General features: G+C 63.2%; 55 protein-coding genes, 2 tRNA genes and 2 pseudogenes. 21 read left to right on the forward strand and 38 right to left on the reverse strand.

Annotation, left to right across the window (positions count from 1 at the left end; all coding sequences use genetic code 11):
• Positions 1 to 156, reverse strand: a pseudogene (locus IQ25_RS15155) (IS110 family transposase); the annotation flags it as partial.
• A 153-nt stretch (positions 157 to 309) separates the two neighbouring features.
• Between IQ25_RS15155 and IQ25_RS15160 the strand changes: the two are divergent.
• Positions 310 to 672: pseudogene (locus tag IQ25_RS15160) on the forward strand (integrase core domain-containing protein); the annotation flags it as partial.
• A gap of 261 nt (positions 673 to 933) precedes the next feature.
• Here the strand turns inward: IQ25_RS15160 and IQ25_RS15165 are convergent.
• From IQ25_RS15165 to IQ25_RS15195, 7 genes are all read right to left on the reverse strand, one after another.
• Positions 934 to 1009, reverse strand: a tRNA-Lys gene (locus IQ25_RS15165).
• 46 nt (positions 1010 to 1055) lie between these two features.
• Positions 1056 to 1131 (reverse strand) — tRNA-Lys (locus IQ25_RS15170).
• A 78-nt stretch (positions 1132 to 1209) separates the two neighbouring features.
• Complete coding sequence (gene rodA / locus IQ25_RS15175) at positions 1210 to 2325, reverse strand: rod shape-determining protein RodA (protein WP_144907125.1); 1116 nt, start codon at positions 2323 to 2325, stop codon at positions 1210 to 1212.
• Positions 2325 to 4442, reverse strand: a complete 2118-nt coding sequence (mrdA, locus tag IQ25_RS15180; protein ID WP_144907126.1) for a penicillin-binding protein 2 — start codon at positions 4440 to 4442, stop codon at positions 2325 to 2327. The genes rodA and mrdA overlap by 1 nt, the downstream gene beginning before the upstream one ends.
• 2 nt (positions 4443 to 4444) lie before the next feature.
• A complete protein-coding gene (locus IQ25_RS15185) occupies positions 4445 to 4999 on the reverse strand; it encodes a rod shape-determining protein MreD (protein ID WP_144907127.1) in 555 nt (184 codons plus the stop codon).
• Positions 4996 to 5901 (reverse strand): rod shape-determining protein MreC, encoded by a 906-nt coding sequence (gene mreC / locus IQ25_RS15190; RefSeq protein ID WP_144907128.1) that lies wholly within the window; start codon positions 5899 to 5901, stop codon positions 4996 to 4998. Before mreC ends, IQ25_RS15185 begins: the two co-directional genes overlap by 4 nt.
• A gap of 63 nt (positions 5902 to 5964) precedes the next feature.
• Positions 5965 to 7011, reverse strand: coding sequence for a rod shape-determining protein (locus IQ25_RS15195; RefSeq protein WP_144907129.1), 1047 nt, complete (start codon positions 7009 to 7011; stop codon positions 5965 to 5967).
• Positions 7012 to 7199: 188 nt separating this feature from the next.
• Between IQ25_RS15195 and mutL the strand changes: the two genes are divergently transcribed.
• Both mutL and IQ25_RS15205 read left to right on the forward strand, forming a co-directional pair.
• Complete coding sequence (gene mutL, locus IQ25_RS15200) at positions 7200 to 8996, forward strand: DNA mismatch repair endonuclease MutL (RefSeq protein WP_144907130.1); 1797 nt, start codon at positions 7200 to 7202, stop codon at positions 8994 to 8996.
• Positions 8996 to 9496, forward strand: coding sequence for a hypothetical protein (locus tag IQ25_RS15205; protein ID WP_144907131.1), 501 nt, complete (start codon positions 8996 to 8998; stop codon positions 9494 to 9496). Before mutL ends, IQ25_RS15205 begins: the two co-directional genes overlap by 1 nt.
• Positions 9497 to 9500: 4 nt before the next feature.
• On the opposite strand, the gene IQ25_RS15210 is transcribed toward IQ25_RS15205, so the two are convergent.
• The 3 genes from IQ25_RS15210 to IQ25_RS15220 form a co-directional block, all read right to left on the reverse strand.
• A complete protein-coding gene (locus IQ25_RS15210; RefSeq protein WP_144907265.1) occupies positions 9501 to 9953 on the reverse strand; it encodes a MaoC family dehydratase in 453 nt (150 codons plus the stop codon).
• 43 nt (positions 9954 to 9996) lie between these two features.
• Positions 9997 to 10800, reverse strand: coding sequence for a DUF1206 domain-containing protein (locus IQ25_RS15215; protein WP_144907132.1), 804 nt, complete (start codon positions 10798 to 10800; stop codon positions 9997 to 9999).
• A gap of 67 nt (positions 10801 to 10867) precedes the next feature.
• A complete protein-coding gene (locus IQ25_RS15220; protein WP_144907133.1) occupies positions 10868 to 11629 on the reverse strand; it encodes a MauE/DoxX family redox-associated membrane protein in 762 nt (253 codons plus the stop codon).
• Between the two features lie 44 nt (positions 11630 to 11673).
• On the opposite strand from IQ25_RS15220, the gene IQ25_RS15225 reads away from it, so the two are divergent.
• Positions 11674 to 12069: a MerR family transcriptional regulator gene (locus IQ25_RS15225; RefSeq protein WP_144907134.1), complete on the forward strand. Its 396-nt coding sequence runs from the start codon at positions 11674 to 11676 to the stop codon at positions 12067 to 12069.
• 110 nt (positions 12070 to 12179) lie between these two features.
• Positions 12180 to 13097 carry a DUF2167 domain-containing protein gene (locus IQ25_RS15230; RefSeq protein ID WP_158637761.1) on the forward strand — a complete coding sequence of 306 codons (918 nt, stop codon included), beginning with the start codon at positions 12180 to 12182 and terminating at the stop codon, positions 13095 to 13097.
• Positions 13098 to 13168: 71 nt separating this feature from the next.
• Here IQ25_RS15230 and ychF read toward each other — a convergent pair whose 3' ends face one another.
• Positions 13169 to 14269 (reverse strand): redox-regulated ATPase YchF, encoded by a 1101-nt coding sequence (gene ychF / locus IQ25_RS15235; RefSeq protein ID WP_144907136.1) that lies wholly within the window; start codon positions 14267 to 14269, stop codon positions 13169 to 13171.
• A gap of 113 nt (positions 14270 to 14382) precedes the next feature.
• On the opposite strand from ychF, the gene IQ25_RS15240 reads away from it, so the two are divergent.
• Positions 14383 to 15888, forward strand: coding sequence for a tetratricopeptide repeat protein (locus IQ25_RS15240; protein ID WP_144907137.1), 1506 nt, complete (start codon positions 14383 to 14385; stop codon positions 15886 to 15888).
• Positions 15889 to 15948: 60 nt separating this feature from the next.
• On the opposite strand, the gene IQ25_RS15245 is transcribed toward IQ25_RS15240, so the two are convergent.
• On the reverse strand, positions 15949 to 16665 hold the full coding sequence (locus IQ25_RS15245; RefSeq protein WP_144907138.1) for a cistern family PEP-CTERM protein: 717 nt from the start codon (positions 16663 to 16665) through the stop codon (positions 15949 to 15951).
• A 185-nt stretch (positions 16666 to 16850) separates the two neighbouring features.
• Between IQ25_RS15245 and IQ25_RS15250 the strand changes: the two genes are divergently transcribed.
• Positions 16851 to 18365 carry a tetratricopeptide repeat protein gene (locus IQ25_RS15250; RefSeq protein WP_144907139.1) on the forward strand — a complete coding sequence of 505 codons (1515 nt, stop codon included), beginning with the start codon at positions 16851 to 16853 and terminating at the stop codon, positions 18363 to 18365.
• A 30-nt stretch (positions 18366 to 18395) separates the two neighbouring features.
• Here the strand turns inward: IQ25_RS15250 and IQ25_RS15255 are convergent, their stop codons facing one another.
• The 7 genes from IQ25_RS15255 to IQ25_RS15285 form a co-directional block, all read right to left on the reverse strand.
• The gene (locus IQ25_RS15255) at positions 18396 to 18770 is read right to left on the reverse strand and encodes a PEP-CTERM sorting domain-containing protein (protein WP_144907140.1); all 375 of its coding nucleotides are present in this window, start codon (positions 18768 to 18770) and stop codon (positions 18396 to 18398) included.
• Positions 18771 to 18924: 154 nt separating this feature from the next.
• Complete coding sequence (gene pth, locus IQ25_RS15260; protein WP_144907141.1) at positions 18925 to 19494, reverse strand: aminoacyl-tRNA hydrolase; 570 nt, start codon at positions 19492 to 19494, stop codon at positions 18925 to 18927.
• A gap of 268 nt (positions 19495 to 19762) precedes the next feature.
• Positions 19763 to 20368: a 50S ribosomal protein L25/general stress protein Ctc gene (locus IQ25_RS15265; protein WP_144907142.1), complete on the reverse strand. Its 606-nt coding sequence runs from the start codon at positions 20366 to 20368 to the stop codon at positions 19763 to 19765.
• A 123-nt stretch (positions 20369 to 20491) separates the two neighbouring features.
• Complete coding sequence (locus tag IQ25_RS15270) at positions 20492 to 21409, reverse strand: TraB/GumN family protein (protein ID WP_144907143.1); 918 nt, start codon at positions 21407 to 21409, stop codon at positions 20492 to 20494.
• Positions 21406 to 22323, reverse strand: a complete 918-nt coding sequence (locus tag IQ25_RS15275; protein ID WP_144907144.1) for a TraB/GumN family protein — start codon at positions 22321 to 22323, stop codon at positions 21406 to 21408. The genes IQ25_RS15270 and IQ25_RS15275 overlap by 4 nt, the downstream gene beginning before the upstream one ends.
• A 59-nt stretch (positions 22324 to 22382) precedes the next feature.
• A complete protein-coding gene (locus tag IQ25_RS15280; RefSeq protein ID WP_144907145.1) occupies positions 22383 to 23048 on the reverse strand; it encodes a hypothetical protein in 666 nt (221 codons plus the stop codon).
• A complete protein-coding gene (locus tag IQ25_RS15285) occupies positions 23026 to 23229 on the reverse strand; it encodes a helix-turn-helix transcriptional regulator (RefSeq protein ID WP_039331181.1) in 204 nt (67 codons plus the stop codon). The genes IQ25_RS15280 and IQ25_RS15285 overlap by 23 nt, the downstream gene beginning before the upstream one ends.
• 141 nt (positions 23230 to 23370) lie before the next feature.
• On the opposite strand from IQ25_RS15285, the gene IQ25_RS15290 reads away from it, so the two are divergent.
• The 3 genes from IQ25_RS15290 (at position 23371) to ppdK (ending at position 29083) form a co-directional block, all read left to right on the forward strand.
• Entirely contained in the window at positions 23371 to 24276 is a 906-nt protein-coding gene (locus IQ25_RS15290; protein WP_144907146.1) for a glycine--tRNA ligase subunit alpha, read from the forward strand.
• Positions 24273 to 26354 (forward strand): glycine--tRNA ligase subunit beta, encoded by a 2082-nt coding sequence (gene glyS, locus IQ25_RS15295; protein WP_144907147.1) that lies wholly within the window; start codon positions 24273 to 24275, stop codon positions 26352 to 26354. The genes IQ25_RS15290 and glyS overlap by 4 nt, the downstream gene beginning before the upstream one ends.
• A gap of 65 nt (positions 26355 to 26419) precedes the next feature.
• Complete coding sequence (gene ppdK / locus IQ25_RS15300) at positions 26420 to 29083, forward strand: pyruvate, phosphate dikinase (RefSeq protein WP_144907148.1); 2664 nt, start codon at positions 26420 to 26422, stop codon at positions 29081 to 29083.
• Positions 29084 to 29140: 57 nt separating this feature from the next.
• On the opposite strand, the gene IQ25_RS15305 is transcribed toward ppdK, so the two are convergent.
• Positions 29141 to 29929 carry a class I SAM-dependent methyltransferase gene (locus tag IQ25_RS15305; protein WP_144907149.1) on the reverse strand — a complete coding sequence of 263 codons (789 nt, stop codon included), beginning with the start codon at positions 29927 to 29929 and terminating at the stop codon, positions 29141 to 29143.
• Between the two features lie 62 nt (positions 29930 to 29991).
• On the opposite strand from IQ25_RS15305, the gene IQ25_RS15310 reads away from it, so the two are divergent.
• The 4 genes from IQ25_RS15310 to IQ25_RS15325 all read left to right on the forward strand — a co-directional run bounded on the left by IQ25_RS15310 (position 29992) and on the right by IQ25_RS15325 (position 33885).
• Positions 29992 to 30762, forward strand: coding sequence for a ComF family protein (locus IQ25_RS15310; RefSeq protein ID WP_144907150.1), 771 nt, complete (start codon positions 29992 to 29994; stop codon positions 30760 to 30762).
• 407 nt (positions 30763 to 31169) lie between these two features.
• Positions 31170 to 31553 carry a phosphoribosyl-AMP cyclohydrolase gene (gene hisI, locus IQ25_RS15315; protein WP_407070602.1) on the forward strand — a complete coding sequence of 128 codons (384 nt, stop codon included), beginning with the start codon at positions 31170 to 31172 and terminating at the stop codon, positions 31551 to 31553.
• A gap of 31 nt (positions 31554 to 31584) precedes the next feature.
• Entirely contained in the window at positions 31585 to 32052 is a 468-nt protein-coding gene (locus IQ25_RS15320) for a MerR family transcriptional regulator (protein ID WP_144907152.1), read from the forward strand.
• 30 nt (positions 32053 to 32082) lie between these two features.
• Complete coding sequence (locus tag IQ25_RS15325; RefSeq protein WP_144907153.1) at positions 32083 to 33885, forward strand: acyl-CoA dehydrogenase C-terminal domain-containing protein; 1803 nt, start codon at positions 32083 to 32085, stop codon at positions 33883 to 33885.
• 4 nt (positions 33886 to 33889) lie between these two features.
• Here the strand turns inward: IQ25_RS15325 and IQ25_RS15330 are convergent, their stop codons facing one another.
• The 7 genes from IQ25_RS15330 to IQ25_RS15360 form a co-directional block, all read right to left on the reverse strand.
• Positions 33890 to 34156: a hypothetical protein gene (locus IQ25_RS15330; RefSeq protein ID WP_144907154.1), complete on the reverse strand. Its 267-nt coding sequence runs from the start codon at positions 34154 to 34156 to the stop codon at positions 33890 to 33892.
• Positions 34157 to 34164: 8 nt separating this feature from the next.
• A complete protein-coding gene (locus IQ25_RS15335; RefSeq protein WP_144907155.1) occupies positions 34165 to 34872 on the reverse strand; it encodes a dienelactone hydrolase family protein in 708 nt (235 codons plus the stop codon).
• Between the two features lie 5 nt (positions 34873 to 34877).
• A complete protein-coding gene (gene cysK, locus IQ25_RS15340; protein WP_144907156.1) occupies positions 34878 to 35795 on the reverse strand; it encodes a cysteine synthase A in 918 nt (305 codons plus the stop codon).
• 43 nt (positions 35796 to 35838) lie between these two features.
• A complete protein-coding gene (locus IQ25_RS15345; protein WP_144907157.1) occupies positions 35839 to 37155 on the reverse strand; it encodes an MFS transporter in 1317 nt (438 codons plus the stop codon).
• Positions 37156 to 37228: 73 nt separating this feature from the next.
• Complete coding sequence (locus tag IQ25_RS15350; RefSeq protein ID WP_144907158.1) at positions 37229 to 37567, reverse strand: PilZ domain-containing protein; 339 nt, start codon at positions 37565 to 37567, stop codon at positions 37229 to 37231.
• Positions 37568 to 37708: 141 nt separating this feature from the next.
• A complete protein-coding gene (gene tyrS, locus IQ25_RS15355; protein ID WP_144907159.1) occupies positions 37709 to 38938 on the reverse strand; it encodes a tyrosine--tRNA ligase in 1230 nt (409 codons plus the stop codon).
• A gap of 68 nt (positions 38939 to 39006) precedes the next feature.
• Entirely contained in the window at positions 39007 to 39576 is a 570-nt protein-coding gene (locus IQ25_RS15360; RefSeq protein WP_144907160.1) for a hypothetical protein, read from the reverse strand.
• A gap of 123 nt (positions 39577 to 39699) precedes the next feature.
• Between IQ25_RS15360 and IQ25_RS15365 the strand changes: the two genes are divergently transcribed.
• Together IQ25_RS15365 and IQ25_RS15370 are read left to right on the forward strand one after the other, a co-directional pair.
• Positions 39700 to 40149: a DOMON-like domain-containing protein gene (locus IQ25_RS15365; RefSeq protein WP_338112232.1), complete on the forward strand. Its 450-nt coding sequence runs from the start codon at positions 39700 to 39702 to the stop codon at positions 40147 to 40149.
• The gene (locus IQ25_RS15370) at positions 40146 to 41342 is read left to right on the forward strand and encodes an exo-beta-N-acetylmuramidase NamZ family protein (protein WP_144907162.1); all 1197 of its coding nucleotides are present in this window, start codon (positions 40146 to 40148) and stop codon (positions 41340 to 41342) included. Before IQ25_RS15365 ends, IQ25_RS15370 begins: the two co-directional genes overlap by 4 nt.
• Before the next feature lie 36 nt (positions 41343 to 41378).
• Here the strand turns inward: IQ25_RS15370 and IQ25_RS15375 are convergent, their stop codons facing one another.
• The 3 genes from IQ25_RS15375 to IQ25_RS15385 all read right to left on the reverse strand — a co-directional run bounded on the left by IQ25_RS15375 (position 41379) and on the right by IQ25_RS15385 (position 44003).
• A complete protein-coding gene (locus IQ25_RS15375) occupies positions 41379 to 41921 on the reverse strand; it encodes a twin-arginine translocation pathway signal protein (protein WP_246415818.1) in 543 nt (180 codons plus the stop codon).
• 110 nt (positions 41922 to 42031) lie between these two features.
• Positions 42032 to 42805 (reverse strand): enoyl-CoA hydratase, encoded by a 774-nt coding sequence (locus tag IQ25_RS15380; protein ID WP_144907164.1) that lies wholly within the window; start codon positions 42803 to 42805, stop codon positions 42032 to 42034.
• A 16-nt stretch (positions 42806 to 42821) separates the two neighbouring features.
• Positions 42822 to 44003, reverse strand: a complete 1182-nt coding sequence (locus IQ25_RS15385) for a vWA domain-containing protein (protein ID WP_144907165.1) — start codon at positions 44001 to 44003, stop codon at positions 42822 to 42824.
• A 160-nt stretch (positions 44004 to 44163) separates the two neighbouring features.
• On the opposite strand from IQ25_RS15385, the gene IQ25_RS15390 reads away from it, so the two are divergent.
• Positions 44164 to 45033: a L,D-transpeptidase family protein gene (locus tag IQ25_RS15390; RefSeq protein WP_144907166.1), complete on the forward strand. Its 870-nt coding sequence runs from the start codon at positions 44164 to 44166 to the stop codon at positions 45031 to 45033.
• On the opposite strand, the gene IQ25_RS15395 is transcribed toward IQ25_RS15390, so the two are convergent.
• Positions 45020 to 45829, reverse strand: a complete 810-nt coding sequence (locus IQ25_RS15395; protein WP_144907167.1) for a DUF817 domain-containing protein — start codon at positions 45827 to 45829, stop codon at positions 45020 to 45022. The genes IQ25_RS15390 and IQ25_RS15395 overlap by 14 nt on opposite strands.
• A 60-nt stretch (positions 45830 to 45889) precedes the next feature.
• Entirely contained in the window at positions 45890 to 46312 is a 423-nt protein-coding gene (locus IQ25_RS15400; protein ID WP_144907168.1) for a GFA family protein, read from the reverse strand.
• A 92-nt stretch (positions 46313 to 46404) separates the two neighbouring features.
• On the opposite strand from IQ25_RS15400, the gene IQ25_RS15405 reads away from it, so the two are divergent.
• Positions 46405 to 47148, forward strand: a complete 744-nt coding sequence (locus IQ25_RS15405) for a glutathione S-transferase family protein (protein ID WP_246415819.1) — start codon at positions 46405 to 46407, stop codon at positions 47146 to 47148.
• Between the two features lie 108 nt (positions 47149 to 47256).
• Here IQ25_RS15405 and IQ25_RS15410 read toward each other — a convergent pair whose 3' ends face one another.
• On the reverse strand, positions 47257 to 48102 hold the full coding sequence (locus IQ25_RS15410; RefSeq protein ID WP_144907170.1) for an AAA family ATPase: 846 nt from the start codon (positions 48100 to 48102) through the stop codon (positions 47257 to 47259).
• 236 nt (positions 48103 to 48338) lie between these two features.
• On the opposite strand from IQ25_RS15410, the gene IQ25_RS15415 reads away from it, so the two are divergent.
• On the forward strand, positions 48339 to 49109 hold the full coding sequence (locus IQ25_RS15415; RefSeq protein ID WP_144907171.1) for a hypothetical protein: 771 nt from the start codon (positions 48339 to 48341) through the stop codon (positions 49107 to 49109).
• Here IQ25_RS15415 and IQ25_RS15420 read toward each other — a convergent pair.
• From IQ25_RS15420 to IQ25_RS15430, 3 genes are all read right to left on the reverse strand, one after another.
• A complete protein-coding gene (locus IQ25_RS15420) occupies positions 49106 to 49978 on the reverse strand; it encodes a hypothetical protein (protein ID WP_144907172.1) in 873 nt (290 codons plus the stop codon). The two genes, IQ25_RS15415 and IQ25_RS15420, sit on opposite strands and share 4 nt — an antisense overlap.
• 141 nt (positions 49979 to 50119) lie before the next feature.
• Complete coding sequence (gene parE / locus IQ25_RS15425) at positions 50120 to 52120, reverse strand: DNA topoisomerase IV subunit B (protein WP_144907173.1); 2001 nt, start codon at positions 52118 to 52120, stop codon at positions 50120 to 50122.
• 82 nt (positions 52121 to 52202) lie between these two features.
• A complete protein-coding gene (locus IQ25_RS15430; protein WP_246415821.1) occupies positions 52203 to 53369 on the reverse strand; it encodes a penicillin-binding protein activator in 1167 nt (388 codons plus the stop codon).
• 50 nt (positions 53370 to 53419) lie between these two features.
• Between IQ25_RS15430 and rsmI the strand changes: the two genes are divergently transcribed.
• Both rsmI and IQ25_RS15440 read left to right on the forward strand, forming a co-directional pair.
• The gene (rsmI, locus tag IQ25_RS15435; protein WP_144907174.1) at positions 53420 to 54256 is read left to right on the forward strand and encodes a 16S rRNA (cytidine(1402)-2'-O)-methyltransferase; all 837 of its coding nucleotides are present in this window, start codon (positions 53420 to 53422) and stop codon (positions 54254 to 54256) included.
• Positions 54253 to 54609: a YraN family protein gene (locus tag IQ25_RS15440; protein ID WP_144907175.1), complete on the forward strand. Its 357-nt coding sequence runs from the start codon at positions 54253 to 54255 to the stop codon at positions 54607 to 54609. The genes rsmI and IQ25_RS15440 overlap by 4 nt, the downstream gene beginning before the upstream one ends.
• Positions 54610 to 54665: 56 nt before the next feature.
• Here IQ25_RS15440 and IQ25_RS15445 read toward each other — a convergent pair whose 3' ends face one another.
• On the reverse strand, positions 54666 to 54857 hold the full coding sequence (locus tag IQ25_RS15445; protein WP_144907176.1) for a hypothetical protein: 192 nt from the start codon (positions 54855 to 54857) through the stop codon (positions 54666 to 54668).
• Between the last annotated feature and the right edge of the window lie 41 nt (positions 54858 to 54898).

Genomic DNA, 54898 nt, shown 5'->3' on the forward strand with positions numbered 1-54898 from the left:
GTCGGCGAGGCGATCGTAGTCAGCCTTGGTGGCCATGATCGTCATGCGCCGGCGGCGGCCGCCTTCGGGGCGTTCAATCAATACCTCCTGCCGGTGCTTCGACATATCGATGGCTACCAGCACGGCGTCGGTGGGGGTAGAACTGCGCTTGGTCATGGTCGGTCCGTCTCCAAAGGGTTGAGTCGACAACTTCACTTTAGAGACCTGCTGGCCGGTCATGGCCGCCTTGATGAAGCCGGCGGGCGCTACGCGCCCTTGTCTTCATCAAGGCATCGCGGCCCTCCAAGGAGCCGCTTCCCAATGTGCTATGGCACCGAGCTCACCAGCAATGCGGTGCTCGCATGGTGTGGGGAGATCGGGGTGGAGTGGCACTATATCGCTCCGGGCAGGCCGATGCAAAACGGTTACGTCGAAAGCTTCAATGGGCGCATGCGCGACGAGCTGCTCAACGAGACGCTGTTCCTCAGCCTCGCCCATGCCCGCGTCGAGATCGCCGCCTGGGTGGATGACTACAACCGGGAGAGACCGCACTCATCCCTTGGTTACGCAACCCCGGCGGCGTTCGCCGCCGAACTGGATAATCAATGGCCTGCTTCGCTCCGCCCTACGGGCTCCGCTACGCAGCCCATTGCTTCAACCGCGCTCATGCGCAACAAAACGGCTCGGCTCTAATCCCAGCTGGAGGAAAGCTGGGGGTCACGTCAACTCAAATATAAGCCGCAGGCCTGACGACTTTGAGAATGCCGATTCGTGCCAGCCTTGGAAAGCGAGCTTGATCTGGGCCGGAAAACAACCAGCGTTACGGCTCTCTTGCACTTTCGCTCAGAAAATCTGTTTCCAGGAGCGCGCTACCTAGAGAGCTACCTAGCCACTCAAGAGGATGGAATTCCCAATCCCGGAGATAGTCTAACTATCTGTAAGTATTTGGAAATTTGGTGGACGCACTAGGGCTCGAACCTAGGACCCGCTGATTAAGAGTCAGCTGCTCTACCAACTGAGCTATGCGTCCGTACCCGGCAAGGAACCGCATGGTGGCGGTGAGGGGAAGGCGATGGTGGTGGACGCACTAGGGCTCGAACCTAGGACCCGCTGATTAAGAGTCAGCTGCTCTACCAACTGAGCTATGCGTCCATGCCATCAGGCATTCCCGTTCGGGAGCCGCCCCAATAACGATTTTCTGACGGCTGCCAAGCCCAAAATTTGTGAATTTCAGGATAGACTGCGCGGAGCGTTGCGGCTCCAGCGCTCCACCGCCATGATCGTGCCCACGCAGATCATGTTGGTCATCATCGAGGAACCGCCGTGGCTCATCCATGGGAGCGGAATGCCCACCACGGGAGCCAGGCCCATGACCATCATCAGGTTGATGCACATGTAGAAAAAGATGGTCATCGTCATGCCTGCCGCAAGCAGGCGCGAGAAACGGTCAGGGGCACTGTTGGCGACTTTCAGGCCCCAGCGGAAAATCAGCCAGAACACGATCAGCACGAACAGCCCGCCGAGCATTCCCCATTCCTCGGCCATGGTCGCAAAGACGAAGTCGGTGTGGGATTCCGGCAGGTAGTTGAGATGGCTCTGCGAACCGTTGCCGAAACCCTTGCCGATGAACCCGCCCGATCCGATGGCGATCTTGGACTGGGTGATGTGATACCCGGTGCCAAGCGGATCGCTCTCCGGATCGAGGAACACCAGCACGCGGTTCCGCTGGTAGTCGTGCAGCAGGAAGAAGAAGGCCATCGGTGCGGCAACAAGCCCTGCTGCGCCTGCACCCAGGAACCAGCGCAGCGGGAGCCCCGCAAGGAACATCACCACGACCGCGCCGAACGTGATGGCAAGGCCCGTACCAAGGTCCGGCTGCAGCATCACAAGGCCCGCCGGCAGGCCAAGCAGCAGACCTGCTGGAATCAACGCGCGCCAGCTCTGCGTTTCGCCGATGGGGAGCACCGAGTAGAACCACGCCAGTACGAGCACGATCCCCGGCTTCATCAGCTCCGAAGGCTGGAGCGTCATGAAGCCGAGATTGAGCCAGCGCTGGCTTCCGCCGCCGATCCCGCCAATGAGTTCGACAAGTACGAGCAGGAGACAGAGCACGCCGTAGACCGGCAGGGCCATCTTGCGGAACAGTTCCTGTGGCAGTCTTGCGATGACCATGGCCATGACGAGGAAGACCACGAAGCGCAGCAGGTGCGACATCGACCACGTCTCGAACCGGCCTCCCGCGGCCGAATCCAGCACGGCCGCGCCGAAGCTGACCAGCGCCATGAGCGGTAGCAAGACCCCCCAGGGTTGGCGTGCGATCGTGGCAGGGACATAGGCCCGGGGCATCACTGCGCTCCTGCAGGGGGCGCTGACACTGCCGGCGCAGCGTTTGCCGGGGCAACGGCCGGAGCAGACATGGTCTGTTCGGGTTCGGGCGCAGGCGCAGCGGCGTCGGTCTGGGCCGTGGCGGGTTCAGGAGCGGCACGATTGCCGTCCTCGACCTGTTCGGTCAGGTCATCGTCGTCCGGCACCGGCTTCGGCGCAGAGCCACCATACTTCGCCGCAAACGCATTGTAGCGCGTGGCCATGCGCTGCTGGACGTTGCCGCCCCACTGCTTCTCGAATTCCTCAAGCACGGCCATCGCCTTGTCGGGGGCGAAGATGTAGGTCATCACGTCGCGCGCGATCGGATAGGCAGCGCCCGATCCCCCGCCATGCTCGATCACCACCGCACAGGCGTACTTTGGCTTGTCGAACGGTGCGAAGCAGATGAAGTGGCCGTGGTCGCGGTACTTCCAGATCCCGCCCTTGCCGTTGCCCATATTGAGCCCGACGACCTGCGCCGTGCCGGTCTTGCCCGCCAGCAGCACATTTTCGACCGGCAGGCGTGCCTTGCCGGCGGTGCCGCGCCCATTGACGACTTCGCTCATCGCCGCGTGGATATAGTCGAGGTGCTCCTGCCTGAATCCCATTGACTTCACCGGCGGAGCATTGCGATCCAGAAGAAGCCGGGGCATCACTTCGCGACCCGATGCAATGCGCGATGCCATGACCGCCTGCTGCAACGGATTGACCAACATGTAGCCCTGGCCGATCGTGGCGTTCACGGTGTCGTAGAGCGCCCACTCCTTCTTGTACTTGCGCATCTTCCACGCCGGGTCGGGCACGGTGCCATACGACTGGCCGGGGTAGGGCATCGGAAACTCCTGCCCGAGTCCAAGCCTGCGCGCCATGGCGGCGATCTTGTCCATGCCGATCTGCTGCGCGAAGTGGTAGAAGTAGACGTCGCAGGACTGGTAGATGCCCTTGGCCATGTCCACGGTGCCATGGCCACGCCGGTTCCAACAGTGGAACACGCGATTGCCCACGCGCAGACCGCCGCCGCAGCCAACACTGGCATTGGGATCGAGCCCTGCCTCGAGGAACGACAGGGCAACCATCGGCTTGACGGTCGAACCGGGCGGATAGAGCCCGCGCAGAACCTTGTTGCGCAAGGGAACATGGTCGTCCTCGGACAGCATCTTCCACTCGACACGGCCGATTCCGTCGGAAAAGCTGTTGGGATCGAAGCTCGGCATCGAGGCCATGGCGAGAATGTCGCCGGTCTCGCAATCCATGACCACGACCGAGCCGGATTCGAGCCCGATGCGCCGCGCTGCGTAGTCCTGAAGGCCCGCATTTATGGTCAGCGCGATGGGTTTGCCCGGCACGTCCTCGCGCGTGCCGAGATCGCGCACGATACGGCCCGAGGCCGTGGCCTCCACGCGCCGCGCTCCGGGAACGCCGCGCAGGCGTGTCTCGAAGTGCTTCTCGAGGCCATCCTTGCCGATCTTGAAGCCCGGCGTGATCAAAAGCGGATTGCGCTCTTTCTCGTAATCCTCTGCCGAGGCCGCGCCGACGTAGCCGACAAGGTGCCCGACCGAAGCCCCCGCCGGATAGTAGCGCGAATATCCCCGCTGCGGGATGACTCCGGGCAGTTCGGGGAGGCGGACCGAGACGGCGGCGAACTTGTCCCAGTCGAGGCTGGAGGCGACTTCCACTGGCTGGAACCCGCGCGCCTTGTCCAGCTTGTCGCGAATATCGCGAACCTTGTCGGACGTAAGCGAGAGCAGGCCGGCCAGAGTGGCCATCGTTTTGTCGGGATCGTCGACGCGGTCGGGGATAAGGTCGACGCGGAAGTCCGCACGATTGGCGGCGAGCGCCTTGCCAAAGCGATCGAGTACCCAGCCGCGCCGCGGCGGAATCAGGGTGAGATTGACGCGGTTGCTTTCGGATGCCGCCTGATACTTCTCGTTCTGGGCGACCGCCAGATAACCGAGCCTTGTCGCCAGCAGGATGCCCACTCCGGCCTGCAATGTGCCGAGAACAAACGTGCGGCGCTCGAAGCGGTTGTTGAGGATTGCGGTCGTTACCGGCAGGCTCGATTTGCCCGCGAAGTTCCGGCCACCGCCGTTCGAAGCCATTATCAGAGCCTCTTGAGCGGCAGAAGGCGCACCCGGTCCAGCAACGCGACAACGCGGGTGACGACCGGATAGAGCGCGAGCGAAACAAGCGTTTGCGGGACGATGACCAGTGGCAGGGGATAGCCCGTTGCAATGCCCGCCAACACCGAACCGAGCAAAAGATAGGCCGAAATCAGCGCGCAGGCGGCGAGCCAGTCCTGCGCAAACCCGCGCCACAGGAACTTCTCGTCGATCAATTCCATCGCGAGCATGGTTCCCGACCACAACACAATGCCCGAACCGAACGGCATGCCGGAATAGAGATCGTCGAACAGGCCGAGCGGCAGACCTGCCCACAGCGGCAGCATGCCAGGTCGCATCATCCGCCACGCCAGCAGCATCATGTAGGCGAGCGGCGGCATCACCGGTGCCGACGAGATGATCGGCGAGAAGCTTGCCATCGAGGCAAGCATGATCGTGGCCCAGGGCAGTCCGATGGCCAGCAAGGGCAGGGGCGCACGGTTGATCCGCTTGCGGGCGATTACGTCTCCGGTCTCGTCCAGATTGCGCAGGTTCACTGCTCGGGCGCGGCGTTCTTGGCGCCGTCCTTCTCGATCTGTTCGATCTGCATGCGAGCTTCCCCGCTATAGGCTGACTCGACGATGACGAACTCGTTGTCGGCAGGATCGGCCGCAAGATGTCCGGTCGCGCCATCGCGGTGCGGATCAGTGGCGACGGCAACGGGGATACCCGGGGGATAGAGTCCGCCCGATCCTGAAGTCACGAACACGTCGCCCTTGCGGATCGGATTGACGCCTTGGTTGATCAGGCGGATGTCGATGCGACCGTTCGAAGCTCCCTGCACGAAGGCAGTCAGCCCGTCCCTAGCGCGCTTCACCGGCACAACGTTGTCGGGATCGGTCACGAGCAGGACGCGAGCGGTGCCGGGGCCAGCTTCGATGACCCGACCAATCAGGCCCGAGGCAGCACGGACCGGTTGTCCCGATTGCACGCCACGCGACGTTCCCGCATCGATGACGGCAAAGCGGCGGGTGCTGGCGGCGGTCGATCCGATCAGGTGCGCCGTGGCGACAGGCTTGCGTGCGGGGTCGATGATGCCAAGCAGTGCCTTGAGCCGCCGGTTCTCGTTCTGCAGCGACTGCATCGACACCGCGTTCGCCCGCGCGGCCTCGACCTCGCGGCGCAGCTCGGCGTTCTGTTGGCCGGCATTGAAATAGGCGCCAACCGCAGCGAACACGCCTTGGCCGGTTGACCGGCTTTCTGCACCCGCTCGCCCAAGCGGACGTGCAGCTTCTGCAGCGGCACTGCGGGCAAAGGAAAAAGCATCCGGATTGATCAGCGACGTCACGAGCACGGCAATCCCCGCCACGACGCCAAGGATGGCGACTACGTAGCCGGTGAAAATTCCGTACTGCGCCCTGCGCGAATAGCCCGGGCGCCGGTCCTGCGACCGCGCCATCCGTTCACCCCTTCAAGCCGCCGCGCCTTTCGGCGCCGCGTTGCAACCCGTAACCGTCTAGGTTCACGCCGTCATCAGCACGCCGCGATAGATCGGATCTTCCATCGCACGGCCGGTGCCAAGCGCGACGCAGGACAGCGGATCTTCGGCAACGCTCACCGGCAGGCCGGTTTCTTCGCGCAGATGCTCGTCAAGGCCGCGGATCAGCGCACCACCACCGGTCAGAACGATACCCTGGTCGACGATGTCGGCAGCGAGTTCCGGCGCGGTGTTTTCCAGTGCGATGCGCACGCCTTCGACGATCGCGCCGATCGGTTCCGACAGCGCTTCGGCGATGTTCGCCTGGGTGATCGTGATTTCCTTGGGCACGCCGTTCACAAGGTCGCGACCCTTGATGTGGATCGTCTCGCCGATGCCATCAGCCGGAGCCGTGGCGATGCCGTAGTCCTTCTTGATACGCTCTGCCGTGGCTTCACCGATCAGCAGATTGTGATGGCGACGCACGTAGGAGACGATCGCTTCGTCCATCTTGTCACCGCCGACACGCACCGAGGTGGTATAGGCCAGGCCGCGCAGCGACAGCACGGCGACTTCGGTGGTGCCACCGCCGATGTCGACGACCATCGAACCGACGGGTTCGGTCACGGGCATGTCGGCGCCAATGGCTGCTGCCATGGGTTCGAGGATCAGATAGACCTGGCTGGCGCCTGCGTTGCTCGCGGCGTCACGGATTGCGCGGCGTTCGACGCTGGTCGAGCCCGAGGGCACGCAGATCACGATTTCGGGGTAGCGCAGCAGGCTCTTCGATCCATGCACCTTGCGGATGAAGTGCTTGATCATTTCCTCGGCCACTTCGATGTCGGCAATCACGCCGTCGCGAAGCGGTCGGATCGCCTCGATGTTGTCCGGGGTCTTGCCCATCATCATCTTGGCGTCATCGCCCACGGCTTTGACGCGCTTGATGCCGTTGATCGTCTCGATGGCGACGACGGACGGTTCGTTCAGTACGATGCCGCGATCCTGGACATAGACCAGCGTATTGGCCGTTCCGAGGTCGATCGCGATGTTCTGCGAACCAAATTTGAAGAATCGGGAAAAGATCGAAGCCATCTAGAAATCCGTGATAATCTGCGGTTTGACGCACGGGCACGCGCCAGACCCCTCCAGAAAGTGCGCCCGGGAAGGCGGCTCATTAGCAGGCGAGCCGGGCAAAGCCCATGGGTTTGTGCGGCTTTGGACGGATAACTTCACCGCTTGTCTCGAAATAAATCGGCTTCGGCGCTAGGGTCCCTCGGACCATGCGAGTCATCCGCCGCCTTCCTGAAACATTGATCAACCGCATCGCCGCCGGAGAGGTGGTCGAACGGCCTGCCAGCGCGCTCAAGGAACTGGTCGAAAACGCCATTGATGCTGGCGCAAGCCACGTCCACGTGCGCTTGTCCGAGGGTGGCCTCGCGATGATCGAGGTCTCGGACGACGGCTGCGGCATGCGGCCTGAAGAGATCGAACTCGCGCTCGAACGCCACGCCACGTCCAAGCTTCCCGACGAGGCGATCGAGATGGTCGAAACGCTCGGATTCCGAGGAGAAGCGCTCCCATCGATCGCCTCGGTTGCCCGCGTCACCATCGAATCCCGCCCCCAGGGCAGCGCCGATGGCTGGAAGCGCGTGGTCGACAACGGCACGCTGGTGGCGGAAGGCCCCGCTGCGCTGCCCCCCGGAACGCGGGTGCGGGTGGAGCAGCTGTTCGAAAGGATCCCCGCCCGCCGCAAGTTCCTGCGCAGCCCGCGTTCCGAATGGGCCGCCGCGTCCGACGTCGTCCGCCGCCTTGCCATGGCGCGACCGGACCTTGGCTTCACGCTGGAGCACGACGGCCGCCGCGCACTCCACGTGCAGGCGGGCGAAACGCTCGAAGCGCGCGTGGCCCAGCTCGTCGCCCGTGAACTGGCGGGCAATTCGGTCGAGGTCGACCTGTTCCGAGGTGACTATCACCTCACCGGCATAGCAGGCCTTCCCACCTACAATCGCGGCGTGGCAGACCACCAGTACCTCTTCGTGAATGGCCGTCCGGTGAAGGATCGTCTGCTGATCGGCGCGGTACGCGGTGCCTATGCCGACATGTTGGCGCGTGACCGTCACGCGGTGCTGGCGCTGTTCCTGCAGGTTCCGGCCAGCGAGGTCGACGTCAACGTTCACCCCGCCAAGTCCGAAGTGCGCTTCCGCGATCCCGCCTTGGTGCGCGGCATGGTCGTCTCCGGCCTGCGCCACGCGCTGTCGACAGGAGACCAGCGCAGCGCGCAAGCCCCCTCGGCCAGCGCCATGGCAGCGTGGCAGGCCGAACCCATCGCTCCACCGCCGCCTTCTTCGCAAGGCAGCATGTTTGCGCAGCAATGGCGTCCGGAACCTCGCGTATCCGAAGCGGGGCAGGCGTGGCGCGGCTATGAGCAATCGGTCATGGCCCCGCTGCAAGCGCGGGCGGAAGTTGCGGAGGAGCCGGTCGTTGCAGCCGCCACGCACCCGCTCGGTGTCGCCCGCGGCCAGATCTCCAACACCTATATTGTCGCCGAGGCCGAGGACGGCCTCGTGATCGTCGATCAGCACGCCGCGCATGAGCGACTGGTCCTCGAACGCCTGCGTGCCGCCGGAGCCGGGCAGGGCACCGCGCCCGCGCAGGCGCTGCTGATCCCGGAAGTCGTAGAACTTGAAGAAACCGCCTGTGACCGTCTCGAGGAAGCTGCCCCGAAGCTCGCTGAGTTCGGCCTCGCTCTCGAACGCTTCGGGCCCAATGCCATGCTCGTCCGCTCAGTCCCGGCAGCGCTGGCCAAGGGCGATCCGGCAAAGCTCGTCGCCGATGTCGCCGACGATCTGGCACATCACGGCGACGCGCTGCTTCTGGGCGAAAAGCTCGATCTCGTTCTCGCCACAATGGCCTGCCACGGCTCGGTCAGGGCAGGGCGCCAGCTCTCGGTGACCGAGATGAATGCGCTGCTGCGCGAGATGGAAGTCACCCCACGCTCGGGCCAGTGCAACCACGGCCGACCCACGTGGGTAAAGCTGGCGCACGGGGACATAGAAAAGCTCTTCGGGAGAAAGTGATGCTGCACGAACCTTTGCGTATCGCCGTAATATCACTGGCTATCATGGCTCTCGCTGCGTGTTCGGAGAAAGAACCCAGCGATGCCGAGGCTATCGCGGCGGTCAACGCTGCGCAGGATGGCAAGCCTCCGGTCAAGCCACTCGATCTCCAGCCGATCCTCTATCCCGATATCACGCAGAACAAGCTGCACGGCACCGGCTGCGCCTTTGTCGCCGATGGCGGCGGGCTGGGGGCCGTGCTTCTCGCACAGGACAAGCGCGGGGTGATCAAGCACGGCGATCACGTGCAGGTTCTGGCGCCCGATGCGGGCTCTGCAAAGATGCCCAAGGGAAGCTTCTCGCGCTATACCGGCAAGGAGAACGCTGTCACGCTTACCACTATCGGCGCGGTCAAGGCGGTGGGGACGACCGAGCAGTTCAAGGGCAAGATGGTTGTCACCGACGCTTTCGAGCGCCCGGTCTACGAAGCGACCGGTGACGTCCAGTGCAAGGCGATCTGAACGATCAGACTACTGCCTCGCGCGCGCGGATCAGCCCGATGGACTTCATTGTCATCACGACAACGCCATCCTGGTTGTAGACCCGAACGATCGAGCGAAAACTGCCCATTTCGGGGCGCGACGCACTGCGCTTCTTGTCGACTATCTCGGTTTCCACGCTGAGTGTGTCACCAGGGTAAACCGGCTTGAGCCAGCGAATCTCGTCCAGCCCGGGCGAGCCTAAACCTGCCTGCTTGCGCTCCTTCAGATTCTCGACAAGCATTGCCATGGTCATCGCGCAGGTGTGCCAGCCACTGGCGGACAACTGCCCGAAATGCGTCTGCGCCGCCGCCTCGTCACTCAAGTGGAACGGTTGCGGATCGTACTTTGACGCGAACTCGATGACCTCCTGGCGGGAAACGGGATAGCTTCCGAAGCGCTGAATCTCGCCGGGCTCGATATCTTCGAGGTACATCATCGCGCCATCGTCGCCGCAGCAAAAGGCAATGTCAATCGAACGGTTAAAAGGTGAAGCGCCCCATTCGCCGCGATGCAGGTGCAGGGTCAGGTATGACACGGTATCGCGCCGTGATCAGGCTGAACACGCCGAACAACAACAGCCCCGCTGCAATCAGTAAAAAGGCCGTGTTCATTTCCCGGAGATCGTTGATCGCTCCGCCGAGCGAGACCACTTCGCTGCTCCGACCGAACCAGGCTGTCCGCAGCAAGGACCAGCCGATCAGGCCCATCACGACCGCACGCGCAGCGTGTCCGGCTCGCCCGATCCAGCACGTCGCTGCAGGTGCGCGCGATGAGACATTGCGCATGAAGTGTGCGGTGATCGCGGTCTTGGCCTGAAACACGGCCGCCACGGCGAGTCCCACTCCGACAATGCCGAGCAGCGCCTCGCCGAATGGCACGTCGAGCACGCTCGCGGCCATGTCCGCGGATTGGTCCTCGCCGGCATCCCGCGCGCCGCTCGCAATCTTGGCCGCGGTCCATGCCATGGCACAGTGGACAAGCGCGCTCGCGAAATAGCCGATCCTGAGCATCACGCCCTTGGCTGAACTGCCCTTTCGCTCGATGTCGAACACTGCCGCCGACAGGCGATAGATCGCATAACCGGTCAACCCGGCTGAGGCCAACGCCAGGACAAGAGAACCAGCCGGTATGGTGTGGAGCACCCGGAAAATATCGCCCGCGCCATCGTCGACGTCGGACTTGCGTGCTGTAAGCGCTAGATAGCCGAGCAACATATAGACCAGCCCGCGGGCGGCAAAGCCAAGCCTCACCAGCCACACCACCTTCTCCGACTTGTCGACCACGCGCGCTCCTCTCTCCCGTTTTCGGGTGAGGAACGCGCGAGGTCGCATACGGTGCCGCCGCAAAACCTCAGGTCATCGAGGGCATGGCGAGCATCCACAGCGCCATAGCGACCATGACCACGTTCTCGGTCAGTGAAACAAAGCCCAGCGGCACTCGACCGGACCCGCCGACGCAAGCGCACTTCAACTCGCGCTTCTGCACATAGACAGCATAGAACACCGAGACGCCGCCAATCGTCCCGATAAACAAGGCAATGGGGATCGAAAGCCAGGGCAGCGCACGCGCCGCCATCAGCACACCGGCCAGCGCCTCGCCGAACGGATAGAGATAGGCATAGGGAACCCAGCGCCGCGCCAGCAGGTCATATCCAAGGAACATCGTGGCAAACCTGTCGACGTCCTGCAGCTTGAGCATGGCAAGCAACGTCATGGCGAAGGCGACGAACCATTCGATGGCCCGTCCGGTAAATGGCGTCGAGAAGACAGCGAAGCTCACCGCCATCGCCAGCGCACCGGCGATTGCGAAAACGGCCAGAACGGGCACGTAGCTTACCGCGTCGGGATCGGCGACCTTGAGGCCAAGAAATCGGCGCGTATCGTCGTGCCCGCCGATGCGCTTGCCATCGATGAACACCTGCGGCGTCGTCTTTACGCCATGCTCAGCCTTGAATGCATCGGTTTCCTCGCGCGTGCGGAGCCAGTGATCCTCCACGCGGTAACCTTTGCTTTCCAGCAGGTGCTTCACCTTCACGCCATAAGGGCAGATGTGTTTGGGCATCACCATGCGATGCAGCACCGCGGTTCGATTCGGGGTCTGTGCGTTTTTCATGAATGAACCTATAGCTTGCGTACCATGGTACGGAGTCAAGCGGTATGGCGATGACGATCTCGCAACTTGCCAAGGGCGCAGGCGTCGGCGTCGAGACGGTGCGCTTCTATCAACGCAAGGGTCTGCTCGATGATCCCAGGCCCAGCCGCACTGGCAGGGAAGGGCAGAAGCACTACGGTCCCGATGATCTGCGCCGCCTGCGCTTTGTTCGAAGCGCGCAGGGCGCTGGCTTCACCCTGTCGGAAATCGCCGAGCTTCTGGCGCTCGATGCAGGTCACGATCGCCCGCGTGCCCGCGAAATGGCGCGCACGCGGCTCGAAGCCATCGATCAGGAGATCGCCCGCCTCGAAACCGCACGACAAGCGCTGCACAAGCTCGCCCGAGAGTGCGCCAGGGGCGATGCAGGACCATGCCCGATCATCGCCGCGTTCGAGAGTTGAACTCGTCAAATCGTCTCCGAACTGCAAGTATTTCTCAGGTCAAAGTGGTTTGACAACAAGTTGCATTCTGGCACGATCCCCAAATAGAAGGGGGAATCATGTATATGCGCATGGAACGTGTTCGATCACGCCTGATGTTGTCAGCATTCGCGCTGGCACTTGGAATTACGGCAGTGCCGTTGCAGGCAGCCGACCAGCAGCTTACCCCTGCACAGCAACAGTTTCTTGAAATTGCCAAGAGCCTGAAGCCACGCTCCGGCAAGGTCGCATTGCCTGAAGCGCGCGTATCTCTCGACCTTGGCGACAAATACGAGTTCTACGGGCCAACCGATGCCCGCAAGATACTGGTTGATATATGGCAGAACCCGCCCGGCGCAGCCGAAGGCGTTATCGGCATCGTCTTTCCAAAAGGAGGCAGCCCACTCTCGGGATCCTGGGGTGCCGTACTCACATACGAGGATACGGGTTTCGTCGAAGACAGTGACGCTGCCGATGCCGATTTCGACACCATTCTTTCAGACATGAAGCAGGCCAGCGAGGACAGCAATGCTGAGCGGAAATCGCAAGGCTATCCACCGATGCATATTGCCGGGTGGGCCGAGCCGCCGAAGTACAATCCGCAGACTCATTCCGTGGTCTGGGCGCGCGATCTTCTGGTCGAAGGGGATCAGGTTCACAGCCTGAACTATGACCTTCGTACGCTCGGTCGCAGTGGTGTCCTAAGCGCCAACTTCGTCGCCATGATGCCTGACCTTGCATCCATTCGCACGGCAGCAGCAGACTTTGCGCAGCATGCAAGTTTCGATGCCGGTGCACGCTATGCGGATTATGACGCCTCCACCGATCGCAAGGCCGACTATGGCATAGGCGGTCTTGTTGCCGCCGGCGTGGGTGTCGCGGCAGCCAAAAAGTTGGGTCTGTTCGCCATTCTGTTGAAGTTCCTGAAGCCCATCCTTCTGGGGCTCGCGGCGTTCGGAGCGGGCATCGCGCGCTATTGGCGCCGCCTGTTCAATCGTAGGGCCGAATGAATCAATCGATCAGATTTATCGAAGGCGGCGGATCGGTCTGCCGCCTTCCGATTACCGAGGGTTGACCTGCGTCAGACGTTGAACTTGAAGTGGAGGACGTCGCCGTCCTTCACCACGTATTCCTTGCCTTCCTGGCGCAGCTTGCCGGCATCGCGCGCTGCGCTTTCTCCGCCGAGGCTGACGAAGTCGTCGAAGGCGATGGTTTCGGCACGGATGAAGCCGCGCTGCATGTCCGAGTGGATCTCGCCCGCTGCCTCGGGGGCCTTGGCGCCCTGATGCACGGTCCAGGCGCGCGCTTCCTTGGGGCCGACAGTGAAGAAGGTGATCAGGTGCAGCAGGTCGTAGCCCGAGCGGATCACGCGGGCGAGGCCGGTTTCGTGCAGGCCCATTTCCTCAAGGAACACGGTCCGCTCCTCGGCATCCATGCCGACAAGTTCGGACTCGATCGCCGCCGACACGATCACCGCGTTTGCGCCCTCGGCCTTGGCCTTTTCGAATACGCGTGCCGAGAAAGCGTTGCCGTTCGCCGCGCTTTCTTCCTCAACATTGCAGACATAGAGCACAGGCTTGGCGGTGAGCAGCTGCGCCTGCTTGAACACGCGCAGTTCCTCGTCGTCCTTTGGCTGCGTCAGCCGCGCGGGCTTGCCCTCGCGCAGCAGTTCGAGCGCCTGTCCGAGCACTGACGCGATGATCTTCGATTCCTTGTCGCCCGCCTTGGCCTTCTTTTCGGCTGCCGGAACGCGCTTTTCGAGGCTTTCGAGGTCCGACAGCATCAGTTCGGTCTCGACCGTCTCTGCGTCGGAAATCGGATCGACCTTGTTGTCGACATGCTGGATGTCATCGTTCTCGAAGCAGCGCAGCACGTGAACGATGGCGTCCACCTCGCGAATGTTGCCGAGAAACTGGTTGCCGAGCCCTTCGCCCTTCGAGGCACCGCGCACGAGGCCCGCAATGTCGACGAAGCCGAGCTGCGTCGGGATGATCTTCTGGCTGCCTGCAATCTGCGCCAGCTTGTCGAGGCGCGGATCGGGCACGCCGACGTTTCCGACGTTGGGCTCGATCGTGCAGAACGGATAGTTCGCGGCCTGCGCGGCCTGCGTCTCGGTCAGCGCGTTGAACAGCGTCGACTTGCCGACATTGGGAAGGCCGACGATCCCGCAACGAAAACCCATTTTCAAACTCCTTGGCTGGCCGCGCCTTTAGCGGGCCGCACGGGATTTGGAAACCTTCACGGAAATTTCAGGGATTGGGCGCACTAAGCGCTTCACGCGTGGAGAGAATTGCGATGAAAAAGCTGGCCTTGCTCATCCTGCCGCTACTGCTGGCAGCTTGTACCGACAGCCCGCAGGAGCGCGCCGAGCGCGCGCGCAAGTCGTTCGAGGCACATGACTATCGCGCGGCGCAAGTCGACCTCGCGGCCGCGCTCGAAGCCAATCCGCAAGACCCTGCGTTGCTTGAGCTCCACGCGCGCAACGCACTGGCCATGGGTGATGGTATCGCTGCCGAAGCCTCGTTGGCCAAGCTTCCCGAAGGCAGGCGCCCCGCAGACTTCGCGTTGCTGATGAGCGAGGCCAATCTTCTGCGCGGCCTTCCAGACGATGCGCTCGCCGCGCTAGGGGGCGAGGCCTCTGCCGGCGCACAGCGCTTGCGCGCGCTCGCCCTGCTGGCAAAGGAAGACCGCGAAGGCGCCGCCAAGGCTTTTGCCGCAGGGGCAGAGGGCAAGCCTGATGCGCGGCTGCTGTCGGACTATGCACGGTTCACGCTGATGGGCGGAGATATCAAGCAGGCGCGGGCCCTTGCTGACCGCGCCAAGGCCGCCGACCCCGGCATGATCGACGCGCTTCTTGCAGACGCCGAAGTCGCCACGGCGGAAGGCCGTCTGGCACAGGCGCTCGCCGGATACGAAGCTGCCGTCGATGCCTATCCCGGAAATCTTGCAGCCCTTGCCGGAAAGGCCGCAGTGCTCGGCGATCTTGGCCGGACCAGCGAGATGGAAGGCGTTCTCAAGTCACTGGCCGAGGTCAAGGGTGGCGGGCAGGTCGCCTATCTTCAGGCCCGGGCTGCCGCCTCGCGCGGAGACTGGCAGACCGTGCGGAGCGTGCTTCAGGCCAACGAAGCCTCGCTCGTCGGCAAGGACGAGGCGACCGTGCTCTACGCACAGGCCCTTGTGCAGCTCAAGCAGCCCGAACAGGCTCGCGCCAAGTTGCAGCCCCTGCTGACACGCAACCCCGGCAGCGCAACGCTGCGGCGCGAACTTGCCAAGGCGCAACTCGCCGCAGGCGATCCTCGCGGCGCTGTCGAAACCATGCGGCCGTTTGCCGAAGTGCAGACCGCCGATGCCGAAGACCTGCGCCTGCTTGCCAAGGCCGCAGAAGCTTCGGGCGATCCTGATGCCGCCAAGCTCGCCGAGAAAGCAAGGTTTCCGTCCGCGCAGGCCATGGCCGCGACGCTGGCACAGGCCGATACGGCGATGAGGCAGTCCAACTGGGGCAATGCGATCGCCGCATACGAGCGCCTGCTCGCCGTGACCGATGGCAAGAACCCGCTGGTCCTCAACAATATGGCCTATGCACAAGGGATGGTCGGCAACAAGACCAAGGCGCTGGAATTTGCCGAGCGGGCCTACAAGGCTGCGCCAACAAGCGCCTCGGTGATGGATACGCTCGGATGGCTGCTGGTCGAGACGGGCAAGGACCGTTCACGCGGCCTGTCCCTGTTGCGCGACGCCGCTTCCAAGGCGCCGAACAACGCAACCATCTCAGGGCACCTGCGCAGCGCCGAAAAGGGCTGAGCGCAAACGAAAAGGGAGCCTGCTTGCGCAAGCTCCCTTCCGATTATCCTGTATTCGCGATCAGGCGGCGAGTGCGATCCGGCGCGGTGCCGTCTGGCGGCGACGTGCCAGCGCCAGACCGACCAGGCCAGCGCCCAGAAGGCCGAGCATGCCCGGCTCGGGAACCGGCGTGCCACCGGTCGATCCGCCCGTGCTGCTGAGCGTGCCCGAGCCGCTGGCCGAGCTGATGCCGGGGACGCCGGTGATCGACTGGTAGCGGACGTAGAAGTCGCTCAGCGTCAGCGAGCTGACCGGCTGAGAGAAGCTGAGCGTGAACGAACCCGTGCCGCTTTGGCCCAGCGTAAGACCACCGCTGCCACCGCCTGCACAGCTGCCGGTCTGCGCGTCCTTGAAGCAGACGTCGACGGTGCCGATGCCATTGGGATAGTTTGACGACAGCGTCGTGTACGAGAACGCACCGGTGCTGGTGGCCGAAGAAATGTTCGGATCGGTGTTGAACGCAAAGCTCGAGATGCGCGAGCCGGTGACCGGGGCCGAGCTGGTGTTCGCCACGCTGTAGTCGAACGTGTAGTCGTTGCCCGAGATGCCGGTCAGCTTGAACGTCGTCGAACCGGTCAGCCCGTCGATGTTCGTGCCACCCGAGAAGCCGTTGTAGTTGAGCGAGAAGCTGGTGCCGATGTCACCCGATCCAAGCGTTACGGAATCCGCAAAAGCGGGCGATGCGACCGCCATGGCCGCGCTGGCGGCAAGGCCGGCAAGAACTTTCCTGAATGTCATCGATTCTGCTCCCATGAACCGGAATTCGGTTAATCGTTATGAAAGCAATGCCTGTGCCAATTGCGGATTTCAGCCATTTGTAATGATTAACGATGTTTGAGGCGTAAGTTTTTCCGACAGCGCCGCTGCGGATTTCGTTCGGAGTTTTCACCAAAGATTCAGTGCTAGCTGGCATCACCATTGTCATGCGAACGCGTCTTGCCCTTGCCATGCTTCTCGCGCTTTCTGCCTGCGGTGACAGCGCCGACGACCGGATTGCCCGCGCGCGGCAGGAAATCGCGGGGATGGAACTTGCAGCCGCGCGGGTCGATCTCGTTTCGGCGCTGGAGCAAAAAGGCGATGATCGCCAAATCTTGCGCCTGCTGGCGGATGTCCAACTCCGGTTGGGTGATGGAGACGGCGCTGCAGCGACGGCCGAGCGGCTTGAACGGGCAGGGACTCCGGCTTCCGATCTCGTCCTGATCAGAGCCGAGGCGGCACTGCTGCGCGGCCATCCCGACGAGGCGCTGGCCTTGCTGGGCAATGCCGCAAGCCCGACCGCGGAACGCGTCCGCGCCGCGGCTCTGGCTGACAAGCAGGATGCAACCGGCGCACTCGCGGCCTTGCGGCGTGGCGCGGCGGCGGGGGCTGATGCCCTGCTGCTGCGCGATTACGCCCGTTTCTTGATCGGTTCTGGCGACCTTGATGGCGCCACAAGCCAGATCGCCGCCTTGTCACGGCTTCAGCCGGACGGTTTCGATGCCCTGATGCTCGGTGCAGACGTCGCGTCCCGGCGCGGCCGTTATGCAGACGCGCACGCTCTTCTTGAGCGTGCAGCAGCGCGCTACCCGGGGGTGCCCGATCCCCTTATCGCCCGCGCAACCGTGTTCGACCTTGAAGGCAAGCTCGACGACGCTGTCGCTGCAACCAAGCGCGCGGCGGCAATCGCGCCTGATGATGTGCGTGTGCGCGATCTCAATGTTCAGTTCGCAGCGATGAAGGGTGACTGGAATACTGTCCGGACCATCCTTGCCAAGCAGGAGCGCGATCTCGATCCGCTGTCTGCCAACGGCCTCAGCTATGCCGAGGCAATGCTGCGCACGGGCCATCCGGAGCAGGCAAGGGCGCTCTTCCAGCGCGCGTTGACCCGCTCGCCGAACAACCCATTCTCGCGGATCATGCTGGCCGAGGCGCAGCTGGAGACCGGCGATGCGCGCGCGGCCTACACGACCGTCTATCCGCTTGCGAACAGCATGATGGCCGATCAACGTGAGCTTGAGCTGGCCGCTAAGGCGGCCGAAGCTGCAGGCCTGCCTGAAGCGGGCAAGTTCAAGGCCCGGCTTGCCGATGCGCGGCAAATTGCTGCTCAGAAACTCGTCGCGCAGGGGCAGTCGGCAACTGCACGCGAAGATTGGGCTACCGCCGCCGCCGCCTACGCCCAACTGGCGCAGCTTGGCGAAGATGCGGAAGTGCTCAAGCGCCTTGCCTATGCCCTGAGCCATCAGGGCAAGGTAGACGAGGCCATCAGCGCTGCGGACCGCGCCAGATCACTCCGGCCCGAGGATCCTGACACGAGCTACATGGCTGGGCTGGTAAGGGCCAGGGCCGGACGCGATATCCCAGCAGCCGTGGCGTTGTTGCGTCAGGCGGCGCAGGCCGATCCGGGCAACCCGGTCTTCCGGCAAACGCTTGCCCGTTATCAGCCGCGCCAAGGCGCCTGATAACGGGGGGCAAGCGCTACACGCACCAGCTCAGGCGCGCGGCTTGATCTTGCGCGAGCGGGCAAAGCCGACAGCGACAAGGCCCAGCGCCATCATGCCAAGCATGCCAGGTTCAGGCACGGCAGTACCGCCGGAAGACGTCGTCGTGCCGCCAGAAGTCGTGGTGGTGCCGCCCGACGTGGTCGTCGTACCGCCCGAGGTCGTGGTGGTGCCGCCAGACGTGGTCGTCGTACCGCCGGTCGTAGTGCTGCCGCCCGACGTCGTCGTACCGCCACACTGGCTCGAGCCGCCACTATGGCCGCAGTTGCAGTAGTGCTTGTGCGTCAGCCACCAGGTGGCATGGGCAGGCGTCGTCGCGGCCAGACCTGCAGTTGCGGCAAGGATCGTGAGTGAACGGATCTTCATTTTAACCCCCGTTGGTTAATTGCGGTTGCACCCATGCTTTGCAAAATCGGTGCCATTTCACGGAATTCAGGGGTTGCGATGGTTAACGTCAATCCGTCGCCGTGGCTTTGTAAGTCAGGGCGACGGATTGCGTTTCCGAATTGTTGCCAGCTGCTTAGTCTTGTTGCCTCAGTGCCACGTCGTTCATGAAACGAATGTCATCTTTAGCCGCCAACCAGCCCGCTTCGGAGGACACGGCTCCCAGCATTTCAACCAGATCGTCCTGCTCGGCCTTGGCAAAGGGTCCAAGGACGTAGCCGGTGACCCGATCCTTGTGTCCGGGATGACCGATACCGAGGCGCACGCGGCGGAAATCGGCGCCAAGGTGCTGGTCGATCGAACGCAGCCCATTGTGGCCCGCAGTGCCGCCGCCCTGCTTCACCTTGACCTTGAACGGGGCAAGGTCGAGCTCGTCATGGAACACGGTCAGCGCCTCGATCCCGAGCTTGTAGAACCGCATCGCCTCGCCCACCGAACGGCCGCTCTCGTTCATGAAGGTCGCGGGCTTGAGCAGCAGGACCTTCTGGTTGCCGATCCGGCCTTCCTGCAACCAGCCCTGGAACTTCTTCTGCACCGGCCCGAATGAGTGAACCTCGGCAATGGTATCGAGCGCCATGAAGCCGACGTTGTGACGGTGCAGCGCATACTGCGGTCCGGGATTTCCGAGGCCGACCCAGAGTTGCATGTGCTTGGCGTTCCTTTGATTGTTGAGCGGTCACATTGCCCACCCCGTCCGACTAAGCCTTGCTGCGCAAGGCCAAGTCTCCCGGCCCTCCCGCCTGCGGGAGGGCGTGCATAGGGCGGTCCTGCTAACTCCCCTCCCGCAGGCGGGAGGGGTTGGGGGTGGGCAAGGGCATAGCGCAAACCAACCACCCAAAAAAGAACCCCTCCCGCACGAAACGGAAGGGGCTTCTTTTTCACGCGCCTGCAGGGCAGGTCACCTTGAAAGACGATCAGTCTTCCTTGGTGGTGTCGCCTTCTTCGCTCTTCAGCGAGGAGGGAGCCACGATCGTCGCGATGGTGAAATCGCGGTCGGTGATCGCGGGCTTCACGCCTGCGGGCAGGGTGACGGCGCTGATGTGGATCGAATCGCCGACTTCGTAGCCCGAAACGTCGACGATGATGTCGTCGGGGATCGAGTCAGGCGAGCAGATCATTTCCAGCTCGTGACGGACGACGTTGAGGATGCCGCCCTTCTTGAGGCCGGGCGACTTCTCTTCGTTGATGAAGGCAACCGGCACGTCCACGTGAACGACCGAGTCCTTCGAGATGCGCAGGAAGTCTGCGTGCTGCGGACGGTCGGACACCGGGTGGAAGGCGACGTCCTTGGGAAGCGTGCGGATGGTCTTGCCACCGACAGTGAGCTCGACGACCGAGTTGAAGAAGTGGCCGGTGCCCAGCGCCTTGTTGAGCGCCTTTTCTTCAAGGTGGATCGCGATGGGTTCTTCGTTGCCGCCATAGATCACGGCGGGGGTGCGGCCTTCGCGACGCAGTGCACGGGAGGCTCCCTTGCCAGCCCGATCGCGCGTCTCGGCCGACAGGTTAAGCGTTTCGCTCATGTGTCAGTACCTTCAGCAATGTTTAAACACACTTCCTCCGCCACGCCTCCAGGGATGACCATGACAGGGAAGCGGCGGCCCTTAGCGGGTTTGCCGGGAAATGCAAGGAATCAGTGCGGGCCATCAAGGCACCCGCTTGATCGTCCACCCGCGCGCCATCATCAGGCGTTGCAGGCTGTCCGAGCCTGCCAGATGCGCCGCGCCCACGGCGACGAAGGGTTTTGCGCCACCCTTCAGCATCGCGTCCAGCTGGTCCGCCCAATTACGGTTGCGGTCGGTCAGCAGCGCCTGGTGCAGCCCCGCGTCGGCAAGGAACCCCTCATTCGCCTCGCGCGCAATGCCAAGGTCATCGCCGCGCAGCCATAGCGCGACCATGTCGGCCTCCTCGTCCTTGTCGCTCGCGGCCTCCACCGTCACTTCCTGCAGCAGCACCTGTTGCTGGCGTGCGGGGAGGGCGTCGAACACGCCGAACTGGCTGTGGATGGTTTCAAAGCCCGCGACCGGCTTGGCCGCAGCCAGCTTGCGCAAGGCAGGCTCCGCGCCGCTGTCAGGATCGGCGCCGGCCTTCTGCCCGGCAATGGCGGCTAGCTGCAGCGCCACCGCCCAGCTTTCGGTATCGGCAAAGTCCGCGTCGGAAAGGCCAAGCTTGCGATAGACCTCGGCCAGCTTTGCCCGATAGGCTGGGGCAAGGCGTTGCGACGGCGGGGGAAGGCCTTCGGTCCCGGCAAGGTCCGCCAGTGCATCGCCCGCCGTCTTCTGATCCAGCGGCTCGGCAATCTCGAGCACCAGCCGGTCCGACCGCGCCAGCGCCTCGCCCACCGCAGGCCGCAGCCACTTCACTTGCGGAGGCAGGGCGTGGACGGTGCCGAACAGATAGCCGCGCACCGCCCCGGTCTTGTCCTCGATCTGCCAGAGCGCGACGCGCGTGTCCTGCTCCGGCGCCGTCTTCCCACGCTCCATCCACGCCATGGCCATGCCCAGCAGCAGCGCCGGAACAATCGCCCAAAGCAGGCGCGGAAGGAAGCGGGAGAGATGTTTCATTGCACGCGGGTCGACGCCAGTCCCTGCGCCTTCAGCAGGTCCTGCACGCTCTGCGCCCCAGCCAGATGGCCCGCGCCCACCGCAATGAACACCGTGCCGGGCTGATCCAGCCGCTTGGCGATCCACGAAGCCCAGTTGCGGTTGCGCTGGTACAGCAGCGTATCAGCCAGTTCGGCGTCATCCATCTGCTCGTTCATCAACTTGCCGAGCCCTTCCGGATCACCCGCGCCCCACTCGTCGGTCATCGTGCCGATGATGGCAAAGCTCTTGTCGAAATCGCGCACCGCTTCACCAAGGAATTTGAGCTGCGTCTCGCGCGGCAGCTGGTCGAACAGGCCAAGCTGGTAATCCACCGTCTCCAGCGCGCCGAGCTTCTTGCCCTTGGCCACGGCGGCCTTGCGCAGCACGGCTTCAACGCCGCTGTCCGCGCCATATCCGGCCATGGCATAGGGCATCACGCCCAGCGTGATCCCGGCCAGCCATGGCTCCAGCGGATCGAACGCCTCGACCGGAATCTTCAGCTTCGCCAGCAGCGCTTCGTAGGCCACGCGATCGGAGTCAGCCATCAGCGAGCGCAGCGTCTCGCCCTTGAGCAGTCCCACGGCCATGACGGTCTTCTGCTGCTCTGCCGCAGGGACGTCCGGAATCTCGGTGATCAGCTCGCTCGAACTGTCGAGCGCCGCGCCGACTGGCCCGTCGAGCCAGACCAGCCCCTTGGGCAGCGCATGGATCGTGCCGAAAAGATAGATCGTGGTGTCCGCATCGGCGACTTTCCACAGCGCGGGCTTCAATTGCTTCGGTGCAGGTGCCGCAGCTGCAGGCTTTGCAGCAGGAGCTTCGGCTCGAACCGAGCCGGTAAAGGCAAAGGCGGCCAGCGCGATCGCGGCGGTGAGGGAGTGATAGGCGCGTTTCATGATCAGGCTCCTTTTGCCCGGAAACAGGTTGCAGGGGAATGAAGGGATTTGAAAAGGCGTCAGAGATAGCGCTGGCGGAACCAGACTACCGACCACACGCCCATTGTCGCGAAGTATAGCGCCATGCCATCGGCTGCAGGCAGGAACCCGCCACGCTCGCCCAGCCACCAGATCGGCGCCGCCGCGCTGTAAAAGTACAGCGCCACCAGCGCGCCAGTGCGGTAGGACTGCTCCTCGTGCTCGTCGATATTGCGGTGCCAGAACCAGGTGATCGGCGCGAGAACCAGCACGATCACGGCAATCAGCCCGGCGGCGATGCCAGCAGGAAGCGGGCCATCCATCAGGTCGAAGGACTGCGAAGGCGTGTCGCTGGAAATGCTCATCGCGGCACCCACGGCCATGCCGATGACGCAAGCTATGCCTGCGCTGATCGTGGCCCGGCGTCCGCGAGGCGTGAACGGACCGTTCTCACGATAATATCGCCGTCCGCTAACCCAGGCGAACCATAGCGAGCCCAGAGTCAGGGCGGCAAACACCGCGATGATCACATAACCCACCGGTTTGATCTGCTCTTCCTGCGAAAGCGCCCCGCTCAACCCGGCCAGCGCGCCCGAGAAGAACACTGCGCCTACGGTTGCGATGCCAATGCGCATGGCAAGATTTGCGCCGCTCATCGGGGCGGCTTCAGTTTGCGCATTCTCGTCAGTCATGTTGGAAACCATCATCGAAGATCTCCTCGATACGAAGCTGGAACAGGCGCGCGATGCGGAAGGCGAGGGGAAGCGAGGGGTCGTGCTTGCCCGTCTCGATCGCGTTCACCGCCTGGCGGGACACGTCGAGCTTGAGGGCAAGATCGGCCTGACTCCACTGCCGCTCCGCGCGCAAAACTCTCAATCGGTTATTCATGTCATGCTGACCTGTCCATATGTCAGGTTATACTGACAATATGTCGTGATTCGCTGACTATGTCAAGAAGACCTGACATGGATGCAAAAGCGCCGCTTCCCGGTTGATTTGGCGGCCCTCATCGGCCAAAGCCGCGCGACCATGGCCGATACTGACAAAACGCCTCTCAGCCTGCAGGACATGATCCTGCGCCTTCACGCTTTCTGGAGCGAACAGGGCTGCCTGATCCTCCAGCCATATGACATGCGCATGGGGGCAGGGACCTTTCACACTGCCACCACCCTGCGCGCGCTTGGGCCAGAGCCGTGGAACGCAGCCTTCGTGCAGCCCTGCCGCCGCCCGACCGACGGCCGCTATGGCGAAAACCCCAATCGCCTGCAGCACTACTACCAGTATCAGGTGATCCTGAAGCCGAGCCCGGAGAACCTGCAGGAACTCTACCTGCAATCGCTGGTCGAGATCGGCATCGATCCGCTGGTCCACGATATCCGCTTCGTTGAAGACGACTGGGAATCCCCGACTCTCGGCGCATGGGGCCTCGGCTGGGAAGTCTGGTGCGATGGCATGGAAGTCACCCAGTTCACCTACTTCCAGCAGATGGGCGGCTTCGATTGCAAGCCCGTCGCGGGCGAACTGACCTACGGCCTCGAACGCCTCGCCATGTACATTCAGGGCGTCGACAACGTCTATGACCTCGCTTTCAACAATCACGGCGTCACCTATGGCGAGGTGTTTCTCGAGAACGAGAAGCAGATGTCGAAGTGGAACTTTGAGGTCGCCGATACTGACAGCTTGTTCGAAGGCTTCCGCCGCGCCGAGGAAGAGTGCAGGCGCAGCCTCGAAGCAGGCGTGCCCATCGCCGCCTATGAACAGGCGATCGAGGCCAGCCACCTGTTCAACCTGCTGCAGGCGCGCGGCGTGATCTCGGTGCAGGAACGCGCCAGCTACATGGGCCGCGTCCGCGATCTCGCCCGCGGTTCGTGCGAGGCCTACATGGAAAAGAACGCCGATCAGTGGGCGGCCAAGTACCCGGAGTGGAGCAAGTGACCGATTTCCTTCTCGAACTGCGCAGCGAGGAAATCCCGGCCCGCATGCAGGCAGGCGCCCGCGCCGATCTCGAAAAGCTGTTCCGCAAGCAGCTTGACGCAGCCGGCCTCAAGGCTGGCGAGATCACCGTCTGGTCCACCCCGCGCCGCCTCGCCTTGATCGCCCGCGACCTGCCATTGGCGACCGAGGCTGTCTCGGAGGAAACCAAGGGCCCGAAGACCTCTGCCCCCGAACAGGCGCTCGAAGGCTTCCTGCGCAAGACCGGCCTCACCAAGGACCAGTTGACCGAGCGCGACGGCGTCTGGTTCGCCGTCACCGAAAAGCCCGGCCGCGCCACCAAGGACGTGCTTGCCGAAGCCATCCCCGCGATCATCCGCGCCTTCCCCTGGCCCAAGAGCCAGCGCTGGGGCGCAGCCTCGCTCTCAACCGAATCCTTGCGCTGGGTCCGCCCGCTCTCCGGCATCGTCGCCATTCTCGGCGAGGATCTGGTCGAGTGCGAGATCGGAGCTGTGAAGTCCGGCTACGCCACGCGCGGCCACCGCTTCCATTGCCCCGGCGAGATCACCATCGGCAGCGCCCATGACTACGCCGAGAAGTTGCGCGCCTGCCACGTCATCGTCGACCATGTCGAGCGTGAGGCAATGGTGCGCGATAAGGCCAAGGCCGTGGCGCAAGCTGCAGGTCTCGTACTGGTCGAGGACGAAGGTCTGGTTATCGAGAACGCCGGCCTCACCGAATGGCCGGTCCCTCTGCTCGGCCGCTTTGATGAAGCCTTCCTCGACGTGCCCCCCGAAGTCATCCAGCTCACCGCGCGCGTCAACCAGAAGTACTTCATCTGCCGTGATGCCGCAGGCAAGCTCGCCAACGCCTTCGTCTGCACCGCCAATATCGAGGCGAAGGACGGCGGCGCCGCCATCGTCGACGGCAACCGCAAGGTCCTCGCCGCGCGCCTCTCCGACGCCCGCTTCTTCTGGGAGCAGGACAAGAAGAAGCCGCTCGCGCAGCAGGCGGAGAAGCTGTCGCGCATCACGTTCCACGAAAGGCTCGGCACCGTCGCTGACAAGGTCGAACGCGTCGCCAAGCTGGCCGAGTGGCTGGCAAGCGAAGGCATCGTGCCGAACTGCGACCCGGCACTGGCACGACAGGCTGCGGAACTTTGCAAGGCCGATCTCGTCACCGAGATGGTCGGTGAATTCCCCGAACTCCAGGGCCTGATGGGCGGCTACTACGCCCGAGCCGAAGGCCTGCCCGACGCGGTGGCCGACGCCATCCGCGATCACTACAAGCCGGTCGGGCAGGGCGATGACGTGCCGACTGCGCCGGTGACGGTGGCCGTGGCGCTGGCGGATAAGCTGGATACGTTAGCAGCATTTTTTGCCATTAATGAAAGGCCTACGGGCTCAAAAGATCCGTTTGCTCTTCGACGAGCCGCACTTGGCATTCTTGAATTGATAGCTTTGAATAAACTACGCTTTCCGCTTGGACAGGCATTGTCGGTTGCTGATAGTTCCATCAAGCTCAAGGGCGCGAGGTTGCTGGTTCAGCGTGATGGTTGCAGTTATCATGAGCAAATAGAAGGGGCAGTCGCCTTCTTCGCCGACCGCCTCAAAGTCCAGCAACGCGAAGCAGGTGTCCGTCACGACCTGATCGACGCCGTGTTCGCGCTCGGCGGCGAGGACGATCTCGTCCGCCTGCTCGCCCGCGTCCACGCGCTGCAGGCCTTTGTCGGCACTGAGGACGGCACGAACCTGCTCGCAGGCTACAAACGCGCCGCGAACATCCTCAAGAAGGAAGTCTACGAAGCCGCCGATGCGGATTACACCCGCGAGCCCGCCGAACAGGCGCTGGTCGATGCGCTGAACGCTGCCGAGCCTCAGGCCGACAGCGCCATTGCTGCGGAAGATTTCACCGCTGCCATGGCCGCGCTCGCCAGCTTGCGCGGACCCATCGATGCCTTCTTCGAAAGCGTTACCGTGAACGATGCAGACTTGAGCAAACGCGCAAGTCGCCTTGCCTTGCTTGACCGTTTCCGTGCTGCAGTGCACAAAGTTGCGGACTTTTCGCGCATAGAGGGCTAAGGGACGGGCCGAATCCGGCCCCGTCCGGCAAGAACCAAGGTTACGCAGGGAGCATCGTTGTTCGCATGAGCGCATACGTATTCCACTTCGGCGGCGGTGCCACGTCTTCGGACGCTCGGGCCAAGGACAAGACGATCGTCGGCGGCAAGGGCTCCAACCTTGCAGAAATGGCCGGGATCGGCCTGCCGGTGCCTCCGGGCTTCACCATCAGCACCGAAGTCTGCACGGCCTACAACGCCAGCGGGAAGACTTTCGACGATGCCCTGCGCGCTGGCGTCGCTGATGGCGTTTCGCATATCGAAAAAGCCACCGGCCGCGCCTTCGGCGATGCTTCTAACCCGCTGCTAGTCTCTGTCCGCTCGGGCGCGCGCGTCTCGATGCCGGGCATGATGGATACCGTGCTCAACCTCGGCCTGAACGATGACACCGTACAGGGCCTTGCCGCCGGATCGGGCGACGCCCGCTTCGCGTGGGACAGCTACCGCCGCTTCATCCAGATGTATTCAGACGTCGTGCTCGGCCTCGATCATCACCGGTTCGAAGATGCACTGGAAATCGTCAAGGAAGACAACGGCTTCTTCAACGATGTTGAACTAGGTGCCGAACACTGGCAGGCGCTCGTCAGCGAATACAAGGCCATCGTTGCTGAACAGCTTGGCCGCCCGTTCCCGCAGGACGTTCACGAACAGCTCTGGGGCGCAATCGGCGCCGTGTTCGATAGCTGGGAGTCCGATCGCGCCAAGGTATATCGCAAGCTCAACGACATTCCGCACGATTGGGGCACCGCCGTCAACGTGCAGGCCATGGTCTTCGGCAACATGGGCGAAACTTCGGCCACCGGCGTCGCCTTCACCCGCGATCCTGCCACCGGCGAGAAGGCCTATTACGGCGAATGGCTGGTCAATGCGCAGGGCGAGGACGTCGTCGCCGGCATCCGCACGCCGCAGTACCTGACGCTTGCCGCGCGTGAACGCGCAAACGCCAAGCCGCTGTCGATGGAAGAAGCAATGCCCGGCGCCTATGGCGAACTCGCTGCCGTGTTCGAACTGCTCGAAAACCATTATCGCGACATGCAGGACATCGAGTTCACCGTCGAACAGGGCAAGCTGTGGATGCTGCAGACCCGCTCGGGCAAGCGCACCGCCAAGGCTGCGCTCAAGATGGCGGTGGACATGGTGGCAGAGGGCCTGATCGACGAGGCTACCGCGATCAAGCGCATTGATCCCATGGCGCTGGATCAGCTGCTCCACCCAACGCTCGATCCCAAGGCCGTGCGCGACGTGCTGACCAAGGGCTTGCCAGCTTCGCCCGGCGCGGCATCGGGCGCGGTGGTGTTCGATGCCGATACTGCGCAGACGCTGGCCGAACGCGGCGATGCCGTGATCCTCGTCCGCGTGGAAACCTCGCCTGAAGACATCCACGGCATGCACGCCGCCCGCGGCATCCTCACCGCGCGTGGCGGCATGACCAGCCACGCCGCCGTGGTCGCGCGCGGCATGGGCCGTCCGTGCGTCTCGGGCGCGTCCGGCGTTTCGATCGACATGGCGAGCCGCACCGCGAAGATCGGTAATCGCGAGATCAAGGAGGGCGATATCATCACCCTTGATGGTTCGAACGGCGATGTCATGTCGGGCCTGGTGCCCACCGTGGAGCCTGAACTCGTTGGCGATTTCGGTACGCTCATGGTCTGGGCGGACAAGCACCGCCGGATGAAGGTGCGTACCAACGCCGAAACCCCGCTCGATTGCCAGGTCGCGCGCCAGTTCGGTGCCGAGGGCATCGGCCTGTGCCGCACCGAGCACATGTTCTTTGAAGCCGGTCGCATCAGCGCCGTGCGCCAGATGATCCTCGCCGAAGACGAGAAGGGCCGCCGCGCTGCCCTTGCCAAGCTGCTCCCCGAACAGCGCAGCGATTTCCAGTCGATCTTCGAGGTCATGGCGGGGCTGCCCGTCACCATCCGCCTGCTCGATCCGCCGCTGCACGAATTCCTGCCCCACGCCGATGCCGAGTTCGCCGAACTGGCCGAGGCCACCGGGCTTGGCGTCGAGCACCTCAAGCGCCGTGCGGGCGAGCTGCACGAGTTCAACCCGATGCTCGGCCACCGCGGTTGCCGCCTCGGCATCACCTTCCCGGAAATCTACGAGATGCAGGCCCGCGCCATCTTCGAGGCGGCCTGCGACGTTGCCGACAAGAGCGGCGATGCGCCGATCCCCGAAGTAATGATCCCGCTTGTCGCCACGCGCAAGGAGCTCGAAATCCTGCGCGCGCTGGTCGACCGCGTGGCGCTGGAAGTCTTTGCCGAGAAGGGCCGCACGCTCGAATACATGGTCGGCACGATGATCGAACTGCCGCGCGCTGCGCTAATGGCGGGTGAGATTGCCGAGGAAGCCAAGTTTTTCTCGTTTGGCACCAATGACTTGACGCAGACGACGCTGGGCGTGAGCCGCGACGACGCCGCGCGCTTCCTCAACCCCTATGTCGATCAGGGCATCTACCCGCGCGATCCGTTCGTCAGCCTTGACATCGAAGGCGTCGGGCAGCTGGTCGAACTGGCGGCAGAGCGTGGCCGCAAGACCCGGCCCGATCTCAAGCTCGGCATCTGCGGCGAACACGGCGGCGATCCGGCCTCCATCGCGTTCTGCGAGAAGACCGGCCTCGATTACGTCTCGGCCAGCCCCTATCGCGTGCCGATCGCAAGGCTGGCTGCGGCGCAGGCGGCTTTGGACTGATAACCTATTTGGAGTGTTTCCCCGGGGAAACACTCCAACATGGTCTGTCGCGCGCGCTCAGAATTTGGGCGGGCGAAGTGCCTTCGCCCATCCGCTGAGCGTCAGAATCTCGAACCGTTCGGTCACCTTGCCATCGGCTTCTGCCCGCGCGGCGAAGGCTTCCCTGGCGCGAGCGAGGGCGGCCTTGCCCAGCGGCGCGCCTGGCCGGGCAAGGCAGTTGCCCAGCCCCTGAGCGCGTAGGTCACCGATCATCCCTTCCAGCGAGCGGAAGCGCACGTCGATGTGGTGGCTGTCGATAACCGGATCGGCAAAGCCTGCACGCTGGAGCAACTGCCCGCCTGCACGCACGTCGACCATCGGATGGACGCGCGGGGAAGGGCGCTCGCCATCGGCTTCCAGCATGATTGCCCGCAACGCTGGCAACGATCCCGCACCGATGTAACTGGCAATCATCAACCCGCCATCGGCCATTGCGCGCCGCAGATGCACCAGAGCGCCGGGCAGGTCGTTGACGGTGTCCAGCGTGCCTATGCTCGCGATGAAGTCGTATCCCCCATCGGGATAGGGTGCTTCCTCGTTCAGCGGCACGATCCCGAGCGCCGGATCGCGTTCGTCGACGTGCACGCCACTGCCCCTCAGGCTCTGCGCAACTGTCTCGGTCCAATCGCCCACGACCAGAGCGCGACTCGGCTCGTGACGGAGGAAGGAAAGCCGGTCGAGCACGTCGTCGGCCATGTCCTCGATCAGGTAATGCGGCGCGTCGGGCTGCCTCTGGAGCCATGCCATCCGGCGGCGCAGGGCATTGCGCCGTTCCGGAGCGAAAATAACGGGAGGAGTGCTGGCCATTTCCGGGCACTGCCCATGTCCGGGCGTCTTGCCAAGGGGGGCAATCGTGCGAGGATCACGGCGTGAAGCTTTCCGCTGCCCTGACGCCGATCGTGGACTTCGTCTTCCCACCGCGCTGCCCGCTCTGCGGCGGCCCCGTCGCATCGCATGGCGGCCTGTGTCTTGCCTGTTGGGATGGCCTTGCGGTGCCTTCGGGAACTTGCTGTTCGCTCTGCCAGCGTCCGTTGGGGGAGGGGCATGGCACCGAGGCAGAACTGGTTTGCGCCCCCTGCATGGCAGAATCACCGCGCCATGCCGGAATCGCTGCCGCCACGCTCTACAACGATCCCTCGCGCGCGCTTGTTCTCGCGCTCAAGCACGGTCGGCGCATCGGGCTCGTTCCGATGATGGCGCGGATGATCGCGCAGCGCCTGCCGCCGCTTGAGGGGAACTGGCTGGTGGTGCCCGTGCCGCTCCATCGCTGGCGGCTGATGCGGCGCGGCTTCAACCAGTCAGCCTTGCTGGCTCGCGAAGTTGCGCGGCTCACCGGCAAACGTCTCATCGTAGACGGTCTCGTCCGCACGCAGCCCACGCCGTCGCTTGGAGGCCTTAACCGCACGACGCGCGCCAGGGTCCTGCGAGGCGCGATTGCGCCGCATCCGGGGCGAGGCGCCTTGCTGAAGGGCTGCAATGTCCTGCTGGTCGATGACGTCATGACCAGCGGCGCCACGACCGACGCGTGTATCATCGCCCTGCGCAAAGCGGGCGTGGCGCAGGTCCGGATCGCCTGCTTCGCTCGGGTTCTCGACGAAGCGCTCGATGCCTTGCGGGAACGAGTCGAAGTGCGACCCTGAGTTGCGTGGAAAGACCACGAACGAAACGCCCGGGACCTGCAGGTCCCGGGCGCCGTCGTGACGAATTTCTGCGGGCGTTCGCGTGTTTCGCGATAATGACGGCCCCCTGACCGTCCCGCCTTTTTCCCTCACCTTCCGGAAGGCGCTTCGCGCGGCCCCTTTGGGCCTGCAGCGAGGCAGCCGACCGACCCCTCATCGTGTGTCCCTGAACATTGGCGCGCGATGCACTGCCGCTTCTTGGAAGCTGGCCGTTCAGTTCGCGGCTCCCTCAAGCCGCTGACGCTTCATCACCCATTCATGCCCCCGACGGAAGTGGATTGTGCTGTCCGGGTGGATTTTGCGTGCCTGTGTGGTTATCCTGCAACAAATCCGCCATGTTCCGGCGGAGTGGAAAGGTTCGAACCATCTTGTCCAGTTCTGACGATACCGCACTGCGCGAGCAGGGTACTGAATTCATGCCGAAATTCGACTCGAACGGCCTGCTCACCGCGGTCGCGGTCGATCACGCCTCGGGTGCATTGCTGATGCTCGCGCACGTCAATCGTGAGGCGCTCGACAAGACGATGGAGACCGGATTCGCGCACTTCTATTCCCGCTCGCGCAAGGCGCTGTGGATGAAGGGCGAGAGTTCGGGCCACGTGCTCCGCGTGATCGAGATGCGCGTCGATTGCGATCAGGATGCGCTCGAACTCCGCGTCGAAGCGGCCGGCCCTGCGTGCCACACCATGGCGACGTCATGCTTCTACCGTCGTGTTGTTTCTGACGGAACACTGGAGCGCATCGTCGATTGACGCTTACGTAAAGGTTAGTTAGCAAGGTGGCATGTCACAGCATGCTGCCACAGCGACTCACGTTCCGATCGACCATACCGGTCATCTCGATCAGCCTGACGCGCTGAAGCGGGACCAGTTCACAATTTCCGATCTCTCGAACGAGTTCGGGGTGACGGCCCGCGCCTTGCGCTTCTATGAGGATGAGGGCTTGATCGCGCCCGAGCGCGTCGGGCTTTCCCGCATATATTCCAAGCGGGACCGCGCACGTCTCGCCTGGATCATGCGCGCCAAGAACGTCGGCTTCAGCCTCGCCGAAATTCGCGACATGATCGACCTCTACGATATGGGCGACGGCCGCGCGGAGCAGCGCCGCGTCACCATCGCCAAGTGCCGTGAGCGGATCGAGAACCTGCGCCGCCAACAGGCAGACATTGCTGCGACGATCGACGAACTGACCAGCTTCGTCGATCTCGTCATCGCCAAGGAGCGGTCGGAAGGCCGCGATCCAACCGTCTGAAGGCCGGACGCCTGAAAGGGACAGGACACAATGCCGATCTACAATGCGCCCACCCGCGACACCCGCTTCGTCGTCAACGAACTGATCCGCCTCGAAAGCTACGGCAATCTGCCCGGCTTCGAGAGCGCCACGCCCGACATGACCGACGCGATCATCGAGGAAGCCGGACGCTTCGTTTCCGAAGTGATCGCTCCGCTCAACCTGTCGGGCGACAAGGAAGGCTGCACGCGCCATCCCGATGGCAGCGTGACCACGCCAACCGGCTTCAAGGACGCCTATCGGCAGTATGTCGAAGGCGGCTGGGGCACGCTTTCGGCGCCGGAAGAGTTCGGCGGACAGGGCCTGCCGCACGTGATGGGCTTCATCATGGAGAAGTACCTCGCCACCGCCAACCAAGCCTTCGCGATGTATCCGGGCCTTGCCAACGGCGCGATCTCGGCAATCCGGGCCAAGGGTTCGCCCGAGCAGCAGACGATGTATCTGCCCAAGATGGTCAGCGGCGAATGGCTCGGCACGATGAACCTGACCGAGCCGCATTGTGGCACCGACCTCGGCATGATCCGCACCCGCGCCGAGCCGCAGGCCGATGGCTCCTATGCGATCACCGGGACCAAGATCTTCATCTCGGCAGGCGATCATGACCTGACCGAGAATATCATCCATCTCGTACTCGCCAAGACGCCGGGAGCACCTGAATCGAGCAAGGGCATCTCTCTGTTCATCGTGCCCAAGTTCATCGTCAATGCCGATGGTTCGCTGGGCGAGAAGAACGGCGTTTCGGTCGGTTCGATCGAAGAGAAGATGGGCATCCACGGCAACGCGACGTGCGTGATGAACTACGATGGCGCCAAGGGCTGGCTCGTCGGCGAGGAGAACAAGGGTCTTGCCGCAATGTTCATCATGATGAATGCGGCACGCCTCGGCGTCGGCATGCAGGGCCTTGCGCAGGCCGAAGTGGCTTACCAGAACGGCCTGGCCTACGCGATCGATCGCCGTCAGGGCCGTGCGCTTACCGGGCCTGCCGATCCGCAGGCGAAGGCCGATCCGATCATCGTGCACCCCGACGTGCGCCGCATGCTCATGGACGCCAAGACATTCATCGAAGGCATGCGTGCCCTGTGCCTGTGGGGCGCGCTGCAGGTCGATCTTTCGCACAAGGCGGCCACGGCAGAAGAGCGCGAGATGGCGGACGATCTGATCAGCCTGCTCACGCCGGTGATCAAGGGCTATGGCACCGACATGGGTTACAAGGTCGCCACCGACATGCAGCAGATCTGGGGCGGCCACGGCTACATTGCCGAGAACGGCATGGAGCAGTTCGTCCGCGATGCCCGCATCGCAATGATCTACGAAGGCACCAATGGCGTGCAGGCGATGGACCTTGCCGGACGCAAGCTTGCGCTGAACGGCGGGCGCGCGGTGCAGGCACTGTTCGCGCTGATCGACGCCGAGTGTGCCGAGGCAACGTCTGACGAGACCGTCAAGCTCGTTGCAGAGCGCCTTGGCAAGACGGCTGGCGAGATGAAGGCCGCGACGATGTGGTTCATGCAGAACGCCATGGCCAATCCCAACAACCTCGGCGCGGGCGCTTATGCCTACATGACGCTGACCGGGATCGTATCACTCGGCCTGATGTGGCTGCGCATGGCCAAGGTGGCCGCTGCCGCCATCGCCGACGGTGCCGAAGACAAGGCGTTCTATGAAGCCAAGCTGGCCTGCGCCCGCCATTGGGCGACCCGCTACACCACCGAAGCCGGTGCCCTGCGCCGTCAGGTCGAGGCTGGCTGCGAGACGATCATGGCACTGACGCCGGAGCAGTTGGCCATCGCTTGATCGGTCAGGCCAGAACCCAGCCGAGAAGGAATAGCAGACTTCCGAGCAAGGCGGTGATGCACAGGATGAGGACGAGCCCAAAGCCGTCCATAAGCCCGCCATCACCGCCAAGGGCTGCGTAGCCTGCGATTGTCAGGATGCACCAGCCCAGCCATGACATGAGCATCAGCGGTGCCTTGAGCCATACGTTGCTGAAGCCTCGCCAGTGCCACAAGGCGTAGGCAGACCCGAAGACGACCAGACCCTGCACGCTCGCAATCAGGATGAGCACGACAAAGCTCAAGCAGCGAGCACTTCGTCCAGCAGTTCCATCAGTGCGGCCCAGCTTTGCCGGTCGGCACTGGCGTCATAACCGATTGCTGCCATGCCGCGTTCGTCGCTACCCGGGTCGGTGAAGCCGTGGCGGACGCCGCTGTAGCTGTGAAAGTGCCAGTTGGCGCCGGCCGCGTCCATTTCCTCCCAGAAGGCCAAGACTTGGGAGCGCGGGACCATCGGGTCGGCGTCGCCGTGGCAGACGAGGATGCGCGCCTTGATCGCGCCGGGAGATGCCGGTGCTTGCGTATCGAGCAGACCGTGGAAACTGGCTGCGAGCACGAGGTCTGCTCCATCGCGCGCCAGTTCCAGCGCGGCTTGGCCGCCCATGCAGTAGCCGACAGCGGCAACCGGCAAGGCTTGCGCCTCCGGCAGTCCGGTCAGTGCGGCAAGCCCTGCGCGAAGGCGCTGGCGGTAGCCTTCGGCGCATGACCGCAACGGGCCTGCCAGTTCGCGCGCATGATCGAAATCGCGGACCTGCACGCCGTAGAAATCCGCGATCATGGCGAGATAACCCGCCTGCGCCAGCATGTGGGCGCGGCGGATCATCGGCGTGTTGCAGTTGGCGATGGTCGGCAGGACGAGGACCGCGGCGCGCGGCCGTCCTTCCGGCTTCATGAGAAAGCCGGTGAGGGGAACATCGCCGTCGGAGTAATCGACCTGCTCGACCGCCATCGGCCTTACTCCGGCAGAAAGTCCGGAACCGACAGGTATCGTTCGCCAGTATCGTAGTTGAAACCGAGGACCCGGGTGCCGGCAGGCAGGCTTTCAAGCTTCTGGGCAATCGCCGCAAGCGTGGCGCCCGACGAGATACCGACGAGGATACCCTCCTTTGATGCGCATTGCCGGGCCATTTCCTTGGCGTCTGCCGGATCGACCGTGATGGCGCCATCGATGGATTTGGTGTGAAGGTTGCCCGGAATGAAGCCCGCGCCGATACCCTGGATCGGGTGCGGGGCAGGCTGACCGCCCGAGATCACCGGCGACAGCGTCGGCTCTACCGCATAGGCCTTCATTGAGGGCCAATGCTTCTTCAGTTCTTCGGCGCAGCCCGTCAGGTGACCGCCGGTGCCGACACCGGTGATCAGCACATCGATTGGCTCGCTGGCGAAGTCCTTGAGGATTTCCTGCGCGGTGGTGCGGACGTGAACGGCAACGTTTGCCGGATTGTCGAACTGCTGGGGCATCCAAGCGCCTTCGGTGTTCTCGACAAGTTCCTTGGCCCGTTCGATCGCGCCCTTCATGCCCTTTTCGCGCGGGGTTAGGTCGAAGGTGGCGCCATAGGCAAGCATCAGGCGACGCCGTTCGAGCGACATCGACTCTGGCATGACAAGCACGAGCTTGTAGCCCTTGACCGCCGCCGCCATGGCAAGGCCGATGCCGGTGTTACCCGAAGTCGGCTCGATGATGGTGCCGCCGGGCTTGAGGCTGCCATCAGCCTCTGCAGCCTCGATCATGGCGAGGCCGATCCTGTCCTTGATCGAGCCGCCGGGATTGGCGCGCTCGTTCTTCACCCATACCTCGTGGTCGGGAAACAGGCGGGACAGGCGAACATGCGGGGTGTTGCCGATAGTGGCGAGGATGGAATCCGCTTTCATGTCGCTTGCTCCTTGGAGTGAAGGGGGGAGTCCGGTACCTTGTCTAGGACGATCTGTACCGCGCTGCAAAGGTTCGTGCGTTCTTCAATTCGGGGAACAGGAAGAACCATGCGCCCGTAACGACTATGGCCGAAATACCGCCGAACAGTACGGCTCCCACCGCGCCAATCAGTGCTGCAGCCACGCCGGACTGCATTTCGCCCAGTTCGTTGGACGCCGAGATGGCGAGGCCGGAGATCGAGGAGACCCGTCCGCGCACGTCATCCGGCGTGTGCAACTGGACCAGCGTGTTGCGGATGAACACGGAAACCATGTCGCCAGCGCCGACGCCCATGAGCATGAGCAAGGACAGGTAATAGTTGGTCGAAAGTCCGAAGCCGATGGTGAAGAGACCATAGACGACTACGCCCAGCAGCATCTTGTTGCCGACATTGTGCGTGATGGGGCGCTTTGCCAGAACAAGGCCGACGAGGACGGCGCCAAGGCTCGGCATCGCGCGCAGCAGCCCCAGCCCGTCCGCGCCTACAGGCTTGCCATCGAGAAACAGGATATCGCGCGCAAACACCGGCAGCAGCGCAGTCGCTCCGCCGAGAAGAACGGCGAACAGGTCGAGTGTCACGCAGCCCAGCAGGAAGCGGTCATTCCAGACGAAGCTCAGGCCCTCGCGGATCTGGCGGACAGGATGCGCATCGCGGTTGCCTTCAGGCGGCGGCAGTCGGCGGATACCGAAGATGCACAGGGCCGACAGAGCCAGAAGCACCGTCGCCGTCCAATACGGCAGGGATGCGTGACCAGCGAACAGCAGGCCAGCCAGTGCGGGCCCAACGACAGATCCGGTCTGCCATGCCATGGAATTGATCGCGACGGCCTTTGGCATCAGTTCGGCGGGCACGACGTTGGGCGCAATCGATGAAAGCGCCGGACCGATGAAAACGCGGGCCGTACCGTGCAAGGCACCCAGGCCGAACAGCAGTGGCAGCGTCAGCAGATCAAGATAGGTGCAGCTTGCCAGAGTCAGCGCGATCGTCAGGTCAATACAGGTCGAAAGACCCGCTACGTTGCGCCGGTCGAACCGATCGGCGACCACGCCTGCCACGGGCGTCAGCACGAAAAGCGGGAGGAACTGCGCCAGCCCCAGCAAGCCCAATTGGAACGCGGCAGTTGCAATCGACATGCCATACTGGCCGCGCGCGACATCGTAGAGTTGGTATCCGAGGATTACCACCATGCCGGACGTAGCGAGAACCGAGAAGAAGCGCGCGATCCAGAAGCGCCGGTAGTCGGGAATGGCGAGAGGCGATGTCGGCGCTATGGCTGTGCCGGTGTCGGATGATGATGAAGCAGTCACGCGGCGTGCCATGCCAGCACGCCTTCGAATTGCCAACAAAGCAAAATTTGGGTTCCGCCCTGCGGTGAACTTTCAGTTCTGCAGGTCAGCTCTGGCCGCGAGAGCGCGGTCCTGGTTGCAGCGAACGGATCATCTTGGTGAAATCGTCGAGACGCACGATGCGCTCGAACTGGAAACCGGCACGGTCACCATCGGTCCACACGAGGAACGCCTCGATTCGCCCGATTACCGGCAGGCGGACCGTGACCCGTTCTCCCCGCCCAAGATCGCTGACGCCACTGGCCATGAAGCCGGTGGTGGAGATATTGGCGAACTGTAGCAAAATATCGCCAAGCGCCCGATGCTCGCCGATCACCGGCAGGTTTACCGGGTGACGGTTGGATCGACGCAGATCGGTGACTGAAAGCTGGGCTCCGCCGCGCATCGTTCCTCCTGGCGCATGAGTGACTGTGCCGAAGGATATAGCTTCAAATTGGCGAATAATTCGTAAAGCCCCGGCAGATCCTTGCCGGAACCGGCAGGCTATTGCCGTTAGGAATCAGGCAACCGAAGACGCCGCTTCGTATCAGACGCGGCGCAGGATACCGTGCTTCTTCTTACCCGAGGAAACGCGAATTTCCTCAGATAACAATGGGATACGATACCCTTCATCCGTGACCGAGACCCCGTCGACGCGTGCACCGCCGCCGGTGACAAGGCGCTTGGCCTCGCCCCTGCTGGCAGCAAAGCCAAGGCCGACCAGAACGTCGATGATGCCGATGCTATCTTCGGTTATTTCCAGAACGGGGAGGTCCTGCCCGAGTCCGCCGCCGGCAAAGGTCGCGGCAGCAGTCGCTTCGGCAGCCTTGGCCGCATCCTCGCCACGCACCAGACGCGTGACCTCGTTGGCCAACACGACCTTCGCCGCATTGATCTCGCTACCCTCGAGCGATTCGAGTCGCATGATTTCGTCGAGCGGCAGGTCGGTGAACAGGCGCAGGAACTTGCCCACGTCGCGATCATCCGTGTTGCGCCAGAACTGCCAGAAGTCCCAGGCGGGCAGAGCGTCTTCGTTGAGCCAGACGGCACCGGCGGCGGTCTTGCCCATCTTCTTGCCGTCGGCCGTGGTGAGCAGCGGCGTCGTCAGGCCGAACACCTCCTTGCCGTCCTTGCGGCGGGTCAGTTCGATGCCGTTGACGATGTTGCCCCACTGGTCCGACCCGCCCATCTGCAGGCGCACGCCCATGTCCTTGTTGAGGTGACGGAAATCGTACCCCTGAAGGATCATGTAGTTGAACTCGAGGAAGGTCATCGGCTGTTCGCGCTCGAGTCGGAGCTTGACCGAATCGAACGTCAGCATGCGGTTGACGGTGAAGTGCGTGCCGACTTCCTGCAGCAGTTCGATGTAGCCGAGCTTGCCCAGCCAGTCGTGGTTGTTGACCATGACAGCATCAGTCGGGCCGTCGCCGAACTTGAGCAGCTTGGAGAAGACCGTGAAGATCGAGGCGATGTTGTCTTCGATCGTTTGGTCCGACAGCATCTTGCGGCTTTCGTCGCGCCCGGTCGGGTCACCGATCCGCGTCGTGCCTCCGCCCATCAGGACGACGGGCTTGTGTCCGGCCTGCTGCAGACGGCGCAGCATCATGATCTGCACAAGGCTGCCGACATGGAGCGACGGTGCAGTTGCGTCGAAACCGATATAGCCCGGCACCACGCCCTCGCTGGCCAGCTTGTCGAGCCCTTCGGCATCGGTCAGCTGGTGGATGTAACCGCGCTCGTCGAGCAGGCGAAGAAGTGAGGAGCTGTACTGCGTCATGATCGCGCGCGCCTAGCACGATGACGAGGGCAAACAAAGGCCTCGCCTTGGGCGAAATGGCCGGCCTGCTAGGTACCAATCTCGAAAATCGCAGCCAGTGCTTCCTTGTGGCCTGCGCTTTCACAGCTTTCGGATGCGATGGAGACGTTGTGGATTGCCGCGCCAAGGCGGATCGTGCCGGTCGTCACGCATCCGCCCGGATAGCCGCCTGCGACGTTTAACCGGGCGCCGGGCTTTGCATGAAGCGTCAGGTACGCCCTTACCGTCTCCCCGCTGATGCGCACCACTGGTTGCAGATCAGTCTCAACGGCCTGCGCATATGCGGCCTGCGCTGCCTTCACGACATTCGCGGCATCATCGATCTTGATGTCGCTTGCGGCCTTTTTGGTCTTGAACTTCATGTAGGAGACGAGAACGCCCGAACCCGGACCACGAAGGCGGCTTTCCGTTGCCTCCTCCATCACGTCCTTCATGCCGGGAAAGCCCATGGCCGGGTTCTGCATCGAGGTGCCGGTCCAGTCGTCGCCAAGCGTCACCTTGATGCCACCGCCGATGGCGAACTCCTTCGCCAATGCCTGGCTGGCAGTCATGGCTGCGGCCGCCACGGCAAGCGTGATGATTGTGCGCGTCCCGATCATTGCTTTCCCCTCCGGCAAGCGGTTAGTTCCACGATCATGCCGATCCTGTCCAGCCATCCCTTGCATCCGCCTCTGGCAGTCTCCTCCGTCGAAGCGCGAATCCTGTCGCATGCCAGACAATGGATGACCTTGCGTTGGCGGGTCGAGGGCACGCAGCGGCTTGTGGTGCCATCGTTTGCGGGCAAGAGGCGGGCGGACGGCTTGTGGCAGGCCACCTGCTTCGAGCTGTTCGTGAAGCCTGATGGTGGCGAGAGCTACGCCGAGTTCAACTTCTCGCCTTCGCAACGATGGGCTGCGTATGATTTCAGCGGCTATCGCGAAGGGATGGCAGAGCGACCGATGCCCCGCGATCCGGTGTGCACGCCGCGCCGTGGTCAGTCCGTTCTTATATTCGATGTGGCATTGCCTCCTGCTGCGCTACCGTCGCTCCCCGCCGCGATTGGACTGACGGCGGTGATCGAGGAGGAGGGCGGGCAAAAGTCCTACTGGGCCATGGCCCACCGCGAGGACCGGCCCGATTTCCACCACGCGTCTTGCTTCGCGGCCTCGCTTGAGGCACCGAGCGCGCCATGAAATTCGGTATCGACCGGCTGCTTGCCGACCCCGCCCTGAGGAAGCCGCTCGAAGGAAAGCGCGTGGCGCTCGTCGCGCATCCCGCTTCGGTGACGGCAGGGCTGGTCCACTCGCTTGATGCGCTGATCGCAGCGGGCGTGAACGTGACGTCTGCTTTCGGCCCGCAGCATGGATTGAAGGGCGACAAGCAGGACAACATGGTCGAGACGGCGGACGAGCTCGATCCGACCTATGGCATCCCCGTGTTCAGCCTCTACGGCGAGGTACGTCGGCCGACCGGGCAGATGATGAGCACGGCGGATGTGTTCCTGTTCGATCTGCAGGACCTTGGCTGCCGCATCTACACTTTCGTCACCACGCTGCTCTATTTGCTGGAAGCGGCGAGCGGGACAGGCAAGGCGGTGTGGGTGTTGGACCGGCCCAATCCGGCAGGGCGCCCGGTGGAGGGCACCACGCTGCTGCCGGGCTGGGAGAGCTTTGTCGGCGCAGGGCCGATGCCGATGCGCCACGGGATGACGCTGGGCGAGATGGGCGCGTGGTTCGTCGAGCATTTCAAGCTCGAGGTGGACTATCGCGTAATAACGATGGATGGCTGGGAGCCGGAAGGCGCGGGCTTCGGCTGGCCAGAGAGCCGGATCTGGATCAACCCGTCGCCCAACGCCGCCAGCCTGAATATGGCGCGCGCCTATGCCGGAACGGTGATGATCGAAGGCGCGACGCTGTCCGAGGGGCGCGGCACCACACGCCCGCTCGAGGTGCTGTTCGGCGCGCCGGACGTGGACGCCAAGGCGGTGTTGGCCGAGATGCGCAGCTTTGCCCCACAGTGGCTGGAAGGCTGTGCGATCCGCGAATGCTGGTTCGAGCCGACCTTTCACAAGCACGCCAAGACGCTGTGCAGCGCGTTGATGATCCATGCCGAGGGCGCGTTCTACGATCATCACGCGTTCCGTCCGTGGCGATTGCAAGCCTTGGCCTTCAAGGCGATCCGGCGGCTTTATCCCGATTACCCGATCTGGCGGGACTTCCCTTACGAGTACGTGTTCGACAAGCTGGCGATCGATGTGATCAACGGCGGACCTGCGCTGCGCGAATGGACGGACGATGCAGCAAGCGAGGCAGGCGATCTGGATTTGCTGGCAGGGCGCGACGAAGCTGCCTGGATCGAAGAAAGACGGCGCTTCCTGCTGTACTGATGCCAATAGGACTTAGGCTGGCCGCCCGGTCGCTTCCTACGCCTTGCCGGTCAGCTTGTCCCAGTCATCCCAGCTGATCGCGTGGCCGGGATAGGCGACCTTGGCGAAGGGCCAGTCCTTGGCGAGCCACTTGACGACCCATGCGTAAAGCTCGGCTTCAAAGCCTGCATCGTATTCGGCCTTGGTCACCCACATCCGCACCACGGCATCGTAACCTGCAACAGGGCTCGGCTGGACATAGACGCAGCCGCGCTCGCGCGTGCCGTCGGGCGTCAGGACTGCGTAGGCGAATGATTTGCGCTGGGCGAAGCGGGCCTGTTCGGTCTCCATGTCGACCATCGCCTCGGCATCGGTGATGCCGGGATGCGGCCACGCGGTGCTGCGGGTGAAGGTCTTCTGCAGGTGCTCGATCGACGACATGTAGGCGTCAAAGTCGATCTTCACGAGCGCGGGGCCGAGGGGGACGAGCTTGAAGCCCTTGCCTTCGGCAAGAGTCGGGACCGTGAAACTGGCAGGGACGAGCGGAGGCTTGGGGGCAGCGGCGAAGACAGGGCGTGCTGCGAGGGTCCCGACGGTCATTACGAGGCCTGTGCAAGCTTGTCTTCGGTTCATTCCGGCTTCTCCCTGCGGTGTCAGAGGGAGCTAGGGCGGGGTGGCGGGGTGCGGCAATACGTCGTTTGCCCTCGCCTTTATCGCCACACGGGTGAGCGCTTCTCCAGGAAGGCGGTGATGCCCTCGTCGGTGTTCTCGTCCATCATGTTCTGCGCCATGACTTCGCAGGCGAGCGCATAGGCTTCAGCGCGGGGACGTTCCCGCTGGGTCTGGAACAGGGCCTTGCCGCGGCGGATCGCGCCGGGGCTCTTGGCGATGATCGTGTTGGCGAGGTCGTCCACGGCAGCATCCAGCACTTCGGGTGCGGTGACTGTATTCACCAGGCCCCAGTCCGAGGCGGTGCGGGCATCGATGAACCTGCCGGTGACGAGCATCTCGAAAGCGCGCTTGGTGGGCACGTTACGGCTGAGCGCGACTGCAGGGGTTGAGCAGAACAGGCCGACGTTTATGCCCGAAACGGCAAAGCGCGCGTTCTCAGACGCTACCGCCAGATCGCAGGCACCCACGAGCTGGCACCCTGCCGCCGTAGCGACGCCATGGACGCGGGCGATGACGGGGATAGGCAGGGCCGCGATGGCTTCCATCACCTCGGTGCAGGCGGCGAACAGGCGGCGGTAGGCATCGAGACTACGGTCGGCCTGCATCTCAACTAGGTCATGGCCCGCGCAGAACGCCTTGCCCGCGCCCGAGATGACCACGACCCGAGCGGCAGGGTCTGCGGCAATCTTGGAAAGTTCCGACTTCAGGTTGGCAAGGAGGGATTCGGACAGGGCGTTGAACTTGTCGGGGCGGTTTAGCACGAGGTCGTAGCGACCCTCTGGCGTCCGTTGCGAGAGGATCACTGCGTTCATCTTCTGCCCCCTGGACTTAGTGTTTCTTGCGGGTGAGTTCCCGCATGGCCCCGTCGAGTCCCTCGAGAGTTAGCGGGTACATGCTGCCGCCGATCAGGTCCTTGATCATCTTGGTGGATTGCGAATAGGTCCACTGCTTTTCGGGGACCGGATTGAGCCAGACCGTCGCCGGATAGGTCTGCGCGACCCGGTGCATCCACACCGCGCCCGCTTCCTCGTTGAAGTGCTCGACACTGCCGCCGGGATGGCTGATCTCGTAGGGGCTCATCGCCGCATCGCCAACGAATACCACTTTGTAATCGTGGCCGAACTTGTGGAGGATGTCCCAGGTTTTCGTGCGGTCAGACCAGCGGCGCTTGTTGTCTTTCCACACACCTTCATAGAGGCAGTTGTGGAAGTAGAAGAACTCCATGTTCTTGAATTCCGCAGTGGCGGCGCTGAACAGTTCCTCGACCAGCTTGATGAACGGGTCCATCGATCCGCCGACATCTAGGAACAGCAGGAGTTTGACCGCATTGCGCTTTTCCGGGCGCATCTTGATGTCGAGCCAGCCCTGGCGTGCGGTGCCCTCGATCGTGCCTTCAAGGTCCAGTTCGTCCGCCGCGCCTTCGCGGGCGAAGCGGCGCAGGCGGCGGAGCGCGATCTTGATGTTGCGGGTGCCAAGTTCTCTGGTGTTGTCGAGATTGGCGAATTCGCGCTTTTCCCAGACTTTTATGGCCCGCTTGTGCTTGCTCTCGCCGCCGATGCGGACGCCTTCGGGATTGTAGCCGGAATTGCCGAACGGGCTGGTGCCGCCGGTGCCGATCCACTTGTTGCCGCCCTGGTGGCGTTTTTCCTGTTCCTCCAGACGCTTCTTGAGCGTCTCCATGATCTCTTCCCACGATCCGAGGGACTTGATCTTCTCCATCTCCTCTTCGGAGAGAAACTTTTCGGCGATGGCCTTCAGCCAGTCCTCAGGAATGTCGACCGGGCGCTGGCCATAGTCGGTCAGGATTCCCTTGAAGACCTTGTTGAAGACCTGATCGAACCGGTCGAGCAGGCCTTCGTCCTTCACGAATGTGGCGCGTGAGAGGTAGTAGAAAGCCTCGGGCGTCTGCTCGATCACGTCCTTTTCCAGCGCTTCGAGCAGCACGAGGTGCTCCTTGAAACTGGCCGGTATGCCGGCGGCACGCAGTTCGTCGACGAAGTTGAAAAACACCTGTGGCCGCTCCTTTGACTTAACCGGATGATTAAGGTGTGCGTCGGCGATCGGCAAGGGTTGTTGCGCGACCGAACGCATCGGCGATGCAGCGATAGGCGGTTGAGCATCAGCGGCAAACGGTTAAGCCATGAATCAACGTGGTTAAGAGGCGTTTACCATGAGTCGCGCCACTGGTTTCTTGGCGATTGTCGTGCTGCTGTTGGGCCTTGCCGGGGCGGGGCTGCTGCTGCCTGCGCCGTCCGCACGCGCGGACGCGCAAGAGACAGCCCTTCCGCTGGCCGTGCCGCAGCCTTTGCCGTCAGCACCCCATCCGCAACTGCCGCCACCGGTGCAGGACGTGGTGCAATCCGGGGTGCTGATCGTGGTCAGCAAGGCATCGCAGCGGATGCACGTCTTCAAGGACGGCGCGCATTGGGGATCGTCGCCGGTGTCTACCGGAAAGCGCGGTCATTCGACCCCTGCGGGTGTCTTTCCGATCTTGCAGAAGAAGGTCTATCACCGCTCGAACATCTACAGCAACGCGCCGATGCCGTTCATGCAGCGGCTGACCTGGCGCGGGATAGCGATCCATGCGGGCTATTTGCCTGGCTATCCTGCGTCGCACGGTTGCATCCGCCTGCCGCGAAGCTTTGCCAAGGCCCTGTTTGGCCTGACGCAGGCGAGCCGGACCACGGTTGTCGTCACCAACGCGCCGCTTCGCTCGGAGGAAGGGGCGATCACTCTGGCGCTGAACGCGCAAGACCCTGGCGTGCCTCAACTACAGACACCCGGACCGCAGCTGGCGCGGGCTTCGGATGCCCCGGCACAGACGATCCAACTGGCGGCGGCGTTGAGCCCTTCAGAGGCAGAGGCACACTGGCTCGACGCAGTGGCGCGTCATCCCGAGCTGTCAGGCTTCCGCAAGGTGGTGGTTCCGGCAACGATCGGGGCGCGCAAGTACTGGCGATTGCGCGCGAGCGCTCCCGGAGCCTATGCCGTCTGCTCATCGCTCAAGCGTTCGGGCACGGATTGCTTCAACGTGATCTGATGCGATGGACTGCGGCGACCAGCACGAAAGAGATGTACATCAGCAGGTACCACGCGCCCAGTTTGGCCGGAGATACCAGCGTCCAGCCGTTGCGCTGATTCGGGTAGATCCACGCGCGTGAGAAGGTGGCGATGTTCTCGGCAAACCAGATGAACAGCGCCACGAGAAACCACCCGAGCAGCAGCGGCATCCGACGATCCTCGCGCCAGACCCGGAAGACGACCTGCGTGCGCCAAAACAGAAGAGCCATTGCGGCAAAGAGCACGAGCCGGACGTCAGTCAGCCAGTGGTGGGCGAAGAAGTTCACATAGACCCCAACCGCCAGCACATAAGTCCACAGCAACGGCGGGTAGGAGGGAAAGCGGAAGTCGAAAATCCGCCAGACACGGGCGATGTAACTGCCAACGCAGGCGTACATGAAGCCGGAGAACAGCGGCACGCCGCCGATGCGAAGCACGCTGGGTTCGGGATAAGTCCACGATCCGTAAGCGGTCTTGAACAGTTCCATGACCGTGCCAACGACATGGAAAGCCAGAATGACTTTCGCTTCTGACAGGGTTTCCAGCCGAAACGCCAGCATGGCGATCTGGATCAGCAGGGCACCGATTGTCAGCGCATCGTAGCGGGCGAGCGGGGCATCAGCAGGCCAGAACAGGTGCGTGGCCATCAGCATGGCCAGCATCAGGCCTCCGAAGAGGCATGCCCAACCTTGCTTGAAGCCGAACAGCAGGAATTCGTAAGCCCACGCGGGTGGGCCCGGAAAAGGTGCAAAGGCTTCGAGCCGCGCACGCACCATCGCAAACCGCGTATGGGCGGCCGATCGAGTCTCTGGCGGGGTTCGCGGTGCGTGCACGTATCAGGTGGCGGGCGGCGGCGGGGGCGGCTGCTGCGGCCAGCTTTCGAGCGAGGGATCGATCTGCGCGCATTCCGGTGCATCGTCGGTCCAGATGATCGCTTCGGGCCGCAGTCCATGGCCGGCATCGAGCGCGCCGAAGCGGACAGTCTTCAAGTGCGGACGCGCCGAGCTCTGGGCATAGATCTGGGTACCGCACGAGGGGCAGAAATGGAACGTCAGGGTGTTGCCGCTGGCCGCCGTCCATGTGTTCTGGGCGAGGGCACCTGCAATGTTGACGTCCTCGGTCTTGAAGATGGCGTTGTTGGTTGGCCCACCGGCGGCAATCTGCTGGCACTGGCGGCACCAGCACTGGCGCGTGGCGATGGGCTCTCCGTCGATGCTGAGGCTGATGGACCCGCAGGCGCATTGGCCGGTGTGGGGCATGGCTGAACCTTCCTTCTGCCGCGAGGACAATTGGCTATTGTTAGTGTTACATACAATTGTTTATGGTGCGTCCCTTCGGAGAGGATAACACCATGACGCTCAAGCTCTACAGTTTCGGTCCCGCCGCCAACTCGATGAAACCGCTGCTGACGGTGTTCGAAAAGGGTCTCGATGTCGAGAAGCACCGGCTCGATCCAGCAAAGTTCGAACACCATACCGACTGGTTCAAGGCGATCAATCCGCGCGGACAGGTTCCAGCGCTGGTGGATGGCGGCAAGGTTGTGACTGAGTCGACGGTGATCTGTGAGTACCTCGAGGACGAATATCCGACCGAAGTCTCGCTCCGCCCCGCCGACAGCTTTGGACGTGCGCAGATGCGGATATGGACGAAGTGGGTGGACGAGTACTTCTGCTGGTGCGTCTCGACCATCGGCTGGCACCGCTATGTCGGCAACATGGTCAAGGACCTGAGCGACGCCGAGTTCGAGGAGAAGGTAAAGGCAATCCCGGTTGTCGAGCAGCAGGTGAAGTGGCGGCGGGCTCGTGAAGGCTTCCCGCAGGATCTGCTCGACGAGGAAATGCGCAAGATCGGCTATTCGGTGCGCAAGCTGGACGACCATCTGGCCGACCACGAATGGCTGGTGCCAGGGCAGTACACGCTGGCCGACATCTGCAACTTCGCTATCGCGAATGGAATGCCCTTCGGCTTCAAGGAACTGGTAAACAAGGAAGACACTCCGCACCTCGTCCGCTGGATCGAGCAGATCAACGAGCGTCCGGCAGTGAAGGCGATGTTCGCGCAGGTCGAACTGGAGAAGCTTGGGCCTCGGGAATAGGTCTGGCCATTTGCGCTCACCCCGAGTTTGTCGAAGGGTTCTGCCGCGATGGTGGCGGCAGATGCTTCGACAGGCTCAGCATGAGCGGGCTAGCAAGAGTTGGTGACCTCAATTCCCCGGACGGCGCGACATGAAGGCCAGCCGTTCGAACAGCATGATGTCCTGCTCGTTCTTGAGCAGCGCGCCGTGCAAGGGGGGGATGGCCTTGGTGGGATCGCGGTTCTGCAAGACGTCGAGCGGCATGTCCTCGTTGAGGAGAAGCTTGAGCCAGTCGAGCAGTTCGGAAGTGCTGGGCTTCTTCTTGAGGCCGGGCACTTCGCGGATTTCGTAGAACACTTCCATCGCCTTGCTGACCAGCGTCTTCTGGATGCCGGGGAAGTGGACGTCGATGATCGCCTGCATGGTCTCGCGATCGGGGAACTTGATGTAGTGGAAGAAGCAACGGCGCAGGAAGGCGTCGGGCAGTTCCTTCTCGTTGTTCGAAGTGATGACCACGATCGGGCGCTCCTTCGCCTCGATGCGCTCCTGCGTTTCGTAGACGTCGAAGCTCATGCGATCGAGTTCCTGGAGCAGGTCGTTCGGGAATTCGATGTCGGCCTTGTCGATCTCGTCGATGAGCAGGACGGGCAGCTTGGGGGCAGTGAAGGCTTCCCAGAGCTTGCCCTTCTTGATGTAGTTGCTGATGTCGTGGACGCGCTCGTCGCCCAGCTGGCCATCGCGTAGGCGGGCGACGGCGTCGTATTCATAGAGGCCCTGCTGCGCCTTGGTAGTAGACTTGACGTTCCATTCGATCAGCGGCGCGCCGACGGCCTTGGCGATTTCATGCGCAAGCACTGTCTTGCCGGTGCCGGGTTCGCCCTTGACCAGCAACGGGCGGCGGAGCAGTACGGCGGCATTGACCGCAACCTTGAGATCATCGGTAGCGACGTAATTGCTGGTGCCTTCAAAGCGCATCGGCGGATCCTGTGTTAATCGTTTGGTTAAGCGATAAGGCGGGGCAGTGAACTGCGCAAGGGGGATGGTTTCCTGACGTGCGCGTCATCTAGGTGGCGATTTGTTGACGCATGCGTCAGTTTCAAGCACTTTTTGTGACGGGTGCGTCAGTTTCGTAGCGTATCAAATTGTCGCCGCAAGGCTGCGATGCCTCTTGCCGATTGAAGCCGTGCGCGGCGGCGTGTAGCGAGGCGGCAATGGTCGCAACCCGCAATGTCATGGCGAAGCAAGGCTATCAGGCATCGCCACGCGAGCGGGCCGGAGCGATGGCGTTTGCGGCTGTCACGACCCTTCTCGTATTCCTGATCATGTGGCGCATGGGGGCTGTCACCGGATTTGGTGATGGCAAGGGTGCAAGCCTGACGGCGATCGACCTTTCGTCCGACGGGCAGGATGACAAGAAGGCCGAGAAAAAGCAGCAGAAGCAGGAGCGCAAGCAGGCACAGTCAGCCGAGGTGGCTTCGGTCCAGCCGGTGACGGCTCCGCCTCCGGTCCCGGTTCCGGGCAAGGTCGAGTGGCCGGAAGGGTTCATCGAAATGTCCCGTAACGACTATCGTGCGACGGATGTTTCAAAGATGAAGCGGGCGGAGTCCGGCGGGGCGCAGCAGGCGAGCGCTGGCAGTCCGGGCGATTCCGCCAGCGTCGGCCAAGGGCCGGGCGGTGTCAGGCTCTATGCCGCGCAATGGTATCGGGAACCAACCGATGCCGAGATCGGCCCGTACCTGCCGCAGCGACGGAGGCAGGGCGACTGGGCGATGATCGCCTGCAAGACGATCGAGAAGTACCACGTCGAAGATTGCCAGGAACTTGGCGAAAGTCCGCCGGGATCGGGGCTTGCCCGGGCGATCCGGCAGGCGAGCTGGCAGTTTCTGGTGCGGCCCCCGCGCGTGAACGGGAAGCCGCAGATTGGCGAGTGGGTGCGGATACGGTTCGATTTCAGGGCGAAGAAGGGTGAGGCGGAGGGTTAACTCTCAGGCTTGGTGGGCATCAGGAATGCGCGGAGCTTTCTTGCCGGCGTTGTCCGCCAAAGTGCGATAATCAGGAGCGCGACCGCGATCCATGGCAAGCCGTAGGCCAAGCCAAATAGCAGTATCGTAAGAATGCTGGTTGCGCTTGCCAGGAATGCGCCACCAGCAGACGTGATCGGGTTGTCGCTGAGCGACATTTCGTCAGAGCCGTAGTAGCGCAAGGTCATTGGCGTGAGCGCAATCTGCGTTTCCGATGCCGCCTGCGTATTGCGGCTTTCTTCAAGGGCCGATCGCAGCGATTCCAACTGACTGCGCATTTCAGCGCGTTCGCGGTCGCCAAGGGTAGGCTCTTTGAGCTGGCTTTCAATGTCGGCGATCTGGAGGGCGTTCGCAGTGCTTCCGCGCTTTGAGGCCGCGATTTGCCCGGCCAGGTCCTGGCCTTCGATGCTGGCGGAAGTCAGTTTCGCGCCAAGTTTCTCGGCAGCGGCAACGCCATCCTTTCCGAATGAGCGGGCAAAGTTGCGGTCCAAGCTTACACTGAGTGAGCCTGTAACACCGCCGCCCCTGACCAAATTGTAGTGCATTCCGGTGATCTGACACTTCGTCGGGCCAAGCTTTTCACAGGCGGCAGCGTTTTGCTCCTGTAGAACAGGGACTGCTGAATTCGGCAGTGAGAAAGCGTAGTCATATACGAAGGCAACGTTGGGTGCAGCTGTGGCGGAAATCTGCGGTCCGGCGTATGAAGCCTCTTTCGCGTCCATTGCCGCTTCTTCAGCCGGCTTTTCCGAACAAGAGGAAAGAGCCAGCAGGCTAGAACTCAGAAGCGCCAACTTTTGCGAAACGCGGTACATTCTTGCAGTATGGGTCACACCAACACCCTCCCGAACTACTGACCGAGAGTATCTCTACCAATCAAGTTGAATTTACAATCTGGAAGTTGCAGCCATTCTGGTGAGACTGGTCCTGCCCCTAGAGAAGCGCGATGCAGTGCTGGTTCTGGCCGAAGCTGATCAAGCGTCAATCAACTCAGGATCGATCTCGCTCGCGCGGTTCTGGATGAACATGAAGCGTTGCGCGGGGTCGCGGCCCATCAGGCGGTCGACCAGTTCCTTCACCGCCGCGCGGCCTTCGTATTCGGGGGGCAGGGTGATGCGGATCAGGCTGCGGGTGGAGGGCGCCATGGTGGTTTCGCGCAGCTGCTGCGGGTTCATTTCGCCCAGGCCCTTAAAGCGGCCGACTTCGACCTTCTTGCCCTTGAACTTCGTGGCTTCCAGTTCGGCGCGGTGGGCATCGTCCTTGGCGTAGGCCGAGGTGCTGCCGCTGGTCAGGCGGTAGAGTGGGGGTTGGGCGAGGTAGAGGTGGCCGCGCCGGACAAGCTCGGGCATTTCCTGGAAGAAGAACGTCATCAGCAGCGTGGCGATATGTGCGCCGTCGACGTCGGCGTCGGTCATGATGATCACGCGGTCATAGCGCAAGGCGTCAGGGTTGCAGTCCTTGCGCATCCCGCACCCCAACGCGAGCGCGAGGTCTGCGATTTCCTGATTGGCGCGGATCTTGTCGGCCGTGGCGCTGGCGACGTTGAGGATCTTGCCGCGGATCGGCAGGATCGCCTGTGTCTTGCGGTCGCGCGCCTGCTTGGCACTGCCGCCTGCCGAGTCACCCTCGACGATGAACAGTTCGGTTTCGCCGCTGCCTTCGCCCGAGCAATCTGTGAGCTTGCCGGGAAGGCGCAGTTTGCGGGCGTTGGTGGCGGTCTTGCGCTTGACCTCGCGCTCGGCCTTGCGGCGCAGTCGTTCGTCCATGCGCTCCATCACCGCGCCGAGCAGGGCTTTGCCGCGCTCCATGTTGTCGGTGAGGAAATGGTCGAAGTGGTCGCGCACGGCGGCTTCGACCATGCGCGCGGCCTCTGGGCTGGTGAGGCGGTCCTTGGTCTGGCTCTGGAACTGGGGGTCGCGGATGAAGACCGAGAGCATGATTTCACTGCCGGTGATCATGTCCTCGGGTGCAATGTCCTTGGCCTTCTTCTGGCCGATCAGATCGGCGAAGGCGCGGATGCCCTTGGTCAGCGCCGCGCGCAGGCCCTGTTCGTGGGTGCCGCCATCGGGCGTGGGGATGGTGTTGCAGTACCAGCTGTAGGACCCATCGGACCACAGCGGCCAGGCAATGGCCCATTCGACGCGGCCGTTCTCTTCGCCGTTGGGGCCGAGCGGAAAGTCCTGGCGGCCCGCGAAAGGCACCGAGGTGACGCATTCGCGGCCAGAGACTTGCTCTGCGAGATGATCGGCGAGGCCGCCGGGGAACTGGAACACGGCTTCGGCTGGCACGTCCTCGCTGGCAAGCGAGGGGACGCAGCGCCAGCGGATCTCGACACCGGCAAAGAGGTAGGCCTTTGAGCGGACCAGCCGGAACAGGCGGGCAGGCTTGAACTTCGCGTCCTCGCCGAAAATCTCGGTATCAGGCACGAAAGTGACCTGCGTGCCGCGCCGGTTGGGCGCGTTGCCGACCTTTAATAGCTTCGTCGTCGGGTTTCCTCGCGAGAATTCCTGCGCGTAAAGCTCCTTGTTTCGAGCGACTTCGACGCGGGTCAGCGAGGACAAGGCATTGACCACCGAGACACCGACGCCGTGCAGACCGCCGGAGGTCGCATAGGCCTTGCCCGAGAACTTGCCGCCCGAGTGCAGCGTAGTGAGGATCACCTCAAGCGCGGATTTGCCGGGGTACTTGGGATGCTCGTCAACCGGAATGCCGCGACCGTTGTCTGAGATGGTCAGGCGGTTGCCTTCCTCCAGCAGCACTTCGATGCGGTTGGCATGGCCCGCGACAGCCTCGTCCATCGCGTTGTCGAGCACTTCGGCGGCGAGGTGGTGCAGTGCGCGTTCGTCCGTGCCGCCGATATACATTCCGGGGCGGCGGCGGACGGGTTCGAGGCCCTCGAGAACCTCGATCGCGGAACCGTCATAGCTTTCGGTGGCGCTGGTGGCGGGAAGCTTGTCGAAAAGGTCATCGGACATGCGAACGGGTATAGAACCCCTGCGAATCCGCACGCAAGCGGGGATGCCGCCTTATCCGGCGAAATCCCCCGTTATCGGGCGTTCAGAACTTGGCTGGGGCCGGGGAGACAGTCGTGAACGTGCCTGCTGCCACCTCGCGCACTTCCATTGCCCGTTCGGCAATGCCGCTGGCGGTGAAGCGGAAGACGCCGTCGAGGCCGATGAAACCTTGCGGATCATAGAGCTTGGCGGTGGGGAAGGTGGTGCCGGGCTTCCAGGTGCGTGCGACGTTGAGCGTCAGCAACACGCTGTCGTAGCCGAGCGTTGCGAGACGCGAGGGCGTTGCGCCGAAGCGGGTGGCGTAGCTCTTTTCAAACTGTCCAAAGCGTCCGTCAGACACGGCGGCGAACCATGCGCCACGCATTGCGGGCGACTTGGCAATGGCGCCTTCTCCGCTCCAAAGTTCGGTTCCAAGCAGCTTGACGCCCTTGCCGGCAAGCGGGCCCGCCTGAAGTGCGATCCGGCTGCCATCGGCGATGAGCAATGCATCGAACTTCGACTTGTCCTTGGCCCGGCGCACCGCGCTTGCGACCGAAGTATTGCCGCGGTCGTAAGTTTCGATGGCGGTGACGGTCACGCCGTTTGCACGCGCGGCTTCGGTCAGGCCCGCGGTGGCGCGCTGCCCGTAGTCGCCGGTCGGGATGATCGCGGCGACGGTCTTTACGCCCTTTGCCTTGGCGAACCCGAGGACGCGGGAGATGGACTGGCTCGGAGCCTGCCCCATCACGAATACATCGCGCGAGGCGACGGCGCTGTCGTTCGAATAGGTGATCATCGGGACCTTGGCGGGCCGCGCCACATTCGAGACGAGCACGACGTCGTCCGACAGCAAGGGCCCCAGGATCAGTTTGTTGCCATCAGCAATCGCACGCGATGCGGCAATGCCTGCACCGGTTGCGGTGTCATAGGTGGTGATGCGCAGGTTTGCGGCGTTGGTGTCGAGTACTGCCATGGTTGCGGCATTGGCGATGGACTGGCCGACGGCAGCGTTGACGCCTGTCATCGGAACGAGCAGCGCGACGCGGTGGCGTCCGGCATCGGTCGGCAGGGTGTTTGCGTCAGGCGCCTTCTCTGTCGGTTCGGCAATCGGGGCGGTGCCCTTTGGGATGACGGTACAACCTGCCAGGAGCGCGAGCGTGCCAGCAACCACCCACCTGCGCGATTGGCGAAGGCCCGAGATGCGGCTTTCGCCAGATTGTCCCATGTTCATTCCCCGCACACCCTCTTGTCGCTCTTGGCTGGGCGGTCCATTGGAAGCCCATGGACACGTCACCCCTCGAACCCGGTCTCTATATTGTAGCGACCCCAATTGGCAATCTTGGTGACATGACCCGTCGCGCCACCGAAACGCTTGGTCGCTGCGATCTCGTGGCGTGCGAGGACACGCGCGTGACGGGCAAGCTGCTGAATCTGCTTGGCCTGCACAAGCCGATGCGGCGCTACGATGATCACGCCAGCGAAGGCGCACGCGAGGCACTTCTTGGAGAGATGGCGAGCAAGGCCGTGGCGCTGGTCTCGGACGCGGGGACACCGCTGATTTCCGATCCCGGCTATCGCCTGGTGCGCGAGGCGAAGGCGAGGGGCATTGCGGTAACGTCGCTGCCGGGGGCGAGTGCTGTGATCACGGCGCTTTCGATGGCGGGTTTGCCGACGGATCGTTTCCTCTTTGCTGGGTTTCTCCCGAACAAGGAGAAGGCGCGGGGCGACGTGCTGGCGGAACTGGCAGCGGTCCCGGCGACGCTCGCTTTTTATGAAACGGGGCCGCGTCTGGTTGCTTCGCTAGAGGCGATTGCAGAACGGCTGCCGGGGCGCGAGGTGGCCGTGGCGCGCGAGTTGACCAAGCTTCACGAGGAGTGCCGGGGCGGGACCGCTGCGGAACTTGCAGAGCACTACACCGCACATCCGGCCAAGGGCGAAATCGTGCTGCTGATCGGGCCGCCGGGCGAGGCCGAGGCACCGGACGAGGATGTGATCGACGCCGAACTGCGCGCAGCACTAGCGGAAATGTCGACGTCGCAGGCGGCGGGCAAGGTGGCCAAGGCCCACGGCCTTGATCGCAAGGCGCTCTATGCTCGGGCGATGGAACTGAAGGCTTGAACAAGGTCGAGGCCGAACAGCGCGGGCGGCGGGGCGAGACGCTGGCGGCGTGGTGGCTGCGGCTGTGCGGGTGGCGCATTCTGGCGCAGCGCGTGAAGGTCAAGGTCGGCGAAGTCGACCTGATTGCACGCAAGGGCCGGACTGTTGCGTTCGTCGAGGTGAAGTGGCGGCGTGATGCTGCCCTGCTGGGTGAGGCTATCGATGCCCACCGGCTGCGGCGCGTGGCGAGAGCCGCCGAGATGCTGGCGCCGCGCTATGCCAAGCCGGGGGACGATGTGCAGATCGATGTGATCCTTGTTGCCCCGCGCGCCTGGCCGCGCCGGATTGCCAACGCGTGGCAACCCGGCGCTTGATCTGAAGCCAGTCGGGGCCGGATTGCCAAGGCGTAGCAACCCGGCGCCTGAACCGATCAGTGGGCCGGCTTGTGCTCGCCGTCCTTGTGTTCACCATCCTTGTGTTCGTCGTGGTGCTCGTCCTTCTTTTCGCCCTTGTGGTCGTCGTGGGGGGCAGACGTCGGGTGCGGGTCGGGGTTGGCAATGCCTTGGGCAGACCAGCCGAGAACGGCGACACCGGCGGCGGCAACAGTGAACAGCTTGCGCATCAATGGCTCCTTGGTAGGGGGTGGCGCCATCGTGGCGCTGG

Source organism: Novosphingobium taihuense, assembly GCF_007830315.1.
Taxonomy (GTDB): Bacteria; Pseudomonadota; Alphaproteobacteria; order Sphingomonadales; family Sphingomonadaceae; genus Novosphingobium; species Novosphingobium taihuense.

Bases quoted from the DNA above. Each gene is read 5' to 3' on its own strand.
- ychF (WP_144907136.1), bottom strand. From the start codon at position 14,269: ATGGGTTTTCGTTGCGGGATCGTCGGCCTTCCCAATGTCGGCAAGTCG.
- IQ25_RS15205 (WP_144907131.1), top strand. From the start codon at position 8,996: ATGCTGCACGAACCTTTGCGTATCGCCGTAATATCACTGGCTATCATG.
- IQ25_RS15445 (WP_144907176.1), bottom strand. From the start codon at position 54,857: ATGCGCAAGCTGTTCACTGTTGCCGCCGCCGGTGTCGCCGTTCTCGGC.
- IQ25_RS15320 (WP_144907152.1), top strand. From the start codon at position 31,585: ATGTCACAGCATGCTGCCACAGCGACTCACGTTCCGATCGACCATACC.
- IQ25_RS15220 (WP_144907133.1), bottom strand. From the start codon at position 11,629: ATGAAAAACGCACAGACCCCGAATCGAACCGCGGTGCTGCATCGCATG.
- tyrS (WP_144907159.1), bottom strand. From the start codon at position 38,938: ATGACGCAGTACAGCTCCTCACTTCTTCGCCTGCTCGACGAGCGCGGT.
- IQ25_RS15395 (WP_144907167.1), bottom strand. From the start codon at position 45,829: ATGGTGCGTGCGCGGCTCGAAGCCTTTGCACCTTTTCCGGGCCCACCC.
- IQ25_RS15275 (WP_144907144.1), bottom strand. From the start codon at position 22,323: ATGAAACGCGCCTATCACTCCCTCACCGCCGCGATCGCGCTGGCCGCC.
- IQ25_RS15225 (WP_144907134.1), top strand. From the start codon at position 11,674: ATGGCGATGACGATCTCGCAACTTGCCAAGGGCGCAGGCGTCGGCGTC.
- IQ25_RS15430 (WP_246415821.1), bottom strand. From the start codon at position 53,369: ATGAACATGGGACAATCTGGCGAAAGCCGCATCTCGGGCCTTCGCCAA.
- IQ25_RS15335 (WP_144907155.1), bottom strand. From the start codon at position 34,872: ATGGCGGTCGAGCAGGTCGATTACTCCGACGGCGATGTTCCCCTCACC.
- IQ25_RS15360 (WP_144907160.1), bottom strand. From the start codon at position 39,576: ATGATCGGGACGCGCACAATCATCACGCTTGCCGTGGCGGCCGCAGCC.
- IQ25_RS15250 (WP_144907139.1), top strand. From the start codon at position 16,851: ATGCGAACGCGTCTTGCCCTTGCCATGCTTCTCGCGCTTTCTGCCTGC.
- IQ25_RS15325 (WP_144907153.1), top strand. From the start codon at position 32,083: ATGCCGATCTACAATGCGCCCACCCGCGACACCCGCTTCGTCGTCAAC.
- mutL (WP_144907130.1), top strand. From the start codon at position 7,200: ATGCGAGTCATCCGCCGCCTTCCTGAAACATTGATCAACCGCATCGCC.
- mrdA (WP_144907126.1), bottom strand. From the start codon at position 4,442: ATGGCTTCGAACGGCGGTGGCCGGAACTTCGCGGGCAAATCGAGCCTG.
- IQ25_RS15255 (WP_144907140.1), bottom strand. From the start codon at position 18,770: ATGAAGATCCGTTCACTCACGATCCTTGCCGCAACTGCAGGTCTGGCC.
- IQ25_RS15380 (WP_144907164.1), bottom strand. From the start codon at position 42,805: ATGAACGCAGTGATCCTCTCGCAACGGACGCCAGAGGGTCGCTACGAC.
- IQ25_RS15415 (WP_144907171.1), top strand. From the start codon at position 48,339: ATGGTCGCAACCCGCAATGTCATGGCGAAGCAAGGCTATCAGGCATCG.
- IQ25_RS15245 (WP_144907138.1), bottom strand. From the start codon at position 16,665: ATGACATTCAGGAAAGTTCTTGCCGGCCTTGCCGCCAGCGCGGCCATG.
- IQ25_RS15400 (WP_144907168.1), bottom strand. From the start codon at position 46,312: ATGCCCCACACCGGCCAATGCGCCTGCGGGTCCATCAGCCTCAGCATC.
- IQ25_RS15240 (WP_144907137.1), top strand. From the start codon at position 14,383: ATGAAAAAGCTGGCCTTGCTCATCCTGCCGCTACTGCTGGCAGCTTGT.
- IQ25_RS15405 (WP_246415819.1), top strand. From the start codon at position 46,405: ATGACGCTCAAGCTCTACAGTTTCGGTCCCGCCGCCAACTCGATGAAA.
- IQ25_RS15290 (WP_144907146.1), top strand. From the start codon at position 23,371: ATGGCCGATACTGACAAAACGCCTCTCAGCCTGCAGGACATGATCCTG.
- IQ25_RS15270 (WP_144907143.1), bottom strand. From the start codon at position 21,409: ATGAAACATCTCTCCCGCTTCCTTCCGCGCCTGCTTTGGGCGATTGTT.
- IQ25_RS15375 (WP_246415818.1), bottom strand. From the start codon at position 41,921: ATGACCGTCGGGACCCTCGCAGCACGCCCTGTCTTCGCCGCTGCCCCC.
- IQ25_RS15285 (WP_039331181.1), bottom strand. From the start codon at position 23,229: ATGAATAACCGATTGAGAGTTTTGCGCGCGGAGCGGCAGTGGAGTCAG.
- IQ25_RS15280 (WP_144907145.1), bottom strand. From the start codon at position 23,048: ATGATGGTTTCCAACATGACTGACGAGAATGCGCAAACTGAAGCCGCC.
- IQ25_RS15345 (WP_144907157.1), bottom strand. From the start codon at position 37,155: ATGGCACGCCGCGTGACTGCTTCATCATCATCCGACACCGGCACAGCC.
- ppdK (WP_144907148.1), top strand. From the start codon at position 26,420: ATGAGCGCATACGTATTCCACTTCGGCGGCGGTGCCACGTCTTCGGAC.
- IQ25_RS15410 (WP_144907170.1), bottom strand. From the start codon at position 48,102: ATGCGCTTTGAAGGCACCAGCAATTACGTCGCTACCGATGATCTCAAG.
- mreC (WP_144907128.1), bottom strand. From the start codon at position 5,901: ATGGCGCGGTCGCAGGACCGGCGCCCGGGCTATTCGCGCAGGGCGCAG.
- pth (WP_144907141.1), bottom strand. From the start codon at position 19,494: ATGCAACTCTGGGTCGGCCTCGGAAATCCCGGACCGCAGTATGCGCTG.
- IQ25_RS15230 (WP_158637761.1), top strand. From the start codon at position 12,180: ATGGAACGTGTTCGATCACGCCTGATGTTGTCAGCATTCGCGCTGGCA.
- IQ25_RS15305 (WP_144907149.1), bottom strand. From the start codon at position 29,929: ATGGCCAGCACTCCTCCCGTTATTTTCGCTCCGGAACGGCGCAATGCC.
- rodA (WP_144907125.1), bottom strand. From the start codon at position 2,325: ATGCCCCGGGCCTATGTCCCTGCCACGATCGCACGCCAACCCTGGGGG.
- parE (WP_144907173.1), bottom strand. From the start codon at position 52,120: ATGTCCGATGACCTTTTCGACAAGCTTCCCGCCACCAGCGCCACCGAA.
- rsmI (WP_144907174.1), top strand. From the start codon at position 53,420: ATGGACACGTCACCCCTCGAACCCGGTCTCTATATTGTAGCGACCCCA.
- cysK (WP_144907156.1), bottom strand. From the start codon at position 35,795: ATGAAAGCGGATTCCATCCTCGCCACTATCGGCAACACCCCGCATGTT.
- IQ25_RS15265 (WP_144907142.1), bottom strand. From the start codon at position 20,368: ATGAGCGAAACGCTTAACCTGTCGGCCGAGACGCGCGATCGGGCTGGC.
- IQ25_RS15350 (WP_144907158.1), bottom strand. From the start codon at position 37,567: ATGCGCGGCGGAGCCCAGCTTTCAGTCACCGATCTGCGTCGATCCAAC.
- IQ25_RS15365 (WP_338112232.1), top strand. From the start codon at position 39,700: ATGACCTTGCGTTGGCGGGTCGAGGGCACGCAGCGGCTTGTGGTGCCA.
- IQ25_RS15390 (WP_144907166.1), top strand. From the start codon at position 44,164: ATGAGTCGCGCCACTGGTTTCTTGGCGATTGTCGTGCTGCTGTTGGGC.
- IQ25_RS15195 (WP_144907129.1), bottom strand. From the start codon at position 7,011: ATGGCTTCGATCTTTTCCCGATTCTTCAAATTTGGTTCGCAGAACATC.
- IQ25_RS15210 (WP_144907265.1), bottom strand. From the start codon at position 9,953: ATGATGTACCTCGAAGATATCGAGCCCGGCGAGATTCAGCGCTTCGGA.
- IQ25_RS15370 (WP_144907162.1), top strand. From the start codon at position 40,146: ATGAAATTCGGTATCGACCGGCTGCTTGCCGACCCCGCCCTGAGGAAG.